The organism is Pseudomonas sp. CFSAN084952, from assembly GCF_009648855.1.
GTDB lineage: Bacteria > Pseudomonadota > Gammaproteobacteria > Pseudomonadales > Pseudomonadaceae > Aquipseudomonas > Aquipseudomonas paracarnis.
The window spans coordinates 4455905-4513575 of record NZ_CP045767.1 but is presented as its reverse complement, the minus strand read 5'-3'; the positions used below and the strand labels follow the sequence as shown (position 1 = coordinate 4513575).

The window sequence follows — 57671 nt, the reverse complement described above, 5'->3', positions numbered from 1 at the left end:
TTGCACACTTCCCGTGCGCCCCCCGCCGCTGCGCTCAAACCTACCCCACAGGTGTAGGCGAACAGGTTCAGCACGCTTTTGCCGGCGCTGTGGTCCTTGACCCAGCCCCGGGTGTTGCGCAGGTCGAGGAACAGCAGTGGGTCTTGCCCGGCGTGGCGCCCACGCACACGGTAATTGAGGCCCCACTCGTGGCCGACCAGGTCTTCCAATGCGCCAGGCTCGGCGCGGTACACCGTGTCTTCGCGGTCGATGCGCGAGTTGCCGCGGGCACGGTCGTTGTACACCAGCAACAATTCCAGGCCCATGTATTGGTTGATCAGTTGGTGCAGGTCCAGCAGGTCTGCGGTTTCCAGGGACTGGTGGAAGCTTTGTACCAGCAATTGCGGGCCGTAGCGGTCGATGGTCAAGCCGCCGGCGCCTTCCTGGCTGCCGTGAAACAGCCGATAGCAGTCCGTACCCTGGGCGTGCAGCGTGTTGATCAGGTCTTGGCGGTGATCGAGGGCGGCGCGCAGCGCCTGATTCAAGGGAGTCATGGAGCGCGCCTTGCTTGCAGATGAATAAGAAAAAGGGGGCGCGAAGTTTAACAGCTAACCCCGGCCTGCACAGGCCGGGGATTATCCTGGCCCTACCGGTTGAGGCGTTTGTCGATCAAACCGTCCACCACGCTGGGGTCGGCCAGGGTCGAGGTGTCGCCCAGGCTGTCCAGTTCGTTACAGGCGATCTTGCGCAAGATGCGTCGCATGATCTTGCCGGAGCGGGTTTTCGGCAGGGCAGGGGCCCATTGGATCAACTCCGGTTTGGCGAAGCTGCCAATCTCCTTGCTGACCAACTCCAGCAGGTGCTTTTTCAACGCGTCGCTGGGTTCGACGCCATTCATGGGGGTGACAAAGGCGTAGATGCCCTGGCCTTTGACGTCGTGGGGGTAGCCCACCACCGCGGCTTCGGCGACCTGATCATGCAGCACCAGCGCACTTTCCACCTCGGCGGTGCCGATGCGATGGCCGGACACGTTGATCACATCGTCGATCCGCCCGGTGATCCAGTAGTCGCCGTCTTCATCGCGCCGTGCGCCATCCCCGGTGAAGTAGTAGCCGGGGTAGGGCTTGAAGTAGGTGTCGATCATGCGCTGCGGGTCGCCGTAGACGCTGCGAATCTGCCCCGGCCAGCTTGATTTGATGGCGAGTACACCGCTGCCGGCGCCGCTGATTTCCTTGCCTTGTTCATCAAGCAACACCGGTTGTACGCCGAACATGGGCTGTGTCGCGCAGCCCGGTTTGATGCGCTGGGCGCTGACCAGCGGGCTGAGCATGATGCCGCCGGTTTCGGTCTGCCACCAGGTATCAACAATCGGGCAGCGCTGTTCGCCGACGGCGTTGAAATACCAGTCCCAGGCTTCCGGGTTGATCGGCTCACCTACGCTGCCCAGCAGGCGCAGGCTGGCGCGCGATGTACTCTGCAGCGGGCCGTGGCCTTCGCGCATCAGGGCGCGCAGGGCGGTGGGCGCTGTGTAGAAGATATTCACCTGGTGTTTATCGATGACCTGCCAGAAGCGCGAACTGTCCGGATAACTCGGCACGCCTTCGAACATCAGCGAGGTGGCGCCATTGGCCAGCGGGCCATAGACGATATAGCTGTGGCCGGTGACCCAGCCCACGTCGGCGGTGCACCAGAACACTTCGCCTTCTTGGTAATCGAGCACGTACTTGAAGGTCATCGCCGCTTGCAGCAGGTAGCCAGCGGTGGTGTGCAACACGCCTTTGGGTTTGCCGGTGCTGCCGGAGGTATACAGGATAAACAGCGGGTCTTCGGCGTCCATCGGCTCGGGTGGGCAGTTGTCGCTGGCGGCGTCCAGGGCGGCTTGGTATTTGAGGTCGCGGCCCTCGTGCCAATTCACGCCCGCCCCGGTGCGCTCCACCACCAGTACCGTGCTGACATTCGGGCAACTGGCCAGGGCCTTGTCGACGTTCTGTTTCAGCGCCACGGGCTTGCCACCGCGTATGCCTTCGTCGGCGGTGATCACGGTGCGGCAATCGGCGTCGAGGATGCGGTCGCGCAGGGCGTCAGGAGAGAAACCACCAAACACCACCGAGTGCACTGCGCCAATTCGCGTGCAGGCCAGCATGGCGTACGCCGCCTCGGGGATCATCGGCATATAGATGCACACGCGATCACCTTTGTTCACGCCACGGCTTTTCAACACATTGGCCAGGCGGCTGACGTTTTGGTGCAGTTGACGGTAAGTAATCGTGCAGGATGTTGACGGGTCATCGCCTTCCCAGATGAAAGCCGGCTGATCGGCGCGTTGCGCCAGATGGCGGTCGATGCAGTTGTAGCTGACGTTCAACTGGCCACCGGCAAACCATTGGGCGGCACCGGTGTGGATGTCTGACTGCTGGACGCTGTGCCAGGGTTTTATCCAGTCGAGAAAGCCCTTGGCCTGTTCGGCCCAGAAGGTGTCTGGCTGGTCGATGGATTGGCGATAGAGGCGCTGGTAGTCCTCTTGACTGAGCTGCGCAGCCCGGCGGACGGCATCGGCGGTGGGAAAGGTGCTGATATCGAACATGAGCGCTCCTTATTCTTGTTTTTGCGACAAGCCATAAAGATGCACCCTGGGGCGGGAGGGTTCAAGGCCAACGTCCAAACGGACGTTGGCCTTGAATGAACGGCTTCAGCCGCGGTGGCGACCACGGAAGTAGTTGATCAGGCCCTGGGTCGAAGCATCTTCGGCCAAGGTTTCTTCGGCGCCGGTCAGGCGGTTGTACACGCCTTTGCCCAGCTCCTTGCCCAGTTCAACGCCCCATTGGTCGAAGGCATTGATGCCCCACACCACGCTCTGCACGAACACCTTGTGCTCATACATCGCCACCAGCGCACCCAGGCGGCGTGGGCTGATGCGCTCGACCACCAGGGTGTTGCTCGGACGGTTGCCCGGGATCACCTTGTGCGGTGCCAGCTTCTGTACTTCGGCTTCCGGCAAGCCCTTCTCACGCAGCTCGGCTTCGGCCTCGCTGCGGGTCTTACCGAGCATCAGCGCCTGGCTCTGGGACAGGCAGTTGGCGTACAGCCACTGATGGTGGTCGGACACAGGGTTGAAACTGACGATCGGCACGATGAAGTCGGCCGGGATCAATTGAGTCCCTTGGTGCAGCAACTGGTGGTAAGCGTGCTGGCCGTTGCAGCCTACGCCGCCCCAGATCACCGGGCCGGTATCGGTGGACACTGGCGTACCGTCCTGGCGCACGCTCTTGCCATTGGATTCCATGTCCAACTGCTGCAAATGCTTGGTGATGTTACGCAGGTAATGGTCGTACGGCAGGATCGCATGGCTCTGCGCACCCCAGAAGTTGCCGTACCACACCCCCAGCAAGCCCAGCAGCACGGGCATGTTGGCTTCGAACGGCGCGTTCAGGAAGTGCTGGTCCATGGTGTAGGCACCCGACAGCAGTTCCTTGAAGTTGGACATGCCGATAGCCAGGGCAATTGGCAAGCCGATGGCAGACCACAGCGAGTAGCGCCCACCGACCCAGTCCCACATGGGGAAGATGTTTTCTTCGCGGATACCGAAGGCCACGGCTGCGGCATTGTTGCTCGAGACGGCGATGAAGTGGCGATACAGTTCGGCTTCCGAGCCTCCCTGGGCCAGGTACCAGGCGCGGGCGGCCTGGGCGTTTTTCAGGGTTTCCAGGGTGTTGAAGGATTTGGACGAGACGATAAACAGCGTGGTCTCGGCGCGCAGCTTCATGGTCAGTTCGTGGAACTCGCTGCCGTCGATGTTCGCCAGGTAGTGGCAACGCACACCTTTATGGGCGTAGGACAGCAAGGCCTCCGAGACCAATTCCGGGCCGAGGAACGAGCCACCGATGCCGATGTTCACCACGTCGGTGATCGGCTTCTCGGTGTAGCCACGCCACAGGCCGTCGTGGATACGGCCGACCAGGTCAGTGATCTGATTCAGCACCTTGTGCACGTCCGGCATGATGTTCACGCCGTTGACCGACAGCTTATCGCCCACCGGGCGGCGCAGGGCGGTGTGCAGGGCAGGGCGGCCCTCAGATGAGTTGACCGGTTCGCCAGCGTACTGCGCGTCGATCGCCGCCTTGAGATTGACTTCCTTGGCCAGGCCCACCAACAGGTCGCGGGTTTCGCTGGTGATCAGGTTTTTCGAGTAATCGAGGAAAAGTCCGCAGCTGCTCAAGGTGAACTGGGAAAAACGCTGAGGATCGGCATTGAACGCCTCGCGCATGCTGAAATCCTGCATGGCTTGGCGATGTTGAACAAGCGCTTGCCAGGCGGGCAGCGCGGTAACGTCATGAGGGGTGCGGTAGTACGCCATCGCTGCGGGTTTCCTTTTATTACGGGGACTGCCTTTAGGACACTTCAAAGCCCGGAACATCCAGTCTTATCGCAAGGATTGGGTTCCAGACAGCGCTAACCATAGCGCAGGGCAGTTACATTAAACCTAGCGTGTGGATATGTCTTGGCTTTGTCTGCGCTGTGGCCGGTACTTTTTTATACCGGCACAGCCGTCGGGGCAACAGGTTGAGGGTAAAGCGGGGGTCAGGCGAGGTTCAGGTGCAGGTTATCGATGAGGCGTGTTGCCCCCAGATAGGCGGCGACCAGGATCACCACATCACGATCTTCAGCCGTGGCCGGGCGCAGATGTACGCCTTGGCGCACTTCCAGGTAGTCCATGCGCAGCCCTGCGGCTTCAATCTGCTGAATGTGCTCGGCGCGAAGCCTGGCAAAATCATGATCGCCGCCTTGGATGGCCGTGGCGATCTGGCTGAGCGCGCGGTACAGCACTGGTGCGACCGCACGTTGCTCCTCGGTGAGGTAACCGTTGCGTGATGACAGCGCGAGGCCGTCCTCGGCGCGCACGGTAGGCTCGCCGATGATCTGGATCGGCATGTTCAGGTCGCGGACCATGGCGCGGATCACCGCCAACTGCTGGTAGTCCTTCTGGCCGAATACGGCCATGTCCGGCTGGACCATGTTGAACAGCTTGCTGACCACCGTGGCCACGCCTTCGAAGTGCCCTGGGCGGCTGGCGCCGCACAAGCCTTCGGACAGCTGTGGCACGCTGACTCGGGTCTGGCCGTTCATGCCATCGGGGTACATTTCCTCGACCGTCGGCGCAAACAGCAGGTTGCAGCCCGCCTGCAGAAGTTTTTCCTGGTCGGCGGCCAACGTGCGCGGGTATTTGTCCAGGTCTTCGCCCGCGCCGAATTGCAGCGGGTTGACGAAAATGCTCGCCACTACGAAATCCGCTTGCTGCGCGGCCTTGGTCACCAGGGTGGCGTGGCCGCTGTGCAGGTTACCCATGGTGGGCACAAAGCCGATGCGTTTGCCGGCGCTGCGGGCGTGGGTTACGGCAGCCCGCAGTTCGCGGACGGTTTTAACGGTGTTCATGCCGAGAACCCGTGTTCAATACCTGGGAAAGTTACATTCTTGACTTCGCTGACGTAGGCGCTCAGGGCCGCGTGGATGCTGTCCTGGCCGGCCATGAAGTTCTTCACGAACTTCGGTACGTGGCCAGTGATCGACAGGCCGAGCATGTCGTGCAATACCAGCACTTGGCCGTCAGTGGCGGAACCTGCGCCAATCCCGATCACGGGCACTTTGACGGCCTGGGTGATTTCGGCGGCCAGTTCGCTCGGCACGCACTCCAGCAGAATCATCGCAGCACCGGCTTGTTCCAGTGCAATAGCATCGGCGCGCATCTGGCGGGCCTGGGCTTCATTGCGGCCCTGGACCTTGTAACCACCGAGGATATTGACCGACTGCGGTGTCAGGCCCATGTGCGCGCACACTGGCACGCCGCGCTCGGCCAGCAACCGGATCGACTCGGCCAGCCACACGGCACCTTCGACTTTGATCATATGCGCGCCCGCCTGCATCAGCTTGCCGGCGTTCAGGAAGGTTTGCTCAAGGGTGGCGTAACCCATGAACGGCAGGTCCGCGATGATCAAGGCGCCATCATTGCCACGCTTGACGCTGGCGGTGTGGTAGGCGAGCTCATCGGTGGTCACGGGCAGCGTGCTGTCATTCCCTTGAAGAACCATGCCCAGGGAGTCGCCCACCAGCAGCACTTCGACGCCAGCCTGGCAGCTGGCGTGGGCGAAGGTGGCGTCATAGCAGGTCAGCATGGTGATTTTTTCACCTTTGAGCTTGAGGCTCTGCAAGGTGGTCAGGGTAATGTCTGGCATGAAAGGGTCCTCGTTCAGGCGCTTGGAAACAGCGAGTAACGCGCGTGAGTCTTCGTTTATACAGGCGCACTGTCTTGAAAGCAGTGCTTATAAGGCCTGGATTGCGCCCTGTCGCGCCGGGTTGGCGGCAGCGGGACGCCTATAGTCGTGAGGAGGACACGGGAAGTCAATTGGATGTGTTACCGCATTGTTACGATGGCGGTGTTACCGCTGTTACTGACGCGATTCAGCAAGATGGGCACAGGCTTGGGGCGCACTGAATATCCAATGTGGGAGCTGGCTTGCCTGCGATGGCATCACCTCGGTGTGGCTGATACACCGGGTCGCTTGCATCGCAGGCAAGCCAGCTCCCACATTGACCGGGTCATTCTTGAGGGAGGCGTTCCAGGCCGACGAACGGGCAGGCGGTGAGCAGGTCGCTTAAACGCTGGCCGTCAGGCAGCTGCAGGTCGGCTGGCGCCAACTCAGCCAACGGATACAGCACAAACGCGCGCAGATGCATCTGGTAGTGCGGCACCTTGAGGCGCGGCTCATCGATCAGGCGATCACCGAACAGCAGGATATCCAGGTCCAAGGTGCGCGGGCCCCAGCGTTCCAGGCGTTCGCGGCCCTGATCGTTTTCGATGGCTTGCAGCGCATCGAGCAGGTCCAATGGCGCCAGGTGACTGTCCAGCGCCGCAACGGCGTTGGTGTAGGGCGGCTGGCCGGGCAGCAGTGAATCGCTTTGATAGAAGGCGGACACACCGGCGAGCTGAGTGCCAGGCAATTGCGCCAGCGCCTCGATCGCGCTGCGCAATTGTTGCTCCGGGGCAGCCAGGTTGCTGCCCATGCCGATGTAGATACGTTCCACGTTTATTCGCCCGCAGCGCCCGAGGCATCGGCACTGCTGCGTTTACGCTTGGTGCCGCTGCGGCGACGCTTTTTCGGGCCTTCGCCGGCGCTATCACCTTTGCTGCCCAGTTCACGAATCATTTCGCGGCGCTGGCTGTCATTGGCGTCCTGATAATCGGTCCACCATTCGCCCAGGCCATCGGTCTGCTCGCCCGCGCTTTCGCGTAGCAGCAGGAAGTCGTAGCCGGCACGGAAGCGCGGGTTGTCCAGCAACAGATCGGCGCGCTTGCCGCTGCGGCGTGGCAGGCGCTCCTGCATGTCCCAGATTTCGCGGATCGGCATGGTGAAACGTTTGGGGATGGCGATGCGTTGGCACTGTTCGGCGATCAGCTCGTGAGCCGCTTCCTGCATGGCCGGGATCGGCGGCATGCCACGGTCCTGCAGGCGCAGTACGCGTTTGGGCAGGGCCGGCCACAACAAGGCGGCAAACAGGAACGCCGGGGTCACCGGTTTGTTTTGCTTGATGCGCAGGTCGGTGTTGATCAAGGCTTCGCTGATCAAGGTGTGGGTGTACGTCGGGTTGTACTCCAAGGCCTCGGCGCTGGCCGGGAACAGGGGGTCGAACAACTGCAGGTCCACCAGCATTTCAAAGGTGTCGGCGGCGTAGCCCGAAAGGAACAGCTTGAGCACTTCCTCAAACAGGCGTGCCGAGGGGATTTCCCGCAGCATCGGCGCCAGTTCGCGAATCGGTGCGGCGGTGTGTTTTTCGATGCCAAAGTTGAGCTTGGCGGCGAATCGCACGGCACGCAGCATGCGCACCGGGTCTTCCTGGTAGCGCTGCGTCGGGTCGCCGATCAGCCGGATCAGGTTGTTGCGAATGTCGTGTACGCCGTTGGCGTAATCGAGGATGCGCTCGCTGACCGGGTCGTAATACAAGGCGTTGATGGTGAAGTCGCGACGTTGCGCGTCCTCTTCCAGAGTGCCATAGACGTTATCGCGCAGGATGCGCCCGCTCTCGTTGCGGGAAGACTGGTTGGTGTCCTCCTCTTCATCGTTTTGCGGGTGACCGGCGCGGAACGTTGCGACCTCGATGATTTCGCGACCAAAGTGGATATGCACCAGCTTGAAGCGCCGGCCGATGATTCGTGCATTACGAAACTCGGCGCGCACTTGTTCAGGCGTGGCACTGGTGGCGACGTCGAAATCCTTGGGCGTGATGTTGAGCAACATGTCGCGTACGCAGCCACCCACCAGGTAGGCCTGGTAGCCGGCGTTCTGCAAACGTTCGACGATGTTCACTGCATAACGGCTGAATTGAGCGCGCTGCAGCGAATGCTGGCTGCTATTGAGCACTTCAGGCGTGCTGCGTTTGTGTTGCGTTCGACGCAAGGGAGAACGGAATGACTGGAACAACTTCTTCAGCATGGGATGCACTGTTTGAAGGAATGTTCGGCCATAACGAAGAATGACCGCATGATGGGCGGGGATTCTAGCATTTAGTCAGGGGATGGTGTAGGAACAAGCTAAAGGCATTGCGCCATAAGCGTTTGCAGGTCAAATCCCGGAAACTACAAGGGGAGCCGAAGCTCCCCCAGAAGTAGTTGCGTGCTCTATTTTTATTATTGATGTCGGGCTTCTTGTTTTTGTTGATCGCCCTCGCCACGAAGTTTCACCTTCATGACACTCCCAATCGGGAGTCAAGAGCAAACGGATTGCTTTGGTCGCTGTGTTGCTGATCTACGATCCAACCAGTTCAGGCTCTGCCTTAGGGCAGTTTTTGTTGTTCTCGGCCTGGTTGCGGGGCAAGCCCCAAATGCAACGCCTCTCCAAAAGAATCAGTTAGCTGCGCCTCCGCCGTGTTGTTTTTGTTATGCGTGAGTCGATTCGTCTTATTTTTATTGTCTTGTACAAAGCTTGTTATTGTTTTTGTACTAAGCATATAGCAGGGTGCGTGCCAACTTTTGCGCCGTCCAGCAAAACCGGGGGTTTGGGCTGGTTTCGCCAGATTGAGGGCCAAAAAAAAGCCGGGGCTTCGTTACCGTAAGCCCCGGCTTTTGTTACGTGAAAAGTCAGCGGTAACAGTTTTTTCACATCAACAGGTGTTACCTGTGGGGCTGCGCTCTCAGCTTTCGCTGGCCACCCCGGTCTTGCGCCGTGGAATGCCCAGGCGCTGACGCCGTTCCCACAAACACTTGCGACTTACACCCAGTTTGCGGGCCAGTTCGGTCTCGGTCATATGGTCCTGATGCTCGAGCACGAAGTGCTGGAAGTAGTCTTCCAGTGACAAATCTTCCGTCGGCTCATGGCTGGTATTGCTACCGCCGCCCTGCTGCGGGGCCAGGCCGATGAAGTCGTCGTCATCCAGGTCGCTGAGCTCAATGTCGATGCCCAGCAACTCGGCAGAAATCTCCGGGCTCTCCGACAGAATCACGGCGCGCTCGACGGCGTTCTCCAGCTCACGCACGTTCCCTGGCCACGAGTAGTGACGGATCGCCTGCTCGGCGTCCGCGGCAAACTTCAGGTCGGTGCGGTCAATGCGTGCGCCTTGACGCAACAGGAACGCGTTGGCGATTTCGTTGACGTCGGCGCCGCGCTCGCGTAGGGCCGGCAATTTGAGCGCGATGACATGCAGGCGGTAATACAAGTCCTCACGGAACTGGCCGATCTTGGCCAGGCTCTTCAGGTCTCGGTGTGTCGCCGCGATCAATCGAACATCGACCTTCTGCGATTGCACCGAACCCACGCGACGAATTTCGCCTTCCTGCAGCACGCGCAGCAAACGCGCTTGGGCTTCCAGGGGCAGCTCGCCAATTTCATCAAGGAACAAGGTGCCGCCGTCCGCGGCCTCCACCAGGCCCGCACGCCCGGCGCTGGCGCCAGTGAACGCACCTTTCTCGTGGCCGAACAGCTCGGACTCGATCAGGGATTCGGGGATCGCCGCGCAGTTCACCGAGATCATCGGCGCCTTGGCGCGCTTGGACAGGTTGTGCAGGGCGCGGGCCACCAGCTCTTTGCCGGTGCCCGACTCGCCCTGGATCAACACATTGGAGTCAGTCGGCGCCACCTTGCGGATCTTGCTGTACAAGTCCTGCATCGGAGGGCAGGAGCCGATGATGCCGATCTCGCCATTGCTGTTGTTGGCACCTGGTTTTTCGGCGCCGCTGGTCTTGCCGGTGGGGCGTGGCTCGGCAGGCGCACTGCTGGCCGACACACGGTCACGCAGGATGCGGGCCACGGCCTGGAGCATCTCGTCGTGGTCGAAAGGCTTGGCGATGTAGTCCACCGCGCCCATCTTCATCGAGTCCACCGCCGAGCGCAGGCTGGCGTAGCTGGTCATGATCAGCACCGGGGTGCCCTGGCCCAGCTTGATCAGCTCGGTGCCCGGGGCGCCTGGCAGGCGCAGGTCACTGACAATCAGGTCGAACGTGGGAATGCTGAATCGCTCTTGGGCTTCCTGCACCGAGCCGGCTTCGCTGACCTGGTACTGATTACGTTCAAGCAGGCGACGCAAGGCAGAGCGGATAATGGTTTCGTCTTCGACGATCAAAATGTGCGGCATTGATTCAATTCTCTCGACGGTCTCAGTTCACAGCGGACGTCGCTTCGACATGACGCGGCAAGGTCACCCGGATACGGGTGCCGCGTTGGCTTTGTGTGTCAGCCGGGCTGTCGATGGTGATTTGTCCATAATGCTCTTCAACGATGGAATAGACCAGTGCAAGGCCCAGACCGGTACCTTCACCGGGGTCCTTGGTGGTGAAGAAGGGTTCGAACAATCGGTCCATGATGTTCTGTGGAATGCCGCTGCCTTCGTCTTCCACGATCAGGTCGACCGTGTGCTCGAAAGCCTCGCTCTTGACGCGTACAGCACTGCCGGCCGGAGACGCGTCGCGGGCGTTGGACAGCAGGTTGATCAGCACCTGGGCCAGGCGTTGTGAGTCGCCATCGACCCAATGGTCCGGATCGCACAGGTTAAAGAACTGTACTTCGAAATTGCGCCGGTTCAAGGCCAACAGCCCAATGGCATCCTGCGCGACTTCGGCCAGGCACACCGCTTCGTCCTGATTCTGATGGGCGCCGGAGTGGGCAAAGCTCATCAGCGACTGGACGATGCGTGAAACCCGCTTGGTCTGTTCAAGGATCTGCCCGCTGATTTCGGTGATTTCCCCGTCTTCTTCGCGCTCTTCCCGCAGGTTTTGCGCCAGGCAGGCGATACCGGTGATCGGGTTGCCGATTTCATGAGCCACGCCGGCCGCCAGGCGCCCAATGCTGGCCAGGCGTTCGGAGTGCACCAGCTTGTCTTCGAGCATCTGTGTATCGGTCAAATCTTCTACCAGCAGCACCAGGCCGCTGTTACCCGGCGCCAGAGGTTCGTCGATGGCCGCTTTGTGCAAGTTGAGCCAGCGGGTCTGGCCGTCGAGGGCCAAGTGCTGTTTGTGCAAGTGCTCGTCCGGCAGGTTGATGAAACCCTGCAGCAGCTCTTTCCAGGGATCGCCCAGTGTATTGAGGCGCGAACCCACCACCCGCTGGGCGGCGATGCCGGTGAGTTCTTCCATGGCTTTGTTCCACATCAGGATTTCCTGGTCCTTGGCCAGGGAACACACGCCCATCGGCAGTTCCTGCAGGGTCTGGCGGTGGTAACGGCGCAGGGCGTCGAGTTCGGCGGCCAGGCCTGTGAGGCGCGAGTGGTAGTCCTCCAGCCGGCTTTCGATGAAGTGGATGTCTTCGGTGACGTAGTTTTCGCCACCGGCCTTGTAGGGCAAGAAGGTTTCCACCATGTCCTGGGACACGCTCGGCCCCATCAAACCGGACAGGTTGGCTTCGATACGGTCACGCAGGCGGCGCAGGGCATAGGGGCGGCGCTCGTCAAATGGCAGGTAGAGGTCGCGCAGCGCCTGTTCGACTTCCTTTTGTGCGGCCTTGGCGCCCAGGGGCTTGGCCAGTTGCGTGGCGAACTCTTGGGGCGATGCCGCATGCAGTTCGCGGCGTTGCGGGCGGCGTACGTTGTCTACCGCACAGGCTTCTGCGGCGCTGGTTTCTTCGGCGCTGGCGTTAGTGAACAGCGAGATCAGGGTGAACATCAGTACGTTGGCGGCCAGCGAGGCGATGGCCGCCATGTGCCAACTGGTGTCGTCCAGCACGTAAATCATGTTCAGCAACGGGATATAGAAGCCCTGCAGATTGCCGACCAGCGGTAGCAGCATGGTCACGGTCCACACCAGGATCCCGGCCAGCAGCCCTGCAATAAAGCCACGGCGATTGGCAGTCGGCCAGTACAGCACCGACAACACGCCCGGCAGAAATTGCAAGGTGGCGACAAACGCGACGATGCCGAGGTTGGCCAGGTCTTGCCCGGCGCCCAGCAGCAGATAAAACGCGTAACCGGCCATGATGATCGCGACGATCAGCGCGCGTCGGGTCCATTTCAACCAACGGTAGATATTGCCCTCGGCCGGCGGCTGGTACAGCGGCAGTACCAAGTGGTTGAGCGCCATGCCCGAGAGTGCCAGGGTGGTGACGATGATCAACCCGCTGGCGGCCGATAACCCCCCGACATACGCCAGTAGCGCCAGGGCCGGGCTGTTGGCAGCAATACCGATGCCCAGGGTGAAATACTCGGGGTTGGTGGTGGCCCCCAGTTTCAGGCCAGCCCACAGGATCAGCGGCACCGCCAGGCTCATCAGCAACAGGAACAGCGGCAAGCCCCAGCTGGCGCTGACCAGCGAGCGCGGGTTGAGGTTCTCGGTGAAGGTCATGTGGTACATGTGCGGCATCACGATCGCCGAGGCGAAGAACACCAGCAGCAGCGTACGCCATGGTCCCTCCTGCAAGGGGGTATGCAAGGCGGCGAGGGCGGTCTGGTTTTGCAGCAGCCACAGCTCCAGCTGTTGCGGCCCGTCGAACACGCCGTAAAGCGCATAAAGGCCGACGCCGCCGATGGCGATCAGCTTGATGACCGACTCAAAGGCAATCGCAAACACCAGGCCCTGGTGTTTCTCGCGGGTGGCGATATGGCGAGAGCCAAAGAAGATGGTGAACAAGGTGATCAGCGCGCAAAACGCCAGGGCAACCCGATGTTGCACGGGCTCTCGGGTCAGAATGCTGATGGAGTCGGCCACCGCCTGGATCTGCAGGGCCAGCAACGGCAGCACGCCGATCAACATGAAGATGGTGGTCAGCGCGCCGGCCCAGGTGCTGCGAAAGCGAAAGGCAAACAGGTCCGCCAGGGAAGACAGCTGGTACGTCCGGGTGATTTTCAGGATCGGATACAGCAGCACCGGCGCCAGCAGGAACGCGCCGGACACCCCCAGGTAACTGGAGAGAAAGCCGTAGCCGTACTGATAGGCCAGCCCCACCGTGCCGTAGAACGCCCAGGCACTGGCGTACACGCCCAGGGACAAGGTGTAGGTCAACGGATGGCGAATGATCGCCCGCGGAATCATTCCGCGCTCACTGATCCAGGCCACGCCGAATAACGCAGCCAGGTAGGCGGCGCTGATCAGCAGCATCTGGGTGAGACTAAAGCTCATCGGCATCTTTTTGGCTCTGCAGGATGAAGGTCACGACGATCAGGATCAGCCATAGCAGATAAGGGCGATACCAGGCGCCCGTGGCGTCGATCCACCAATCCATGATGGCGGGGGAGAACAGGTAGATCCCGACGACCAGCAGCAGGACCAAACGATAGATGTACATGTTGGCCTCTGATTAAAAATCTGCCGCGATGTTAACGGATGGCTGGCAACCTGCAAGCGCCTTCAACTCAATTGCGCTTCGGCCAGGGTCAGCGTGCGCGGGATGCGGGTAGCGTCCCAGTGTGCAATGCCCCAATCCAGCAGTTCTCGTGGGCTGGCGTACAGCAGTTGCGCGTCGGGCTGTTGGCCAAGGGCGCGCAGTGCTCTGAGCAGCAAAGGCGTGGCCTGGTCGGCTGTCAACGGTGGAGAGCGGTAGGACTTGCCCAGCTTGTTGCCGTCTGGCTGCACGATCAGCGGTACATGCAAGTAACGTGGCTGGCGCAGGCCAAGCAGCTCTTGCAGGTACAGCTGGCGCGGTGTGGAGTCGAGCAGGTCGGCGCCGCGCACGATATCGGTTATCCCTTGCCAGGCGTCGTCGAGCACCACCGCCAGTTGGTAGGCGTAGAGGCCGTCGCGGCGACGGATGATGAAGTCGCCGGCATCGCGGCCCAGATGCTGCCGGAACTCGCCCTGCACACGGTCGGTAAAGTGGTATTCCAGCTCGGGCACGCGCAGGCGGATGGCGGCGTCTTGCTGGTCGTGGCCGGCATTGCGGCACAAGCCTGGGTAAACCCCGTTGTAGGGCTCCAACTGCTTGCGCGAGCAGGTGCAGGCGTAGGCCAGGCCGTGGTTGAACATATCGTTCAGTACTTTGGCGTAGGCATCATGCCGCTCGCTCTGGCGAACCAGTGCGCCATCCCATTCAAAGCCGTAGCTTTCCAGCGCATGCAGAATCGCCGCCTGGGCGCCGGGCTCTTCACGCGGAGGGTCAAGGTCTTCCATGCGCATCAACCAACGGCCCTGGTGGGCGCGCGCATCGAGGTAGGAGGCAAGGGCGGCAACCAGGGAGCCGAAGTGCAAATGGCCGCTGGGTGTGGGGGCGAAACGCCCAATATAGGTAGAGGCTGTCATGGCCCGGATACTACTGCATAACCGATAAACGCCAGAAACAAAAATGGAGCGTTCGCACGCTCCATTCGTTCAACTCGGCAACGTTACTTGCCGACCTGTTTTTCCTTGATTTCAGCCAAGGTCTTGCAGTCTACGCACAGGTCTGCGGTTGGGCGGGCTTCCAGTCGGCGAATACCGATTTCGACGCCGCAGGATTCGCACCAGCCATATTCCTCGTCTTCGATCAGTTGCAGGGTCTTGTCGATCTTTTTGATCAGCTTGCGCTCGCGATCACGGGCACGCAGTTCGAGGGCGAATTCCTCTTCCTGGCTGGCACGGTCTGCCGGGTCCGGGAAGTTGGCCGCTTCGTCCTTCATATGGTCAACCGTGCGGTCGACTTCCTGCATCAAGTCCTGTTTCCACTGCTTCAGGATTTTGGAGAAGTGCTCGCGCATGGGCTTGCCCATGTATTCCTCGCCCTTGGATTCAACGTAGGGCTGGAAACCGCTGATGCTCTGTTGCTTTGCTTGGGTGGACATGAATAGACCGCCTCTCACTCTTCTAATCCATTGCGCAGGATTGCAACGTCACCGACACCTGCCGGCCCTGCGGCTGCAAGCGGGCGAACTTACCAGATAGATTCAGGGTGCGCTACTCCCGGTTGTCGAGGCCCAGGGCAAAGGGGTTGCAAACCGCAGCAGCCCGCCATGACTGGGTATGTATCGCCTCGAATATTGATTTTAGCTGTTTTACGAGCGTGCGCAGGGTGCACTTGCAGCCCCAATCAGGCAATAGAGCATGTTTTACCGTGAGGGTTCGGTAGAATCCAGATTTTGTCCTCACCGTCTAAGGAAGGCTAATGGCTCAGCCCTACAGTGCGCGTAGTCGCGCCATCGAACCCTTTCATGTCATGGCGTTACTGGCGCGTGCCAATGAGCTGCAGGCCGCCGGTCACGACGTGATCCACCTGGAAATCGGCGAGCCGGATTTCACCACCGCCGAGCCGATCATCCAGGCCGGCCAAGCCGCGTTGGCAAACGGTAAGACGCGCTACACCGCCGCCCGCGGCTTGCCCGAATTGCGCGAAGCCATCAGTGGTTTCTACCAGCAACGCTACGGTTTGAGCATCGACCCGCAACGCATTCTGATCACCCCCGGTGGCTCCGGCGCATTGTTGCTGGCCAGCAGTTTGCTGGTGGATCCGGGTAAACATTGGCTGCTGGCGGACCCAGGCTACCCCTGCAACCGACACTTCCTGCGCCTTGTGGAAGGCGCGGCGCAGTTGGTGCCGGTCGGCCCAGACGTACGCTACCAGTTGACCGCCGATCTGGTGGCCAGGCATTGGGACCAGGACAGTGTCGGCGCACTGGTGGCATCGCCCGCCAACCCCACCGGCACGATCCTCACCCGGGACGAGCTGGCTGGGCTGTCGGGCGCCATCAAGGCGCGCAACGGTCATTTGGTGGTCGACGAGATTTATCACGGCCTCACCTACGGCACCGACGCGGCCAGCGTGCTGGAAGTTGATGATGACGCCTTTGTTCTGAATAGTTTTTCGAAGTATTTCGGCATGACCGGCTGGCGCCTCGGTTGGCTGGTGGCGCCCCCTGAAGCGGTGGGTGAACTGGAGAAATTGGCGCAGAACCTCTACATCAGTGCGCCAAGCATGGCCCAGCATGCCGCGTTGGCCTGTTTCACCCCGCAAACCCTGGAGATTCTGGAGCAGCGCCGTGCCGAATTTGGTCGCCGCCGTGACTTCCTGCTGCCGGCCCTGCGTGAGCTGGGGTTCGGTATCGCCGTGGAGCCCGAAGGTGCTTTTTATCTGTATGCCGATATCAGCGCGTTCGGCGGCGATGCCTTCGCGTTTTGCCGGCATTTCCTCGAAACCGAACATGTGGCCTTTACGCCCGGGTTGGATTTCGGTCGCTACCAGGCGGGGCACCATGTGCGTTTTGCCTACACGCAAAACCTTGATCGGCTGCAAGAAGCGGTGGAGCGGATTGCCCGTGGTTTGCGGAGTTGGCAAGGCTGATGCGTTTTAATCCTACTCTTGATAAAGGGCGGCTGATCCGCCGCTACAAGCGCTTTCTCACCGATATCGAAACCGTTACCGGCGAGTTGCTCACCATTCACTGCCCTAACACCGGTTCGATGCTCAACTGCATGGTCGAAGGTGGCCAGGTCTGGTTCAGCCGTTCTACGGATCCCAAGCGCAAGCTGCCGGGCACGTGGGAAATTGCCGAAACGCCCCAGGGCCGGCTGGCGTGCGTCAACACCGCGCGTGCCAATCAATTGGTGGAAGAAGCCCTGCTGGCCGGTGTGATCACTGAACTCAACGGCTTTACCGAGTTGAAGCGTGAGGTGCCTTATGGCCAGGAGAAAAGCCGCATCGACTTTCGCCTGGATTACCCCCAGGGCGCTGCGTTTGTCGAGGTCAAAAGCGTCACCCTGGGCTTTGATGGCAGCTCAGTGGCGGCTTTCCCCGATGCGGTGACGCAGCGCGGTGCCAAGCACTTGCGTGAGCTGGCCCACCTGGCGCGCGACGGTATACGGGCGGTGCAGTTGTATTGCGTGAACCTGTCGGGGATCGACGCGGTGCGCCCGGCTGTGGAAATCGACGCCGGTTATGCGGCGGCGCTACGTGAGGCCAAGGCTGCAGGTGTGGAGGTGCTCGCCTACGGCGTACGGGTCACGCCGCAGGAGATTTACGTCGAGCGTCGGTTGAAGGTGCTGCTGGGCGACTAGAGATCGACCCACAATCCCTGTTCGTCTTCGCGACCGGGCAGGGCAGTGAGGTGTTGGCCTGCGCAGGGCCCGGCGATGCACTCGCCGCTTTCAATCAGGAACAACGCGCCATGGGTGGCGCATTGGATCAGGCTGGCGCTGTCGTCGAGGAAGCGATCAGGTTGCCATTCCAGTGGGATCCCACGATGGGGGCAGCGGTTGAGATAGAAGTACGCAGTGCCGTCCCGACGCACCGCCAACAGCCTGTGGCCATCGATATCAAAACCGCGGCTGCTGTTGGGGGTGAGGTCGCCTGAGGCGCAGAGAAACTTCATTTCAATCCTTAAGTGCCTTGACGTTCAAATGCAAACAATTATCAAATGCCTGCTTCGCCCGTCAGCTGACTGGGTGCTCAATACGATGCCTGGCAGGGGTTATCTGTCACATCAATGAGTGCTTGAGTGGCCCTGCCCTAGGAAGGAAACCCTGTTATGCGCCTGAGTACCAGCGCTATTGCGCTTGTTGCTTCACTGCTGGTCAACCCTGGGGTGCACGCCTCTGAACTGCCGCAACGCTGGGTCAGTGCTGGCGGGGCGCTGTCGGAGTGGGTGACGGCTCTGGGCGGTGAATCGAAGTTGGTGGGAGTGGATACCACCAGTCAGCATCCCGCCTCGCTCAAGGCCTTGCCAAGCATTGGTTATCAGCGACAGTTGTCAGCCGAAGGCATTCTCAGCCTGCGCCCGCAAATCCTTGTAGGCACGGAGGAAATGGGACCACCGCCGGTGCTGGCACAGATTCGCAGTGCCGGGGTGCAGGTGGATATGTTCTCGGCCCAGCCGGATTTGCCCACGCTCAAAGGCAACCTCGAACACTTGGGGAAACTGCTCGGCAGTGAGGCCCAGGCTGATGCCCTGTTTGCCGGGTATGAGCAGGCGCTGGCACAGCAAAAAAAATGGGTGGTCAAGGCCCAGGCCACGCAAAAAGCTCCAGGCGTGCTGTTGCTGCTCGGCCATGCCGGTGGCAAGCCGCTGATCGCGGGCAAGGACACGGCCGCTGATTGGATGTTGCAGCAGGCTGGAGGGCGTAATCTGGCCACGCACACCGGCTATAAACCGTTTTCCGTCGAGTCGCTGGCGGGGTTGAGCCCTGAGGTGCTGGTGTTTGCCGATCGCGCCCTGACCGGTGACGCGGCACGTGCTGCCTTGTTCAAGGAAAATCCGATCCTTGCCTCTACGCCGGCAGCCAAGAACGGCCGCGTCTTTGAGCTGGATCCGACCTTGCTGGTAGGTGGCCTTGGGCCCCGATTGCCGCAAAGCCTGGAGAAACTGTCTGCCGGTTTTTATCCGTCCCAGCCTAAGCCTGCTCCATGACCACTCTGGTTAAGCCAAAAACGCTGTTTATTGGGCTGTCGCTGCTGTGTGTATTGGCGATCTGGCTTTCATTGGCACTGGGGCCGGTCAGCCTGCCGTTAGTGGACACGCTCAGGGCTGCGCTAAAACTGATGGGCGTACCGATAGAGGCCCAGGGGTTGGAGCAGGCCGAGTTGATCCTGGGGCAGATTCGCCTGCCGCGGACCCTGTTGGGGCTGGCGGTCGGCGGTGTGCTGGCATTGTCGGGCGTGGCGATGCAGGGGTTGTTCCGCAACCCGCTGGCCGATCCTGGCTTGGTCGGCGTGTCCAGCGGGGCAGCGCTGGGAGCGGCGGTGGCGATTGTCGGTGGCTCGCTATTTGGCGGGCTGCCGGATGCTTTCGGGCCGTACCTGTTGTCGCTGTGCGCCTTCCTCGGTGGCCTGGGCGTCACGGCACTGGTCTATCGCCTGGGGCGTCGCAATGGCCAGACCAATGTCGCGACGATGTTGCTTGCCGGTATTGCGCTGACGGCCCTGGCCAGTTCGACCGTGGGCCTGTTTACCTATCTGGCAGACGATGCCACCTTGCGCACCCTGACGTTCTGGAACCTGGGCAGCCTCAATGGTGCAAGTTATTCGCGGTTGTGGCCCTTGTTGCTGGTGAGTGCGGGCGTGGCGCTATGGTTGCCGCGCCGGGCCAAGGCGCTGAACGCGCTGTTGCTGGGTGAGTCCGAGGCCAAGCATCTGGGTGTTGATGTCGAGGGGCTCAAGCGCGAGTTGGTGTTCTGCACGGCCTTGGGCGTTGGCGCCGCAGTGGCAGCGGCGGGCATGATTGGTTTTGTCGGGTTGGTGGTACCGCATCTGGTGCGGCTGCTGGCTGGGCCGGATCATCGGGTGTTGTTACCGGCCTCGGTGTTGGCGGGTGCGAGCCTGCTGCTGTTTGCGGACCTGGTGGCGCGCCTGGCGTTAGCGCCGGCGGAACTGCCGATCGGTATTGTCACCGCGTTTATCGGTGCGCCGTTTTTCCTCTATTTATTGTTACGAGGGCGCGCCTGATGTTGCGGGTAGAAGCGTTGCAGATCCGGCGCGGTGGTAAGACCGTGCTCGCCGATATCACCTTGGACCTATTGCCGGGCGAAGTGCTGGGCGTTCTGGGCCCCAATGGCGCCGGCAAAAGTACCTTGCTTGGAGCGCTGTGCGGGGAGTTGCAGCCGGATCAGGGCAAGGTGTGGCTGGATCAGCAGGCGCTCAAGCACATGACAGGTGTGCAACGTGCCCAGCGCCTGGCGGTGCTGCCACAATCCTCCACCCTGGACTTTGCCTTTCGTGTCGAAGAGGTGGTGGGCATGGGCCGCTTGCCTCATCAGACCGGGCGAGTGCGCGACGACGAAATCATCAACGCCGCGCTGCAGGCTGCTGATGTAGGCCACCTGAGTGGGCGCAGTTACCTGGCCTTGTCGGGCGGCGAGCGGCAGCGTGTGCACCTGGCACGGGTATTGGCGCAGTTATGGCCGGGTGAGGCAGGGCAGACGTTGTTGCTGGATGAGCCCACATCGATGCTCGACCCTCTGCACCAACACACCACCTTGCAAGCTATCCGGCATTTTGCCGACAGAGGCGCTGCGGTGCTGGTCATCCTGCATGACTTGAACCTGGCGGCGCGTTACTGCGACCGGATCCTGTTGCTGGAAAACGGCCGCCCCCACGCGCTGGATACGCCCTCTAACGTCCTGCAACCAGAGCCGCTCAAGGCTGTATTCGGTCTGGATGTATTGGTACAGCCGCATCCGGAGCGTGGGCATCCGTTGATCATTGCGCGCTGAGGCCGGTTAATTCGCGGGCAAAAAAAGACCCGGCAAGAGCCGGGTCAAATAACCGTGATTAGCCTGATGAGGAGATAATCTGAGAGTCCGAACCAATGGTCTTTCAGTTATCGGCTGATCTCGCGACCAGTTGTGATAATCATAACGATTCTCATTTGAGAGTCAACATCTGTTTTTCTGCTTCATCCATTTTTCTCAAACGCTCGTTTGTAATGCCCGTAAACGCTGGGTTTGAGTGCCACTCTAGTTCTTCTGATGCGCTGAGATCGCTTCAAGCTGACGGTTCAAGGCCTCCTTGCGCTCGGTGGGTATGTCGTTCCAGTGCACATCCATCAATGCCCCTTCAATGGCATACAGCAGAACCTTCGACGCTCGAAACCCGCGCGTGCGCACGGCTCGGTAAGCGTCGACCGCCCCCAGGCGACGCAAGTCGGACGCGCTGTGGATGCCCACCGCATGCAGCCACTGCGCTGACGTCTTGCCAAGGTTTTTCAGGTGTTGCAGCTCATCGTTCATCAAGCCTCCTTGCGTTGGCCGAATGGTGCGGTGGGTGTCGTGACCAGGCAGCCTGAAAATGAGTGTAGCGTTGAGTAGGAAAAGCGTGGTTCTTTGGTCAGAAAGGGCTGAAAAGATTATAAGGATGGCGCCACGGCGCTTACTCGCAGGCAGGCGCAAAGTGCCCGGCAGGCAGGGGATGTGGCAGGAACTCGGTGTGTGGCGTTACTTGGTGCGGTAGCGCAGGCGAGTACCGAAATTGACCGACATGAGTATTTCGTCAGCCGTGAGTTCGGGCGGGAAATAAGCCCCCGATATCTGCGCATGGGCCAGGCTGGCGCCTTCCAGTGAGCAGCCACGCAAGTCCAGGCCGCGCAGGTCGGCAGAGCGAAAATAGGCGTCGGTGAAGTCAATACCGGTGGCGTTCAGGTCGCGCAGGTCCAGCCCTCGAAAGTCGCCACCGCGCATGTCGATGGGGCCATTTTCAGGGCGCTCCTGGTTGAAGCCGCGGATGTCGTCCTTGTGCAGGAGGGCGTAGAGCGGGGTATCAAGAAGCTTTGGCTGACTCATGATCGCGACTCTGGCTGGCGTTATGGAGCCAGTATAGTGCCACTATCGCTGGGTCGCGCGCCGAAGACGACGACGCGACCAAGAAATATTTCTTACAGGCCCGGCAGGTGTTGACGGATATGCCCGACCAACGCGTCGAGCGTCCCGCTTTCATTGGTCTCCACACGCTTGCTGAGCAGCAGCTCCTCGGTAGTCAGCGGGTCACGACTGGCTTGTTGCTCTTCGATAACGGCCAGGGTGGCGTCAGACGGATCGTTTTTATCCGCCTGGCGTTGTGCCAGCCAACTGGTGATAACGGCTTGCGGGGCGTTGCAGTCGAGGATCAGGAACGGCGCGCCAGTGGCTTCGGCAACCTGGGCGGCGGCGTCACGCTGCGCGCGTTTCAAGAACGTGGCGTCCAGCACCACCGGGTAGCCGGCGCGCAGCACGGTGTCGGCAATCTCGTTCAGGCGTGCGTAGGTGGCAGCGCTGGCGTCCTGATTGTAGATACCGGCCTGCAGGGTGTTCTCTACCTGTTGTTCGCCAAACAGGCGCTTGCGCTCTACGTCCGAACGCAGGCGTACCGCGCCCAGGGCTTCGACCAGGCGCATGGCCACGTGGCTCTTGCCCACGGCTGAAACGCCATGGGTGATTGCCAGGAAGCGCGAAGGGATAGTGCTGTAGCTTTCCGCCAGGTTGGCGTAGTTGCGGTACTGGCGCAGGGTGGTAGCGCGTTGCACCGGGTTGGCTTCGCTGGGCATGCTGAACAGCGCAACCTTGGCGCGTACCAATGCACGGTAGGCTTTATAGAAGTTCAGAAGCTCCAGGCCCTGGTAGTCGCCGGTCAGCTCCAGGTACTGGCTTATGAAGCGCCGTGCCAGGCATTTCAGGCCGCGATCTTCCAGGTCCATCGCCAAAAAAGCGGTGTCGGCGTACACGTCGGTAAAGCGGAAAGGCTCGTTGAACTCAATGCAGTCGAAGATCACCACGCGGCCATCGATCAGCGTGGCGTTGCCCAGGTGGATATCGCCGTGGCATTCACGGGTATAACCGTCGAGCTTGCGCTGCGCAAGCAGAGGCTTGAGGCGTTCGAAGCTGCTTTCAGCCCAGGCTTGCAGAGCCTCCAGCTGAGTCAGGTCGGCCTTGTCGCTGAGGAATGGGCGGATTTGGTCGAAGTTCTGGCGTACCGGAGCCATCACCTCTTCCGGCGTGCCGGCGGGGTGATCTTGCGGGACTTTGGGGGCGCTGAGGTGGAATTGCGCAATCTGCTTGGCCATCTCATCGATGTGCGCGCTGGTCAGTTCGCCGTTGGCTTGCAGGGTGCTGAGCATCTGGCTTTGCGGGAACTGGCGCATTTTCAGCGCGTACTCGATGGCTGGGCCGTCGCCACCCAGTTGCGGCGCCTCGGCAGTGCCGGTAATCGGCAACACTTCAAGATACAAGTCTTCGGTCAGGCGCTGGTTGAGGCGCAGTTCCTCGCGGCAGAAATGCCCGCGGTCGTCCAGATTGGTGAAGTCCAGGAAGCCGAAGTTCATCGGTTTCTTCAGCTTATATGCATAGGGGCCCGTCAGTATCACCCAGGAAATATGGGTCTCGATGACTTGAAACGCGTCAACCGGATGAGGGTACAAGGCCGGGTTTTGCAGGGCAGCGATCAGGGTCTGGCTCACGGGCGATCCTTCAAAGTCGGGGGAAAATCATGGGGGGCATTATGGCTGCTGATGCCAGTCGTGCAAACCGCTGTCCGGCTCATGTTGATCATCAATAAAGTGCGTATAATCCGCCGCCATGACTCGAACCCGATCTCCCCGTTCCCGTAAAAAACCTCCTTCCCGCGGCCCGCGCCCTTGGCTGGGCTGGGTGATCAAGCTTGGCCTGGTGGGCCTTGTGGCGGTCGCCGGCCTTGCGGTGTACCTCGATGCCGTGGTGCAGGAAAAATTCTCCGGCAAGCGCTGGACGATTCCGGCCAAGGTGTATGCACGCCCGCTGGAGCTGTTCTCTGGTCAGAAGCTGAGCAAGGAAGACTTCCTTACCGAGCTCGATGCGCTGGGCTACCGCCGCGAACCCGTGAGCAATGGCCCTGGCGCTGCGGCGGTCAGCGGTAATACCGTCGACCTGAACACCCGTGGCTTCCAGTTCTACGAAGGCCTGGAAAAAGCCCAGCCGGTGCGCGTGCGTTTCTCTGGCGATTATGTGGCTGAGCTGTCCTCGCTCAATGGCTCCAAGCTGCCGGTGGTGCGTCTCGAACCGTTGCTGATCGGCGGTATTTACCCGAAGAACCTTGAAGATCGCATCCTGATCAAGCTCGATCAGGTACCACCGTATCTGCTGGAAACCCTGGTCGCTGTCGAAGACCGCGATTTCTATAGCCACTGGGGTGTTTCTCCGAAGTCGATTGCCCGCGCTATCTGGGTCAACACTTCCGGCGGCAAGATGACTCAGGGCGGCAGTACGCTGACGCAGCAACTGGTCAAGAACTTCTACCTGACCAACGAGCGCAGCCTGACCCGTAAACTCACCGAAGCCATGATGGCGATGTTGCTGGAGCTGCATTACAGCAAGCAGGAAATCCTTGAGGCTTACCTCAACGAGGTATTCGTCGGGCAGGATGGCCAGCGCGCCGTGCACGGTTTTGGCCTGGCCAGCCAGTTCTTCTTCGGGCAGCCGTTGTCCGAATTGAAATTGCATCAGGTTGCGTTGCTGGTGGGGATGGTCAAGGGGCCGTCCTATTACAACCCGCGCCGCAACCCGGAGCGTGCGCTTGAACGTCGCAACCTGGTGCTCGATGTACTGGAGCAGCAGGGTGTGGCCACCGCTGAACAAGTGGCCGCTGCGAAAAAAATGCCACTGGGTGTGACAACCCGCGGCAAGCTGGCGGATAGCTCGTTCCCGGGCTTTATCGACCTGGTCAAGCGCCAACTGCGCGAAGACTACCGCGACGAAGACTTGACCGAAGAGGGGCTGCGGATCTTCACCAGCTTCGACCCCATCCTGCAGATGAAGGCCGAAGCATCGGTCAACGACACCTTCAAGCGCCTGACTGGCCGTAAAGGCTCGGATGAAGTCGAAGCCGCCATGGTCGTGACCAACCCGGAAACCGGCGAGGTCCAGGCCATGATCGGCAGCCGCCAGGCCAGTTTTGCAGGCTTCAACCGCGCACTGGATGCCGTGCGGCCGATTGGCTCGCTGGTCAAGCCCGCGGTCTATCTCACGGCACTGGAAAAACCCAGCAAGTACACGCTGACCAGTTGGCTGTCCGATGACCCGCTGTCGATCAAAGGTGCGGATGGCCAGGTATGGACGCCCAAGAACTTCGACCGCCGCTCTCATGGCACGGTGTTCCTGTATCAAGGATTGGCGCATTCCTACAACATCTCGACCTCGCGCCTGGGGCTTGAAGTCGGTGTGCCGAATGTGCTGAAGACCCTGGCGCGACTGGGGATCGAACGTGAGTTCCCGGCGTTCCCGTCCATGCTTCTGGGCGCTGCGGCCATGACGCCGATGGAAGTGACCACCATGTACCAGACCCTGGCCAATGGTGGCTTCAATACGCCGATGCGCGGTATTCGCAGTGTGCTGACCGCCGATGGCGAACCGCTCAAGCGCTACCCGTTCCAGATTCAGCAGCGCTTCGACGCCGGCTCCATCTACCTGATCCAGAACGCCATGCAGCGTGTGATGCGCGAGGGTACAGGGCGTTCGGTCTATAGCGTGCTGCCGTCGAACCTGACCCTGGCGGGCAAGACCGGTACCAGTAACGACTCTCGCGACAGCTGGTTCGCGGGTTTCGGCCAGGATGTACTGGCCGTGGTATGGCTGGGGCGCGACGACAATGGCAAGACGCCGTTCACCGGTGCGACAGGCGCGTTGCAGGTATGGACCAGTTTCATGCGCAAGGCTGACCCGTTGCCGCTCAACATGCCGCAGCCGGACAATATCGTGCAGGCCTGGATTGATCCGCACACCGGCCAAGGCTCCGATGCCAACTGTCCGGGCGCGGTGCAGATGCCGTATATTCGCGGCAGCGAACCACCACCCGGCGCCGCGTGCAGTGGCAGTGCCCCTGCTGACGCGGATTCGGTGATGGATTGGGTCAAGGGCTGGATGAATTAAGCAAAGAGGGTTTCAAGTGAACAAGTTGTGGATTCCAGCCATTACGGCTCTGGCTTTGCTCGGCGGTTGCTCCAGCGTGCAGCGCGGCTCTATCCCTGTGGTGGACTCAAGCACGTCCGTCTCTAATAACGACCGCATTTCGGCCAATGGTGGCTTCCGTCAGACCGTGGTCAAACGGCCTGCCCAAGCTGCAACCCAGGCAATTCCACAGGATTCCGGCGTCGTGGTGATGGTGCCCGGCAGTGGGGCTGCAACCTCGGCGCCTATCAGTGCCGAACCATGGACCCCAGGCCCGAGCACTTCCGGGCCGGTGAACTCCACGCCGATTCAAACCGCGCCGGTCAACCAGGGCACCTACAACATGCCTTCTACGCCGAGCGGTATTCCGTCATCGTCCAATGCGGGCGGGTTGTCGGCTGACGAACAACTCGATGGCCCGGTGCTGGCGTTGCTCACAACCGCACAGCAGCAGCAGGCGGGTGGCGATTTGAATGGCGCCTCGTCGAGCCTTGAACGTGCCCAGCGCGTGGCGCCGCGTGAGCCACAAGTGCTCTATCGCCTGGCCCAGGTGCGCATGGCCCAGGGCGATGCGCCCCAGGCGGAGCAGTTCGCTCGCCGTGGCCTGAGCCTGGCCAATGGGCGCCCAGACCTGCAAGCCAGCCTGTGGGCCTTGATCGGGGATGCGCGTGCAGCCCAAGGCGATGCAGCGGGTGCTGCGCAGGCACGGCAAAAAGCCAAGGTCAGCCTCTGATGGATGCGCGTTTTCCCGCGATTGCCGAGCAGTTATTGCTGATCGAGCGCGAACTGCGCGTTCAGGGCTGGTGGGATGAAGTCTCCCCCAGTGCTGAAGCGCTCAGCAGTGTCGAGCCCTTTTCCGTCGATACCTTGGACTTCCACCAGTGGCTGCAGTGGATTTTCCTTGCGCGTATGAAGCAGATCCTGGAACAGGACCTGCCCTTGCCGAATGCGTCGGGGATCCTGGAAATGGCCGAGATGGTCTACGCCGACCGGCCGCGGGAGAGCCTCGGCTTGCGTAACGCGCTGAAAAAGTTCGATCAATTGATCGTCGACGCTCGTTAATTGCCTGACTGCCGGTTTTTCCGGCAGTCTTGCGCACATTTCTACCGCTTGACGACATTCAGGCGAGTTTTATCCCTCCTCAAAGCCCTTTCTTCTACGTTCTCATGCGCTTAGTTGGAAAAAAGCGCAATTATTGCTTGACTTGAAGGGCGTGAAACAGAAGAATCCAAAGTCCGCTGTATCGGGACTGCCAGAAGCAGGCCCGCTCAGCAGATCATGAGGCGCACATCCGCGCCGACCTGTAACACCCGCAACGCGTTACCTCGCGCTGGGTGGGAAAAGCCCGCAACACTTGGGACGATCCCAATACTTGCTCAGTCAGTGCTGACGTAGTCGGCGACCACCGTCGCTCATGCTCTGTTGAGAAGTAAACCTATTAAGACCCGTCGGTTTTTTAACGGACGGTATTCTGGCGTTTTAGAGGTGAACAACGTGGAGCTTTTATCTGGCGGTGAGATGCTCGTCCGCTTTTTGCGTGACGAAGGCGTCGACTATATCTACGGGTACCCAGGTGGTGCTCTGCTGCATGTCTACGACGCACTGTTCAAGGAACCGGCTGTTACCCACATCCTGGTTCGCCACGAACAGGCCGCGACCCATATGGCTGACGGTTACGCCCGTGCCACCGGTAAAGCCGGCGTGGTACTGGTAACGTCCGGCCCAGGCGCAACCAATGCCATTACCGGCATCGCGACTGCGTATATGGACTCCATCCCGATGGTGATCATCTCTGGCCAGGTGCCTAGCACCATGGTCGGCACCGACGCTTTCCAGGAAACCGACATGATCGGTATTTCCCGCCCGATCGTGAAACACAGCTTCATGATCAAGCACGCGTCGGAAATCCCGGAAGTCATGAAAAAGGCGTTCTACCTCGCCCAGTCCGGTCGCCCGGGCCCTGTGGTGGTTGATATCCCGAAAGACATGACCAACCCGGCCGAAAAATTCGAATATGTTTTTCCCAAGAAAGCCAAGCTGCGTTCCTACAGCCCGGCCGTCCGCGGGCACTCGGGGCAAATCCGCAAGGCGGCAGAAATGCTCCTGGCGGCCAAGCGCCCCGTGTTGTACTCCGGCGGTGGCGTGATTCTGGGCGGCGGTTCCGCTCCGTTGACCGAACTGGCCAAGTTGCTCAACCTGCCGGTGACCAACACCCTGATGGGCCTCGGCGCATTCCCGGGTTCGGACCGTCAGTTCGTCGGCATGCTCGGTATGCACGGCAGCTACACCGCCAACCTCACCATGCACCACGCCGATGTGATCCTGGCCGTGGGCGCGCGGTTCGATGACCGAGTGATCAACGGCGCGAGCAAATTCTGCCCGAATGCCAAGATCATCCACATCGACATCGACCCTGCGTCCATCTCCAAGACCATCAAGGCCGATGTGCCAATCGTGGGTCCTGTAGAGAGCGTATTGACCGAAATGGTCGCTGCGCTCAAGGACATCGGCGAAACGCCGAACAAGGAATCCGTTGCCAGCTGGTGGAAGCAGATCGACGAATGGCGCGGTGATCGCGGTCTGTTCCCTTATGACAAGGGTGACGGCAGCATCATCAAGCCACAAACCGTGATCGAAACCCTGTGCGAAGTGACCAAGGGCGACGCCTTTGTGACCTCCGACGTGGGCCAGCACCAGATGTTCGCGGCGCAGTACTACAAGTTCGACAAGCCTAACCGCTGGATCAACTCCGGTGGCCTGGGCACGATGGGCTTTGGTTTCCCTGCGGCCATGGGTGTGAAACTGAGCTTCCCGGATGCCGACGTTGCCTGCGTCACCGGCGAAGGCAGCATCCAGATGAACATCCAGGAACTGTCGACGTGCCTGCAATACGGTCTTCCGGTGAAGATCGTCTGCTTGAACAACGGCGTGCTCGGCATGGTTCGTCAATGGCAGGACATGAGCTACGGTAGCCGTCACTCCCATTCCTACATGGAATCGTTGCCGGACTTCATCAAGTTGGTTGAAGCCTATGGCCACGTCGGCATTCGCATCACTGATTTGAAAGATCTGAAGCCGAAGATGGAAGAAGCGTTTGCCATGAAGGACCGTCTGGTGTTCATCGATATTCAGGTCGATACCAGCGAGCACGTCTATCCGATGCAAATCAAAGACGGCTCTATGCGCGACATGTGGCTGAACAAGACGGAGCGTACTTAATCATGCGGCATATTATCTCCCTGCTTCTGGAGAACGAACCCGGCGCCTTGTCCCGTGTTGTCGGCCTGTTTTCGCAACGCAACTACAACATTGAAAGCCTGACCGTGGCCCCGACCGAAGACCCGACCCTGTCGCGCCTGACGTTGACTACTGTGGGCCACGATGAGGTGATCGAGCAGATCACCAAGAACCTCAACAAGCTGATCGAAGTGGTCAAGCTGGTCGACCTGTCGGAAAGCGCCCACATCGAGCGCGAACTGATGCTGGTCAAGGTCAAGGCCACGGGTGCCCAACGTGCCGAGATCAAGCGCACTACCGATATTTATCGCGGGCAGATCGTCGATGTGAGCGCCAGCGTTTATACCGTTCAACTGACCGGTACAAGCGACAAGCTGGACAGCTTCATCCAGTCGATCGGGACGGCCTCGATTCTGGAAACCGTACGCAGTGGTGTCACCGGGATTGCCCGTGGCGACAAAGTACTCAGCATCTAACCCAAATTAGCGAATGGCCTCACGGCCTGGATATATAGAGGAACCTCATGAAAGTTTATTACGATAAAGATTGTGACCTGTCGATCATCCAGGGCAAGAAAGTCGCCATCATCGGCTACGGTTCCCAGGGCCACGCCCAAGCGTGCAACCTGAAAGACTCCGGCGTTGACGTCACCGTTGGCCTGCGCAAAGGTTCGGCCACCGTAGCCAAGGCTGAAGCCCATGGCCTGAAAGTGACCGACGTTGCTTCTGCTGTGGCGGCTGCCGACCTGGTCATGATTCTGACCCCGGACGAGTTCCAGTCCTCGCTGTACAAGAACGAAATCGAGCCGAACATCAAGAAGGGCGCTACCCTGGCCTTCTCCCACGGCTTCGCGATTCACTACAACCAGGTTGTGCCGCGTGCTGACCTCGACGTGATCATGATCGCGCCGAAAGCACCGGGCCACACCGTGCGTTCCGAGTTCGTCAAAGGCGGCGGTATCCCCGACCTGATCGCGATCTACCAGGATGCGTCGGGCAATGCCAAGAACGTTGCACTGTCCTACGCTGCTGGCGTGGGTGGCGGTCGTACCGGCATCATCGAAACCACGTTCAAGGACGAGACCGAAACCGACCTGTTCGGCGAACAAGCCGTTCTGTGCGGCGGTACCGTTGAGCTGGTAAAAGCCGGTTTCGAAACCCTGGTTGAAGCTGGCTACGCGCCGGAAATGGCCTACTTCGAATGCCTGCACGAACTGAAGCTGATCGTTGACCTCATGTACGAAGGCGGCATCGCCAACATGAACTACTCGATCTCCAACAACGCCGAATACGGCGAGTACGTGACCGGCCCTGAAGTGATCAACGCCGAGTCCCGCCAGGCCATGCGCAACGCCCTGAAACGTATTCAGGACGGCGAATACGCCAAAATGTTCATCAGCGAAGGCGCTACCGGCTACCCTTCGATGACCGCCAAGCGTCGTAACAACGCCGCTCACGGTATCGAAGTCATCGGCGAGCAACTGCGCTCCATGATGCCGTGGATCGGTGCCAACAAGATCGTCGACAAAGCCAAGAACTAAGTCGTACGCATCAAGGGAAAACGCGGCTTAGGCCGCGTTTTTTCGTTTGAGGGGTTGGTTCTGGTATAAAGCTGCATCGTTTGCAGGCGAACACTCGCTGCAAGTATCTGTCGAATTTTTTCACACCGTTGCAAGGTAAAGTCCATGAGCGAACGTCCCGAAGAGCCAAACCAGGCTTCCGACGCCGAAAGCATGCTGCCGATCGATGAACATGTCGAAGAAGGGCATGACGCCGAAGGCCGCAAGGTCCGGCATCGTGGCATCTATCTGCTGCCCAACCTATTCACCACGGCGAACCTGTTCGCCGGCTTCTACTCCATCATCAACTCCATGAGTGCCCAGAGCGCGCTGGCGGCGGGTGATGCGGCGAGTGCCAGCAAATACTTTGGCTTTGCTGCTATCGCAATTTTCGTGGCCATGGTGCTCGACGGCCTGGATGGTCGCGTGGCGCGCATGACCAATACTCAAAGCGCTTTTGGCGCCGAGTACGACTCGCTGTCGGACATGGTCGCCTTCGGTGTTGCCCCCGCATTGCTGGCATTTGCCTGGGCATTGGGTGACATGGGCAAGGTTGGCTGGATGGTTGCCTTCATCTATGTCGCGGGTGCCGCTTTGCGCCTGGCGCGCTTCAACACCCAGGTGGGGACTGCCGACAAGCGCTACTTCATCGGCCTTGCCAGCCCGGCAGCGGCGGGTGTTGTCGCGGGGATTGTCTGGGCGTTCAGTGATTACGGGATTCAGGGATCGAAGATGTCGTTCCTGGTTGCCCTGATGGTGGCAGCGGCCGGCATGCTGATGGTCAGCAACATCAAGTACAACAGCTTCAAGGAATTTGACCTCAAAGGGCGCGTGCCTTTCGTGGCCATCCTTGTGGTGGTGCTAGTGTTCGCGGTCGTGTTCAGTGATCCACCGCGTATCCTGCTGCTGGCGTTCCTGGCCTACGCCGCTTCGGGTCCGATTCAGTACTTGTTGCGTCTGCGTCGGGACAAAACATTGTCTTAATGTAATTTCCCCCATACTCCGCAGTCTATTGGTGCATCAGTTCTCCAACGCTGCGGAGTTACCATGTTAATCAAATTACCCAAAGCGTCCGATTGTCACGAATCGGACGTCACGCCTGAATCCTTCTATCTCTCTCGCCGCAGCCTGCTCGGTGGTGCGCTTGCTGGTATTGCCGCCAGCAGCTTGCCGCGTTGGGCCAGTGCGAGCGATGCTTCGCGGTATGCCGACGTCGAGCCGGGCAGCGCGCCCAACTGGTTTACGGAAAAACTTCCGAACACGAAGTGGCAATCGGTGACGGTCAAAGATGAGGCCATCACGCCATTCAAGGATGCAACTCACTACAACAACTTCTATGAGTTCGGGACAGGCAAGGGCGACCCGGCAACGAATGCGGGCTCGCTCAAGACGCAGCCCTGGAGTGTGGTGATTGATGGTGAAGTCGCAAAACCTGGGCGCTATGCCCTGGAGGACTTCATGAAACCCTATGCGTTGGAAGAGCGCATCTACCGTCTGCGTTGTGTCGAGGCATGGTCCATGGTGATTCCGTGGATAGGTTTTCCCATCTCGGCGTTGCTCAAGCAGGTCGAGCCAACCTCCAAAGCCAAGTACATCCGTTTTGAAACCCTCCAGGATCCCAAGAGCATGCCTGGGCAACGCTCAAGTTTCGGCTTGATCGACTGGCCTTATGTGGAAGGGCTGCGCCTGGATGAGGCGATGAATCCTTTGGCGATCCTCGCTGTGGGCATGTATGGGCGGGAGTTGCCTAACCAGAACGGCGCGCCGTTGCGCTTGGTGGTGCCGTGGAAGTATGGCTTCAAGAGTGTGAAGTCCATCGTACGTATCAGTCTGGTCAGTGAGCAGCCGAAAACGACCTGGCAAAGTATTGCTGCCGATGAGTATGGGTTTTATGCGAATGTGAATCCTACGGTCGATCATCCGCGCTGGACCCAGGCGCGGGAGCGCCGCCTGCCGAGCGGCCTGTTCAGTCCGAATGTGCGCCAGACGCAGATGTTCAATGGCTATTCGGATGAGGTCGCTTCTTTATATGCAGGCCTCGATCTGCGGAAGAACTACTGATGCGCTATCCCATCTGGCGCATCGGCGTGTTTGTAGCCGCAGCAGTGTGGCCATTGCTCTGGCTGTATGAAGCGTGGAGCTCTGCGCTGGGGCCTGATCCAGGCAAGGTGCTCGTTGATCGCCTGGGTTTGGGGACGCTCATTTTATTGCTGATCACGCTTGCTATGACGCCGCTGCAGAAATTGAGCGGTTGGGCGGGGTGGATAGCGGTGCGGCGACAGTTGGGGCTGTGGTGCTTTGCTTATGTTGTGCTGCACCTGGCGGCCTATTGTGTGTTTGTCCTGGGGCTGGATTGGTCGCAGCTCGGCGTAGAGTTGAGCAAGCGGCCCTACATCATTGTGGGGGCGCTGGGGTTTGTTGCTCTCCTTATCTTGGCCGTCACGTCGAACCGCTATAGCCAGCGTCGGTTGGGGAGTCGATGGAAGAAGCTGCATCGTCTGGTCTATGTGATTCTTGGGCTCGGTTTGCTGCACATGCTATGGATAGTGCGGGCGGACCTGAAGGAGTGGGCCATCTACGCGTCTATAGGTGCGCTACTTCTGTTGATGCGGGTGCCGCCGGTAATGCGTCGAATCCCTCGCCTTATTGCTAAAAAAGCGCCTTCTGCCACAAAAGCGTAATTAAGCCTTGACGGCAGATTCTGGAAGCCTATAATTCGCCCCACTTCCGGCGCAGTCGAAACGGAAAACTCCTTGGTAAACAATGAGTTACGCAGTTCTCGACAGCAAGTTGCTTCAGTTCATCGAAGCCAAAAGGAAGTTGAAAAAGAGGTGTTGACAGCAGCGTGTAACGCTGTAGAATTCGCCTCCCGCTTACGAGAGATCGCAAGCGCAAGTGGTTGAAGTTGTTGAAGAAATCTTCGAAAACTTCTGAAAATAACCACTTGACAGCAAATGAGGCTGCTGTAGAATGCGCGCCTCGGTTGAGACGAAAGATCTTAACCAACCGCTCTTTAACAACTGAATCAAGCAATTCGTGTGGGTGCTTGTGGAGTCAGACTGATAGTCAACAAGATTATCAGCATCACAAGTTACTCCGCGAGAAATCAAAGATGTAACCAACGATTGCTGAGCCAAGTTTAGGGTTTCTTAAAAACCCAAAGATGTTTGAACTGAAGAGTTTGATCATGGCTCAGATTGAACGCTGGCGGCAGGCCTAACACATGCAAGTCGAGCGGTAGAGAGAAGCTTGCTTCTCTTGAGAGCGGCGGACGGGTGAGTAATGCCTAGGAATCTGCCTGGTAGTGGGGGATAACGTTCGGAAACGGACGCTAATACCGCATACGTCCTACGGGAGAAAGCAGGGGACCTTCGGGCCTTGCGCTATCAGATGAGCCTAGGTCGGATTAGCTAGTTGGTGAGGTAATGGCTCACCAAGGCGACGATCCGTAACTGGTCTGAGAGGATGATCAGTCACACTGGAACTGAGACACGGTCCAGACTCCTACGGGAGGCAGCAGTGGGGAATATTGGACAATGGGCGAAAGCCTGATCCAGCCATGCCGCGTGTGTGAAGAAGGTCTTCGGATTGTAAAGCACTTTAAGTTGGGAGGAAGGGTTGTAGATTAATACTCTGCAATTTTGACGTTACCGACAGAATAAGCACCGGCTAACTCTGTGCCAGCAGCCGCGGTAATACAGAGGGTGCAAGCGTTAATCGGAATTACTGGGCGTAAAGCGCGCGTAGGTGGTTTGTTAAGTTGGATGTGAAATCCCCGGGCTCAACCTGGGAACTGCATTCAAAACTGACTGACTAGAGTATGGTAGAGGGTGGTGGAATTTCCTGTGTAGCGGTGAAATGCGTAGATATAGGAAGGAACACCAGTGGCGAAGGCGACCACCTGGACTAATACTGACACTGAGGTGCGAAAGCGTGGGGAGCAAACAGGATTAGATACCCTGGTAGTCCACGCCGTAAACGATGTCAACTAGCCGTTGGAAGCCTTGAGCTTTTAGTGGCGCAGCTAACGCATTAAGTTGACCGCCTGGGGAGTACGGCCGCAAGGTTAAAACTCAAATGAATTGACGGGGGCCCGCACAAGCGGTGGAGCATGTGGTTTAATTCGAAGCAACGCGAAGAACCTTACCAGGCCTTGACATCCAATGAACTTTCTAGAGATAGATTGGTGCCTTCGGGAACATTGAGACAGGTGCTGCATGGCTGTCGTCAGCTCGTGTCGTGAGATGTTGGGTTAAGTCCCGTAACGAGCGCAACCCTTGTCCTTAGTTACCAGCACGTTATGGTGGGCACTCTAAGGAGACTGCCGGTGACAAACCGGAGGAAGGTGGGGATGACGTCAAGTCATCATGGCCCTTACGGCCTGGGCTACACACGTGCTACAATGGTCGGTACAGAGGGTTGCCAAGCCGCGAGGTGGAGCTAATCCCATAAAACCGATCGTAGTCCGGATCGCAGTCTGCAACTCGACTGCGTGAAGTCGGAATCGCTAGTAATCGCGAATCAGAATGTCGCGGTGAATACGTTCCCGGGCCTTGTACACACCGCCCGTCACACCATGGGAGTGGGTTGCACCAGAAGTAGCTAGTCTAACCTTCGGGAGGACGGTTACCACGGTGTGATTCATGACTGGGGTGAAGTCGTAACAAGGTAGCCGTAGGGGAACCTGCGGCTGGATCACCTCCTTAATCGACGACATCAGCTGCTCCATAAGTTCCCACACGAATTGCTTGATTCATTGAAGAAGACGAAAGAAGCAGCCCGAAATTGGGTCTGTAGCTCAGTTGGTTAGAGCGCACCCCTGATAAGGGTGAGGTCGGCAGTTCGAATCTGCCCAGACCCACCAATTTTGTGTGGGAAACGCCTGTAGAAATACGGGGCCATAGCTCAGCTGGGAGAGCGCCTGCCTTGCACGCAGGAGGTCAACGGTTCGATCCCGTTTGGCTCCACCACTACTGCTTCTGTTTGTATAAAGCTTAGAAATGAGCATTCCATCGTTGTGATGGTGAATGTTGATTTCTAGTCTTTGACTAGTTCGTTCTTTAAAAATTTGGGTATGTGATAGAAAGATAGACTGAACGTTACTTTCACTGGTAACGGATCAGGCTAAGGTAAAATTTGTGAGTTCTCTTAATTGAGAAATTCGAATTTTCGGCGAATGTCGTCTTCACAGTATAACCAGATTGCTTGGGGTTATATGGTCAAGTGAAGAAGCGCATACGGTGGATGCCTTGGCAGTCAGAGGCGATGAAAGACGTGGTAGCCTGCGAAAAGCTTCGGGGAGTCGGCAAACAGACTTTGATCCGGAGATGTCTGAATGGGGGAACCCAGCCATCATAAGATGGTTATCTTGTACTGAATACATAGGTGCAAGAGGCGAACCAGGGGAACTGAAACATCTAAGTACCCTGAGGAAAAGAAATCAACCGAGATTCCCTTAGTAGTGGCGAGCGAACGGGGACTAGCCCTTAAGTGGCTTTGAGATTAGCGGAACGCTCTGGAAAGTGCGGCCATAGTGGGTGATAGCCCTGTACGCGAAAATCTCTTAGTCATGAAATCGAGTAGGACGGAGCACGAGAAACTTTGTCTGAATATGGGGGGACCATCCTCCAAGGCTAAATACTACTGACTGACCGATAGTGAACTAGTACCGTGAGGGAAAGGCGAAAAGAACCCCGGAGAGGGGAGTGAAATAGATCCTGAAACCGTATGCGTACAAGCAGTGGGAGCCCACTTTGTTGGGTGACTGCGTACCTTTTGTATAATGGGTCAGCGACTTATTTTCAGTGGCGAGCTTAACCGAATAGGGGAGGCGTAGCGAAAGCGAGTCTTAATAGGGCGTCTAGTCGCTGGGAATAGACCCGAAACCGGGCGATCTATCCATGGGCAGGTTGAAGGTTGGGTAACACTAACTGGAGGACCGAACCGACTACCGTTGAAAAGTTAGCGGATGACCTGTGGATCGGAGTGAAAGGCTAATCAAGCTCGGAGATAGCTGGTTCTCCTCGAAAGCTATTTAGGTAGCGCCTCATGTATCACTGTAGGGGGTAGAGCACTGTTTCGGCTAGGGGGTCATCCCGACTTACCAAACCGATGCAAACTCCGAATACCTACAAGTGCCGAGCATGGGAGACACACGGCGGGTGCTAACGTCCGTCGTGAAAAGGGAAACAACCCAGACCGTCAGCTAAGGTCCCAAAGTTATGGTTAAGTGGGAAACGATGTGGGAAGGCTTAGACAGCTAGGAGGTTGGCTTAGAAGCAGCCACCCTTTAAAGAAAGCGTAATAGCTCACTAGTCGAGTCGGCCTGCGCGGAAGATGTAACGGGGCTCAAACCATACACCGAAGCTACGGGTATCACGTAAGTGATGCGGTAGAGGAGCGTTCTGTAAGCCTGTGAAGGTGAGTTGAGAAGCTTGCTGGAGGTATCAGAAGTGCGAATGCTGACATGAGTAACGATAATGGGTGTGAAAAACACCCACGCCGAAAGACCAAGGTTTCCTGCGCAACGTTAATCGACGCAGGGTTAGTCGGTCCCTAAGGCGAGGCTGAAAAGCGTAGTCGATGGAAAACAGGTTAATATTCCTGTACTTCTGGTTATTGCGATGGAGGGACGGAGAAGGCTAGGCCAGCTTGGCGTTGGTTGTCCAAGTTTAAGGTGGTAGGCTGGAATCTTAGGTAAATCCGGGATTCTAAGGCCGAGAGCTGATGACGAGTTACCTTTTAGGTAACGAAGTGGTTGATGCCATGCTTCCAAGAAAAGCTTCTAAGCTTCAGGTAACCAGGAACCGTACCCCAAACCGACACAGGTGGTTGGGTAGAGAATACCAAGGCGCTTGAGAGAACTCGGGTGAAGGAACTAGGCAAAATGGCACCGTAACTTCGGGAGAAGGTGCGCCGGTGAGGGTGAAGGACTTGCTCCGTAAGCTCATGCCGGTCGAAGATACCAGGCCGCTGCGACTGTTTATTAAAAACACAGCACTCTGCAAACACGAAAGTGGACGTATAGGGTGTGACGCCTGCCCGGTGCCGGAAGGTTAATTGATGGGGTTAGCTAACGCGAAGCTCTTGATCGAAGCCCCGGTAAACGGCGGCCGTAACTATAACGGTCCTAAGGTAGCGAAATTCCTTGTCGGGTAAGTTCCGACCTGCACGAATGGCGTAACGATGGCGGCGCTGTCTCCACCCGAGACTCAGTGAAATTGAAATCGCTGTGAAGATGCAGTGTATCCGCGGCTAGACGGAAAGACCCCGTGAACCTTTACTATAGCTTTGCACTGGACTTTGAATTTGCTTGTGTAGGATAGGTGGGAGGCTTTGAAGCGTGGACGCCAGTCTGCGTGGAGCCATCCTTGAAATACCACCCTGGCAACTTTGAGGTTCTAACTCAGGTCCGTTATCCGGATCGAGGACAGTGTATGGTGGGTAGTTTGACTGGGGCGGTCTCCTCCTAAAGAGTAACGGAGGAGTACGAAGGTGCGCTCAGACCGGTCGGAAATCGGTCGTAGAGTATAAAGGCAAAAGCGCGCTTGACTGCGAGACAGACACGTCGAGCAGGTACGAAAGTAGGTCTTAGTGATCCGGTGGTTCTGTATGGAAGGGCCATCGCTCAACGGATAAAAGGTACTCCGGGGATAACAGGCTGATACCGCCCAAGAGTTCATATCGACGGCGGTGTTTGGCACCTCGATGTCGGCTCATCACATCCTGGGGCTGAAGCCGGTCCCAAGGGTATGGCTGTTCGCCATTTAAAGTGGTACGCGAGCTGGGTTTAGAACGTCGTGAGACAGTTCGGTCCCTATCTGCCGTGGACGTTTGAGATTTGAGAGGGGCTGCTCCTAGTACGAGAGGACCGGAGTGGACGAACCTCTGGTGTTCCGGTTGTCACGCCAGTGGCATTGCCGGGTAGCTATGTTCGGAATAGATAACCGCTGAAAGCATCTAAGCGGGAAACTAGCCTCAAGATGAGATCTCACTGGAACCTTGAGTTCCCTGAAGGGCCGTCGAAGACTACGACGTTGATAGGTTGGGTGTGTAAGCGCTGTGAGGCGTTGAGCTAACCAATACTAATTGCCCGTGAGGCTTGACCATATAACACCCAAGCAATTTGCGAACTCGAGAGAGACCAGATTGCGGTGTGTGAAGACGCAATGAACCGAAAGTTCGACGCTCACAAAACACCGAAAACTATCACATACCCAATTTGCTGAAGCGAGGCCAACTGGCCACGACTCAGTACCCGAATTTCTTGACGACCATAGAGCATTGGAACCACCTGATCCCATCCCGAACTCAGCAGTGAAACGATGCATCGCCGATGGTAGTGTGGGGTTTCCCCATGTGAGAGTAGGTCATCGTCAAGATTAAATTCCGAAACCCCAATTGCGAAAGCAGTTGGGGTTTTGTTTTGGGCGCTCGAAAAGTGTCCGCCTTGTCCCCGCACGCCTGTCAGGCTGTGCCCGCCCCGTGCGCCACAGTGCTAAAGTCCACCCCTCGATTTTGCTTTTCCCAAGGAAGCCGTTATGCCGGACGCGACGTCCCTCAGCCCTGGATTCATGGTGGTTCACGGCAACCGCCTGGACGAACTGCGCAGCCTGGTGGTCAGTTGGATGCGCCGTTACCCACTGGCGCCTTTGGAAAACGAAATCGCCCTGGTACAAAGTAACGGCATCGCCCAGTGGCTGAAGCTGGCCTTGGCTGAAGATCCGCAAGAAGATGATATGGGCGGCTGTGGCATTGCCGCAGCCATCGACGTACAACTGCCTGGCAGCTTTATGTGGCAGCTCTATCGCATGGTCCTGGGCCGCGACGAAATCCCGCCCAAGTCCCTGCTTGATAAAGCCCCGCTGACCTGGCGCCTCATGCGTCTGTTACCCGAGCTGATCGACCAACCGCACTTCGAACCTCTGCAACGCTTCCTGACGCAAGACACCGACCTGCGCAAACGCTACCAACTCGCCGAGCGCCTGGCTGACCTCTTCGACCAATACCAGGTCTACCGTGCCGACTGGCTGGAGGATTGGGCCGCAGGCCGGCATCAACTGCGCAATGGTCGAGGTGAGTCCAAACCGCTCAACCCAGCCAACTGCTGGCAAGCCGAGCTGTGGCGCGCGCTGCTGCTGGATGTGGGTGAAGCAGGCATGGCCGAAAGCCGGGCCGGCGTACATCAGCGTTTCATCGAGCGCATCAACAGCCTTGAACAAGCACCGCCCGGCTTGCCTCCCCGGGTGATCGTCTTCGGCATCTCATCGCTGCCGGCCCAGGCGCTGGAAGCCTTGGCGGGTCTGGCCCGTTTCAGCCAGGTCCTGCTCTGCGTGCATAACCCCTGCCGCCATCATTGGTCGGACATCGTCGCTGACAAGGACTTGCTGCGTAACGAATACAAACGCCAGGCGCGCAAAGCGGGCATGCCCGTCACTATCGACCCACAAACTTTGCATCAGCACGCCCATCCGCTGCTCGCTGCCTGGGGCAAGCAGGGCCGTGATTACATCAGTCTGCTGGACAGCTACGATGATCCCAACAGCTACCGCGCCGCATTTCGCGACGGTCGTATCGACCTGTTCAGCGACAGCGAACCCACCACGCTGCTCAACCAACTCCAGGACGATATCCTTGAACTGCGCCCGTTGAATGAAACCCGTGAACGGTGGCCCGCTGTCGACTTGCAACGCGATACTTCGATCCGTTTCCATATCGCCCACAGCGCCCAGCGCGAAGTAGAAATCCTCCACGACCAATTACTTCATCGCTTCAGCGCCGACCCCACCTTGCGCCCTCGGGATATCATCGTCATGGTCCCCGACGTCGACAGCTACGCACCGCATATTCGCGCGGTCTTCGGCCAGCTCGAACGCCATGACCCACGCTTTATCCCCTTCACCCTCACAGACCAAGGTCAACGTGGCCGCGACCCGCTGTTGATTGCTGTGGAGCACCTGCTCAAACTCCCCGACAGCCGCTTCCCCGTCAGCGAAATCCTCGATCTGCTCGACGTCCCGGCCCTGCGCGAACGCTTCGCCATCAAAGAGCGTGACCTGCCCACCTTGCATCGCTGGATCGAAGGGGCCGGCATCCGCTGGGGCCTGAATGCCGAGCAACGCGCCGGTTTGGGTCTGCCCGCGGAACTGGAGCAGAACAGCTGGCGATTCGGCCTGCGCCGTATGCTGCTGGGCTATGCCGTCGGCACCGGCACGGCCTGCGACGGTATTGAACCTTATGACGAAATCGGTGGCCTCGATGCGGCCTTGATCGGCCCGCTGGTCGGCTTGCTCGACGCCTTGCACGATGCCCATCAAGCGCTATCGGAACCCGCCGCGCCACAGGCCTGGGGCGAGCGTCTACAACGGTTGATGCAGCTGTTTTTCCTGCCCAGCAGCGAGCACGATGACTACCTGCTGGGCCAGCTCGAACAGCTAAGAGAAACCTGGCTGGAAACCTGCGAATCCGTCGGCTTGCAAGACGAGTTACCCCTTACGGTAGTACGTGAGGCATGGCTTGCCGGATTGGATCAGGGGCGCCTGTCCCAGCGCTTCCTGGCGGGAGCGGTCAATTTCTGTACGCTCATGCCCATGCGTGCGATCCCGTTCAAGCTGGTCTGCCTGCTCGGCATGAACGACGGCGATTACCCGCGGGCCCAGCCACCCCTGGATTTTGACCTGATGGGCAGCGATTACCGCCCCGGCGACCGTTCTCGCCGTGAAGACGACCGCTACTTACTGCTCGAAGCGCTGCTGTCAGCCCGTGACCAGCTGTATATCAGCTGGGTAGGCCGCAGCATCCGTGACAACAGTGATCGCCCGGCCTCGGTACTGATCGGCCAACTGCGCGACCACTTGGCCAGCGGCTGGCAGCACGCCAACAATGATCAGCCGCTGCTCGACGCAATGACCCAAGAGCACCCGCTGCAACCCTTCAGCGCACGCTACTTCCACGAAGGCGATTCGCTGTTCAGCTATGCCCGCGAATGGCAATTGCTGCATCAGGCACCGGCGGTCATCACCCAAGAGCAAGGCTTGACCCCTCACCAACAGGAAGAACCCCTGAGCCTTGGCCAGTTACAGGACTTCCTGCGCAATCCGGTCAAACACTTCTTCAGCCAGCGCCTGAAAGTATTCTTCGAAGCCGCTGAAGTGCCCCTGGCTGATGAAGAACCCTTCGTGCTGGACGCATTGCAACGCTACAGCTTAAGCGACAGCCTGCTGAACGCGGCCCTCACCCAACCCGACCAACTCGATCAGGCGCTCAACGCCCAGGCCCTGCGCCTGCAAGGCAGCGGCCTGCTGCCGATGGTCGGTTTCGGTGAATGCCTGCGTAACGAGTTGATCGAGCCGTTGCCGGACCTGGTGCAACGCTATCAACACCTTCTAGCGCTGTGGCCCACCCCGCATACTGGCGCTGAACCGATCAGCTTTGCGTACCAAGGTATCCAGCTGGAAGGTTGGATCAGCGGTCTGCACCGACGCAGTGATGGCGGACTGTTAAGCGTCACCACCATCCCCAACAGTATTGGCTCGATCAAGACACGCAAGTGGCACCGCCTCATCCGCCCTTGGGTCAATCACGTGGTGGCCTGCGCCTGTGGCCTGCCCTTGAGCACCGGCCTGGTAGCCAGTGACGACACCTTGTTGTTGGCCCCACTGGACAAGGCCGGCGCCGAGGACATCCTCGGTAACCTGCTGTTGGCCTGGCACACGGGAATGAGCGCGCCGCTACCGGTCGCGGTGAAAACCGCGTTCGCCTGGCTCGGCCAGACTGACCCCGCCAAGGCCCAAGCGGCAGCGAGCAAAGCCTATGAAGGCGATGGCATCACCACAGACGGCGAACGCCGCGAAACGCCTGCCCTTACGCGGCAATTTCCCGACTACGCGGCCCTGGTCGCCAGTGAAGAGTTCGAAGGCTGGTGCGAAACCCTGTATCGCCCGCTGATCAACGCCCCCTGGCGATCGCTTTCCAGCACGGAGGCTGACGCATGATCGGCAAACCCTTGGCCCTGGCGTTCCCGCTCAAAGGCAGCCAGTTGATTGAAGCCAGTGCCGGCACCGGCAAGACCTTCACCATCTCCGCCTTGTACCTGCGCCTGGTGCTCGGCCACGGCGGTGGTGAGTCCGGTTTCGGCCGCGAACTGCTGCCACCGCAAATCCTCGTGGTGACGTTCACCGACGCCGCCACCAAGGAGCTGCGTGAACGCATCCGCATCCGCCTGGCCGAAGCCGCGCGCTTTTTCCGTGACGAAATCGAGCAGCCTGATGCGCTGATTGCCGACCTGCGTGAGCAATATGAACCGCAGCAATGGCCCGCCTGCGCCAATCGGCTGGACATCGCCGCCCAATGGATGGATGAAGCCGCCGTCTCGACGATCCACAGTTGGTGCCAGCGCATGCTGCGCGAACATGCGTTCGACAGCGGCAGCCTGTTCACCCAGACCCTGGAAACTGACCATAGCGACCTGCTGGGCGAAGTGCTGCGCGACTACTGGCGATTGTTCTGCTACCCAATGCACGACGATGCCCTCAACTGGGTGCGCAACCATTGGGGCGGCCCCGCGGCGCTGATGCCACGGGTGCGTGCGTTGTTCGGCAGCGAGCGGCCCACCGACGAAACCCGCGAGCCAGCCGAACTGATCACCGCCTGCCTGCAAGAACGTCGTGCCGCGCTGGTTGCTCTCAAGGCACCCTGGCAACAATGGGCCGCCGAGCTGCGGGATATCTGCCTGCAAGCCGTGGCCGCCAAGGCGGTCGATGGGCGCAAGATGCAAGCGCGCTACTTCGAGCCCTGGTTCGAAAAGATCAGCGCCTGGGCCGCTGACGAAACCCTGGAACAACTGGACATCGGCACCGGCTTCACCCGCCTGACGCCTGACGGCATGGCCGAAGCGTGGAAAGGCGAGCCGCCGCAGCACCCTGGCATCGAGGCCATGGCCAGCCTCAAAGCCAGCCTCGACGCCTTGCCAACGCCCGACGCGGCGGTGCTGCAACACGCTGCCGGCTGGGTCGGCAAACGCTTCGAGGAAGAGAAACGTCGCCGCGCCGAGATGGGGTTTGACGACATGCTGATCCGCCTCAACGCCGCCCTCCAGGCAGACGGTGGCGAGCGCCTGGCCAGCGTGATCCGCGAGCAATTCCCGGTGGCCCTGATCGATGAATTCCAGGACACCGACCCGGTGCAATACAGCATCTTCGACAGCATCTACCGCATCGAAGAAAACCACCTCGACAGCGGCCTGTTCCTGATCGGCGACCCCAAGCAGGCGATCTACGCCTTTCGCGGCGCCGACATCTACACCTACCTGCGCGCCCGGCAATCTACCACCGGCCGTCATCACACCCTGGGCACCAACTTCCGCTCCAGCCATGCGATGGTCGAGGCGGTGAATCACGTGTTCCAGCGTGCGGAAACCGGTCGTGGTGCGTTCCTGTTCCGTGAGCCCAATGGGGATAACCCGGTGCCGTTTCACCCGGTGCTGTCCCAAGGCCGCAGCGAACACCTGCAGGTCGACGGCCAACCAATGCCGGCCATGAACCTTTGGCACCTGCCCACCGACCAGCCGATTTCCAACGTGGTTTACCGTCAACACCTGGCCGCCGCCTGCGCCACGCAAATCGTTGCGCTGCTCAACGGTGGGCAGCAAGGCACGGCGGGCTTTGTAATAGAGGGTAACCTCAAGGGCGTGTTGCCGTCAGACATCGCCATCCTCGTGCGCGATGGCAAGGAAGCCCAGGCCGTGCGTGCCGAACTGGCCCGCCGTGGCGTGCGCAGTGTGTACCTGTCGGATAAAGACTCGGTGTTTGCCGCCCAGGAAGCCCATGACCTGTTGGCCTGGTTGAAGGCTTGCGCCGAACCCGATGTCGAACGCCCGCTGCGTGCCGCCCTGGCCTGCGTCACCCTGAACCTGTCCCTATCGGAGCTGGAGCGTCTGAATCAGGACGAACTGGCGTGGGAATCACGGGTGATGCAGTTCCGTGGCTACCGTGCCATCTGGCGTACCCAAGGCGTGTTGCCGATGCTGCGTCGCCTGCTCCACGACTTCAAGCTGCCGCAAACCCTCATCGCCCGCAGTGATGGCGAGCGGGTGCTGACCAACCTGTTGCACCTCAGTGAATTGTTGCAACAGGCCGCCTCGGAACTGGATGGCGAGCAGGCGTTGATCCGTCATTTGGCCGAGCATCTGGCGCTGTCGGGACAGGCCGGTGAAGAGCAGATCCTGCGCCTGGAAAGCGACGAGCAACTGGTCAAAGTGGTGACCATCCACAAATCCAAGGGCCTGGAATACGACCTGGTGTTCTTGCCGTTCATCTGTTCGGCCAAGCCTGTGGACGGCAGTCGCTTGCCGCTGCATTACCACGATGGACAGGGCAAGTCCCACGTCAGCCTGCGACCCACGGCCGAGCTGATCGCCCAAGCCGACGATGAGCGCCTGGCCGAAGACCTGCGTTTGTTCTATGTGGCCTTGACCCGCGCCAAACACGCCTGCTGGCTAGGCATCGCCGACCTCAAGCGCGGCAATAACAGCAGCTCGGTCTTGCACCTGTCGGCGTTGGGCTATTTGCTTGGTGCTGGCGCGTCGTTAGGCGAATCAGCGGGTCTGGCGCGCTGGTTGCTGGACTTGCAGCAAGGCTGCGCGGCCATCGGTTATGACCATGTGCCGGACGCCCAAGACATCCTGTTCCACCCGCCGCGCAATCAAGCGACCCTGCTCGCACCATTGCTGCCTGAACGTAAGGCCACGGAAAACTGGTGGATTGCTTCCTACAGTGCCTTGCGCATTGGCGACAGCATGAGCGCCGCCAGTCTTGAAGCACCGGAAAGCCCCCAGGCCCAGAAACTGTTCGATGACGAACGCCTCGACCCCGATGCGCCACGGGAAGTGGCGGCGTCCGGCGGTGATATTCATCGTTTCCCACGCGGTCCTAATCCAGGCACCTTCCTCCACGGCTTGTTGGAGTGGGCCGGTGAAGAGGGTTTCAACGTGACGCCCGAGGCCATCGAAAAAGCCGTGGGCGCACGTTGTAACCGCCGCAACTGGGAAGGCTGGATCGTCACCCTCAGCGGCTGGCTGGGTCATCTGTTGCAAACGCCGTTGCCGCTGTACAACGACCACGTGACCTTAAGCGGCCTTCAGCAGTACCAGATCGAAATGGAGTTCTGGTTCGCCAGTCACACAGTCGATGTGCTGGCCCTCGACAAACTGGTGTGCCTGCACACCCACGGCGGTGTTTCCCGTGTGGCCGCTGAGCCGGTGCTGCTCAACGGCATGTTCAAGGGGTTTATCGACCTGACGTTCGAACACGATGGCCGCTACTACGTGGCGGACTACAAATCCAATTGGCTCGGCCCCGACGATTCGGCCTACACCCAGCAAGCCATGGAGCACTCGATTCTTGAGCATCGGTACGACCTGCAATACGTACTTTACCTGCTGGCCCTGCACCGCCAGCTCAAGGCGCGCCTGCCTGATTATGACTACGACCAGCACGTCGGCGGCGCCCTGTACCTGTTTCTGCGTGGCACCCAGTCGGTGAGCCAGGGGGCGTATTTTACCCGGCCGCCCCGCGAGCTGATCGAAAGTCTGGATCTGCTGTTCCAGGGCAAGCCTATCCCGCCCAAGGTCGAGCCCGTCTGGGAACAAGGAGTGTTGCTATGAGCCTGTCGCCGTTACCGCTAGAGGAGCTGGCACCGCTGAGTCGCGCCACCGACCTGGTGCAGTTGCTTGAGCGTTGGGTCGAGCGTGGCTGGTTGCGGGCCCTGGACAAAGCCTTCGTCGGCTTCCTGCATGAGCTTGACGCCCAGGCCGACCCCTTGGTCTTGTTGGCGGCCGCCTTGACCAGCCATCAACTGGGCCATGGTCACGTCTGCCTTGACCTGTTCGAAACCCTCAAGGCGCCGGACTTCGCCCTGTCATTGCCGCCCGAAGGCGACCTGCACACTGGCGCCATGCTGCTGCCGTCGCAATTGCTGCACGACCTGGACGGTGCCCATTGGTGCCATGCCCTGGCGTGCAGCCCATTGGTAGCGCTGGCGGTCGATGGCAGCGACGCGGCCCAGAGTCGTCCGTTGGTGTTGTCTGGCAAGCGCCTGTACCTGCGCCGCTACTGGACCTACGAGCGACGTATCGACCGCGCCCTGCGCCTGCGCCTTGCGAACGTGGAGCCCGCAGCTGCCGATTTGCCACAACGCCTCAACCGCCTGTTCGACCAACCGGCGCCCGACGGTGTAATTGACTGGCAAAAGCTTGCCTGTGCCCTGGCAACCCGCGGCGCCTTCAGTATCGTCACCGGCGGCCCCGGCACCGGCAAGACCACCACCGTGGTGCGCCTGCTCGCGTTGTTGCAGGCACCCGCTGTGGAGTCCGGCAGCCCGTTGCGTATTCGCCTGGCTGCGCCCACCGGTAAAGCCGCTGCGCGCCTGACCGAATCCATCAGCCAGCAAGTGCTGTCACTGACAGTGCCCGACGACGTGCGGGAAAAAATCCCGACCCAGGTCACCACGGTTCATCGCCTGTTGGGCAGCCGTCCGGGCACCCGCCACTTCCGGCATCACTTGGGTAATCCATTGCCGCTGGACGTGCTGGTGGTGGATGAAGCCTCGATGATTGACCTGGAAATGATGGCCAACCTGCTCGATGCCTTGGCGCCCCATGCGCGTCTGGTATTGCTGGGCGACAAGGACCAGTTGGCGTCGGTGGAGGCCGGTGCGGTACTCGGCGATTTGTGCCGTGACGCCGAAGCCGGCTGGTACAGCCCGCAGACTCGGCAATGGCTGCAAGCGGTCAGCGGCGAAGACCTCAGTGCCAGCGGCCTGCAAGAAGACCTCGACGCCCGTCATCCCCTGGCCCAGCAGGTGGTGATGCTGCGCTATTCGCGTCGTTTCGGCGAAGGCAGCGGCATCGGCCAGCTGGCGCGCTGGGTCAACCAGCAGAATGCCGAAGAGGCACGTCAGTTGCTGGCCGCGCGCCGTCATGACGACCTGTTTTGCCTAAGCCTCAAGGGCGAGCATGACCACGCCCTTGAGCGCTTGGTGCTGGACGGGCAGGGCGACGGCGCCCAGGGTTATCGCTACTACCTGAACCTGCTGCAATCGGCACGTCCACCTCTGGATACGCCGCGCGATGACCCGGCCTGGACCTATTGGGCGCAACAATTGTTGCAAGCCTTTGATGCGTTCCAATTGCTCTGTGCCGTGCGCAAAGGGCCCTGGGGGGTTGAAGGGCTGAACCAGCGCATCACCGCGGCCCTGCGCAAAGTCCGCCTGATCGAAGGCGACGAGCAGTGGTACGAGGGCCGTCCGGTCTTGATGACCCGTAACGACTATGGCTTGGGCCTGATGAACGGGGACATCGGCATCGCGCTGAAACTGCCCGAAAGCGATGGCGGCCCCCACGTGCTACGCGTGGCCTTCCCACGTAACGATGGCCAGGGTGGCGTACGTTTCGTGCTGCCCAGCCGCTTGAATGATGTCGAAACCGTGTATGCGATGACCGTACACAAATCCCAGGGCTCGGAGTTCATCCATACGGCGCTGATCCTGCCGGATGCTTTGAACCCGGTGCTGACCAAAGAATTGATCTATACCGGTATTACCCGCGCCAAGCGCTGGTTCAGCTTGATCGAGCCCCGGGGTGGCGTGTTTGAAGAGGCGGTACGGCGCAAGGTCAAGCGTTTGAGCGGGTTGATGCTGGAGTTGGACGCCGCACCGGAAAAAACTGACTGATAGGTCATGAAATATTTCTGATTCAGATGTCTGATTTTTCTGAAAAAATAGTAGGCCCCGTGCCAGCCGTGCTGCGCGGGGGTTCCCGCCGCTGTGCTATCGTTGCGGCATCACCCTGGAAAATACCTGAGAGAAGTGCTGCATGAACGTGGCTGTCTCGCCCACAGAGCGCAGTTTGAGCTGGAGACGCATGTTGCGGGTGGCGGTTCTGTGCCTGCTCGCGCCGCAGGTATGGGCGCAGACGCCCAGCCTCGCCGAGCAGCGCGCCCAGGCGGTCACCCAGGTCGTGCTGGGTATTCTCAGCTACGCGCGGTGGCCGGTGGAGCCTGCGCAATTGCGGCTGTGCATTGTCGGGCCGACTCAGTACACCGATGACCTGGTCAAAGGCACTACCCAGGCCACCGGTCGTCCGGTGCGGGTGCGGCGCCTGCTGGTCGATCATCCGGATATCGTCAATGCCTGCGACGCCATCTACATCGGCAAAATCACGCCTGACGAACGCAACCGCCTGTTTACTTCGTTGATTGGTCACCCTGTGCTCAGCATCAGCGAAGGGGGCGACCAATGCACGGTGGGCAGCCTGTTCTGCCTGCGGGTCAGCGATGAGCAGGTGTCATTCGAGGTCAATCTGGATTCCGTCGCCCGCAGCGGCGTGCGTATCCATCCCAGTGTGTTGCAGTTGTCTCGCCGTCGAGCGCCTGGCTCATGAGCCGCGATAAAGTGCGGCCGACCCTGCGTTCGGTGATTGCCCGCGGGCATATGATCCTGGCGCTGGTAGCGGTGACCCTGGCCAGTGTTTCCCTGACCCTGCTCGGCGTGCTGGCCCTGCGGGTTTACGCCGAGCACAACCTGCACCTGATCGCCCGCTCCATCAACTACACCGTGGAAGCGGCCGTGGTGTTCAACGATAGCGCGGCGGCCACCGAAGCCCTGAGCCTGATTGCCTCCACCGAAGAAGTGGCCCAGGCAGAAGTATTTGATATCAACGGCAAGCTGCTGGCGCGCTGGGTTCGCCCGGAAACCGGCATGTTGTCACGGGTCGAGCTGCAAATAGCGCACGCCCTGCTCGAACAGCCCATCAGCCAGCCGATTCTGCGCCAGGGGCAAACTGTCGGCAGCATCCACCTGGTCGGCCACGGTGGCAGCCTGTTGCGCTTTTTGCTCAGCGGTCTGGTCGGGATTTTGATCTGCACAGCGCTCAGCGCCTGGGTGGCATTGCACCTGTCGCGGCGTCTATTGAATGGCATCACCGTGCCATTGCAACGCCTGGCCGCCGTCGCCCACGCCGCCCGCAGCGAACGAGACTTCGACCGCCGCGTACCCTCGGCGCAGATCGCCGAGCTCGACAGCCTGGGCAGCGACTTCAATGCCCTGCTCGGTGAGATGGAGGCTTGGCAAAGCCACCTGCAAAGCGAAAACGAAACCCTGGCCCACCAGGCCAGCCACGACAGCCTCACCGGCCTGCCCAACCGCGCGTTCTTCGAAGGCCGGCTGATCCGCGCCTTGCGCAGCGCCGCCAAGGTCAACGAGCGGGTGGCGGTGTTGTTCCTCGACAGCGACCGCTTCAAAGACATCAACGACAGCTTCGGTCATGCCGCTGGCGATGCCGTGCTGGTGGCCGTTGCCGACCGCGTGCGGGCGCAACTGCGCGAGGACGACCTGGTGGCGCGCCTGGGCGGTGATGAATTCGCGGTATTACTGGCGCCCCTGCACAAGGCCGAAGACGCCCATCGCATCGCCGACAAAATCATTGCCAGCATGGACATGCCGATCCCCCTGCCAGGTGATACCCAGGTGTTGACCTCCCTCAGCATCGGTATTGCCATTTATCCCGAGCATGGCGCCACTCCCGGCACCTTGCTCAACGCCGCCGACGCGGCGATGTACCAGGCCAAACGATTGTCCTCGGGCGGCCAGCAAACGGCGGAGTCGGAGCATCCCGTCGTCAACGTTCAACACAGGAGTTGATTCCCTTGTTCGCTAACACACGCATTTTATTTGTTTCTTTACTCGTCGCTTTCCTGGCCCTCAGCGGCTGCCAGACGCCACCCAAAGGCCTGACCCCGGCGCAAGTCGCCGTGCTCAAACAACAAGGCTTCGAGCTGACCGATGAAGGCTGGGCCTTCGGCCTGTCCGGCAAAGTGCTGTTTGGCAGTGACGTCGAAACCCTCAACAAACCCAGCACCGACATCGTCGAACGCATCGGCCAGGCCCTGGTAGGCGCGGGTATCGAGCGTGTGCGTGTCGACGGCCACACCGACGCCTCCGGCAAAGAACCCTACAACGTGGCCCTGTCCCTGCGCCGCGCCAAAAGCGTGGGCAAGGTGCTGACCCGCGTGGGCATGAAAGAAGAAAACATCCAACTGCGCGGCCTGGGCAGCAGCGAGCCGGTGGCGCCGAATACGACCACAGCAGGCCGCACCGAGAATCGCCGGGTGTCAATTGTAGTAATCGCAGACTAAGCGGGTTCTGCTTCCCCCAGCTGAAATGCATTCAATATGTGGGAGCTGGCTTGCCTGCGATGGCGGTTGATCGGTAGATATAGCTTTTGCTGATGCACCGCTATCGCAGGCAAGCCAGCTCCCACATTCAGTCTGCAAACCTGATCTCCCGCGTCTCCCCCATCAACAACCCCTGATTCTGCTCCGTCACTTCCCGGATGTAATCCCACAACAACGTAATCCGCTTCAACTTCCTCAAATCCTCCCGGCAATACATCCAGAACTGTCGCGTAATCGCGATCTGCTCCCCCAGCACCGGCAACAACCGCGGGTCCTGCGCTGCCAGAAAGCACGGCAATATCGCCATCGACCGGCCTTGCTGCGCCGCCACGTACTGCGCGATCACGCTGGTGCTGCGCAAACTCGCGCTGGCGCCGGGCACGACGTTGGCCAGGTACAGCAGCTCCGAGCTGAACGCCAGGTCATCCACGTAGCTGATAAATGGATGCTCGGCCAAGTCCGCAGGTGTGCGAATCGGCGGGTGTTGGTCGAGGTAGTCCTGGGTGGCGTACAGCTGCAGTTTGTAGTCGCACAGTTTGCAGCACACATACGGTCCGTGTTCCGGGCGTTCCAGGGCGATGACGATGTCGGCTTCGCGCTTGGACAGGCTGATGAAGTGGGGCAGGGGCAGGATGTCCACCGAGATCGCGGGATAAGTGTCGACGAAATGGCTCAGTTGCGGGGTGACGAAGAAGCTGCCGAAGCCTTCGGTGCAACCCATGCGCACATGGCCCGACAGTGCCACGCCGGACCCGGACACCTGTTCGCAGGCCATGTGCAGTGTGCTTTCGATGGATTCGGCATAACCCAGCAACCGCTGGCCTTCGCTGGTGAGCACGAAGCCGTTGGTCCGGGATTTTTCGAACAGCAGCGTGCCGAGGGACACTTCCAGTGAACTGATGCGTCGCGACACGGTGGTGTAGTCCACCGCCAGGCGCTTGGCGGCCACGCTGGCCTTGCGGGTGCGCGCCACTTCGAGGAAAAACTTCAGGTCATCCCAGTTCAGGGCGCCCAGGGAGGTGATGTTTTTTTGCATATTGGACCGGCTTTTATGTACGTTCTTATTAGAGATTTGCACATCTATACTCCAAAAACAGTCCGAACGCCTCATTCTTCAAGGCGATTCAACGCCTTGGTTCTCTGCATAACGACAAGATTCTGGAGACCATATGAACGCATCTGCCGATATTTCCGTGCAACAGGTCAAGTTGCTGATCAACGGCGAGTGGGTCGAGTCCAAAACCACCGAGTGGCAAGACATCGTCAACCCGGCCACTCAGCAAGTGCTGGCCAAAGTCCCGTTCGCCACTGCCGATGAAGTCAACGCCGCCATTGACGCTGCCCATCGCGCTTTCCAGACCTGGAAGCTGACACCGATCGGCGCGCGCATGCGCATCATGCTCAAGCTGCAAGCCTTGATCCGCGAACATTCCAAGCGCATTGCTGTAGTCCTCAGCGCCGAGCAGGGCAAGACCATTGCCGATGCCGAGGGCGATATTTTCCGTGGACTGGAAGTGGTCGAACACGCCTGTTCCATCGGCACCCTGCAAATGGGCGAGTTCGCCGAGAACGTGGCCGGCGGCGTGGATACCTACACCCTGCGCCAGCCTATCGGCGTATGCGCCGGCATCACCCCGTTCAACTTCCCGGCGATGATTCCGCTGTGGATGTTCCCGATGGCGATTGCCTGCGGTAACACCTTCGTACTCAAGCCTTCCGAGCAAGACCCGTTGTCGACCATGCTCCTGGTGGAGCTGGCGCTGGAAGCCGGCGTACCGGCGGGCGTGCTCAACGTGGTGCACGGCGGCAAGAGCGTGGTGGATGCACTGTGCACCCACAAAGACATCAAGGCGGTGTCCTTCGTCGGCTCGACGGCCGTCGGCACCCATGTCTATGACCTGGCAGGCAAGCACGGCAAACGCGTCCAATCGATGATGGGCGCCAAGAACCACGCGGTGGTGCTGCCGGATGCCAACCGCGAGCACACCCTCAACGCCCTGGTCGGCGCCGGTTTCGGCGCGGCGGGCCAGCGTTGCATGGCCACCTCGGTGGTGGTGCTGGTGGGTGCGGCCAAGCAGTGGCTGCCAGATCTCAAGGCGTTGGCACAAAAGCTCAAGGTCAATGCAGGCAGCGAAGCCGGCACGGATGTCGGCCCGGTGATTTCCAAGCGCGCCAAGGCACGCATCCTTGAACTGATCGAAAGCGGCGTGAAAGAAGGCGCCAAGCTGGAGCTGGATGGCCGCGATATCAAGGTGCCGGGCTTCGAACAAGGTAACTTTGTCGGCCCGACTCTTTTTTCGGGCGTGACCACCGACATGCGCATCTACACCGAGGAAATCTTCGGCCCGGTGCTGGTGGTGCTGGAAGTCGACACCCTCGATCAAGCCATCGCCCTGGTCAACGCCAACCCGTTCGGCAACGGCACAGGTCTGTTCACCCAGAGCGGTGCGGCGGCGCGTAAATTCCAGAGCGAAATCGATGTGGGCCAGGTCGGCATCAACATCCCCATCCCGGTGCCAGTGCCGTTCTTCAGCTTCACCGGCTCCCGCGGTTCCAAGCTCGGCGACCTGGGCCCTTACGGCAAGCAAGTGGTGCAGTTCTACACTCAGACCAAAACCGTCACCAGCCGCTGGTTCGACGATGACACGGTCAACGATGGCGTCAACACCACCATTAACCTGCGCTGAACCTGGGAGACGATCATGAAGATTGCATTTATCGGCTTGGGCAACATGGGTGCGCCCATGGCCCGCAACCTGATCAAGGCTGGGCACGCGCTTAACCTGTTCGACCTGAACCAGGCGGTACTCAAGGAACTCGCCGAACTGGGCGGCACCATCAGCAGCTCGCCGCGTGATGCGGCCCAGGGCGCCGAACTGGTGATTACCATGCTGCCGGCCGCCGCCCACGTGCGCAGCGTGTGGCTGAATGAAGACGGTGTACTCGCCGGCATCGGCAAAGGCATCCCCGCCGTGGATTGCAGCACCATTGACCCGCAAACCATCCGTGAAGTAGCGGCTGCGGCAGCCAAACAAGGCGTGGACGTGGCCGATGCGCCGGTCTCCGGTGGTACCGGCGGTGCCCAGGCCGGGACGCTGACCTTTATGGTTGGCGCCAACCCGGAACTGTTCGCCACCCTGCAACCGGTGCTGGCGCAGATGGGCCGCAATATCGTGCACTGCGGCGATGTCGGCACTGGGCAAATCGCCAAGATCTGCAACAACCTGCTGCTGGGTATCAGCATGGTCGGCGTCAGTGAAGCCATGGCCCTGGGCGATGCACTTGGCATTGATACACAAGTGCTGGCCGGCATCATCAACAGCTCCACGGGGCGCTGCTGGAGTTCCGATACCTACAATCCTTGGCCAGGCGTGATCGAGACCGCGCCATCATCGCGTGGCTATACCGGTGGTTTTGGTGCCGACCTGATGCTCAAGGATTTAGGCCTGGCCACCGAAGCTGCACGCCAGGTGCACCAGCCGGTGATCCTCGGCGCAGTGGCCCAGCAGCTGTATCAATCGATGAGCCAGCGTGGGGAAGGGGGCAAGGACTTCTCGGCGATCATCAACAGCTATCGCAAGCCCAAATAAAAACCTGTGGCGAGGGAGCAAGCTCCCTCGCCACAGCTTTTGCTGGGTCAGGCAAACACAAAATACTTACGCACCGTCTCGACCACTTCCCACGTTCCTTTCATCCCCGGTTCCACCACAAAGATATCCCCAGCCCGCAAGTGGATCGGCTCCATGCCTTCAGGCGTGATCACGCAGTAGCCTTCCTGGAAATGGCAGTATTCCCACTTCACGTATTCCACGTACCACTTGCCCGGTGTGCAGATCCAGGTGCCCATGATCTTGCTGCCGTCTTCGCTGGTGTAGGCGTTGAGGTTGACAGTGTGCGGGTCGCCTTCGAGCTTTTCCCATTTGCAGGCATCCAGGACCGGCAGTGGGTGGGTGTCGCGTAGTACGGTGATGGGCTTGGTCATGATGACTCCGAGGCAGGGAAGGGAAAGCTCAACCCTAAGGCCTCGGGCGTTGCGCCAGTGGTCTGAACTCGACATTGGGATGCCCAGAAGCGCAGTCACCTGAACACCGCAGTCCCCTGTGGGAGCCGGGCTTGCCCGCGATGACGCTGGCACAACAAGCATCTCCATTGCCTGACACTCCGCTATCGCGGGCAAGCCCGGCTCCCACAGGAGGTCTTGGTGTATCTGAGCGACAGATCTGTGCATCAAACCGCTGTTTCCTCGCAGTAACTGCGAAATATTTTCCGTGGCGCGCCAGAATTCGCAAGAAAATTCAGAGCTGGCCCTCGTATCATTCACCCCAGTACCCCGTGAGAGCCTTGCAATGAAACCAATAAAAACGTGGTGGGATATCAGCCCGCCCTTGAGCACGGCCACCCCGACCTGGCCGGGCGATACACCGTTCCAGGAAGAGCGCGTGTGGCAGTTCGGCCCGGAGTGTCCGGTAAATGTGGGGCGCGTCACCCTGTCGCCGCACACCGGTGCCCATGTGGATGCGCCGCTGCATTACAGCGCCGATGGGGCGCCGATTGGCGAGGTATCGCTGGATGTGTACATGGGCCCGTGCCGGGTATTGCATTGCCTGGGCAGCGGCGCTCTGGTGCAGCCCCATCAGTTGCAAGGGCGTGTGGATAACCTGCCGGAGCGCGTGCTGCTGCGCACTTATCCACAAGCGCCACTTACCGACTGGGATTCGAACTTCACCGCCATCGCCCCCCAGACCATTGAGCTGCTGGCCAGCCTGGGGGTGCGCCTGATCGGTATCGATACACCGTCCCTGGACCCGCAACAATCCAAGACCATGGATTCCCACAACGCCGTGGCGCGCCATGGCATGGCGATCCTCGAAGGCATCGTGCTCGATGACGTACCGGAGGGCGACTATGAACTGATCGCGCTGCCGCTGCGCTTCGCCAACCTGGACGCGAGCCCCGTGCGCGCCATTCTCCGCCCGCTCAAGGAGCCCACGCGATGAGCCAATGTCCTTTTTCAGCTGATTACCAACCGCCGGAAGAATGGCATAACGCCGAACTGAATTTTTCCGAGTCCATGAGCTATGGCGATTACCTGGACCTGGGCAAAGTCCTCAGCGCCCAGCACCCGCTGTCGCCGGATCACAACGAAATGCTCTTCATCATCCAGCACCAGACCTCGGAGCTGTGGATGAAATTGATGCTGCACGAACTCAAGGCCGCCCGCGAACATGTGCGCCTGGGTGAGCTGCCACCGGCGTTCAAGATGCTGGCGCGGGTGTCGCGGATCTTCGATCAACTGGTGCACGCCTGGGCGGTGCTGGCGACCATGACCCCGTCGGAATACAAGGCGATTCGCCCGTTCCTGGGGCAGTCGTCGGGGTTCCAGTCGTTTCAGTACCGCGAGATCGAATTCATCCTCGGCAACAAAAGCCCGGCGCTGCTGCGGCCCCATGCCCATCGCCCGGAGTTGCTGCAGCAATTGCAGGTGGCGATTGCCACGCCGTCGTTGTATGACGAGGCGGTGAACCTGATGATCAAGGCAGGGCTGGCGGTTGACCCTCAGCGCGCCGAACGCGACCCGACGGCGGCCACGGTGCACGATGAATCGGTGGAAGCGGCGTGGCGCGAGGTGTATCGCGACCCGAATCGCTACTGGGACTTGTATCAATTGGCCGAGAAATTTATCGACCTGGAGGACTCGTTCCGCCAGTGGCGCTTCCGGCATGTCACCACGGTGGAGCGCATCATCGGCTTTCAGCCGGGTACTGGTGGTACTGAAGGCGTGGGGTACCTGCGCAAGATGCTCGACACGGTACTGTTCCCTGAACTCTGGCGAGTACGTTCCACGCTCTAATAAAAAAGCCCCGGATTACCGGGGCTTTTTTCTAGGTGAAATACAGTCAATTGTGGGAGCTGGCTTGTCGGGTCGCCGCATCGCTGCGATGGCGGTGTATCAGTCGGCTCATCCATTGGCTGACACGCCGCAATCGCGGGCAAGCCCGCTCCCACAGGGGTTACTGGGTTACGGCAACCTTCCCGCTTCTGATCCGAAACCGATAGGCGATGTAGATAATCCCCACCCACACCGGCATCGCATACACCGACTCGCGAATCCCCGGAATCGCCAGCATCACGCCAATGATCATCACCATGAACGCCAGGCACAGGTAGTTGCTGAACGGGAACCAGAAGGTCTTGAACGACGGCGTCACGCCTTGCTCGCCCATGGCCTTGCGGAACTTGATATGGGTCAGGCTGATCAATGCCCAGTTGATCATCAGCGACGCGACCACCAGGGCAAACAGCAACTCCAGCGCACTGTGCGGCGCGACGTAGTTGACCACCACGCACAGCATCGTCACCAACGCCGAAATCGCCAACGCCCGTAGCGGCACGCCTTGCTTGTTGAGCTTCATCAGCGCCTTGGGCGCATCCCCTTGTTCGGCCAGGCCGAACAGCATGCGGCTGTTGCAGTACACGCCGCTGTTGTACACCGACAACGCCGCGGTCAGCACCACGAAGTTGAGGATGTGGGCGGCGGTGTCGTTGCCGATCAGCGAGAAGATCTGCACAAACGGGCTGCCGCTGTAGGCATCGCCCGACGCGCCGAGGGTTTGCAGCAGTTGATCCCACGGGTACAGCGACAACAGCACGGTCAGCGCACCGACATAGAAAATCAGAATGCGGTACACCACCTGGTTGATCGCTTTGGGGATCACCTTGCGTGGTTCGCTGGCTTCGGCGGCGGTGATGCCGACCAGCTCCAGGCCACCGAACGAGAACATGATAAAGGCCATCGACATCAACAGCCCCATGCCACCATTGGGGAAGAACCCACCGTGGCTCCACAGGTTGCTGACCGAGGCTTGCGGGCCGCCGGTGCCGCTGAACAGCAGGTAGCAGCCGAGCACGATCATGC

At 59.8% G+C, this 57671-nt stretch carries 43 protein-coding genes, 2 tRNA genes and 3 rRNA genes (2 of these 48 running past the window's edge); 29 read left to right on the top strand and 19 right to left on the bottom strand.

Going from position 1 to position 57671, the window contains the following annotated elements:
• From GH769_RS20515 to dksA, 12 genes are all read right to left on the bottom strand, one after another.
• Positions 1–533, bottom strand: the 5' portion of a protein-coding gene (locus GH769_RS20515) for a class I SAM-dependent rRNA methyltransferase (protein ID WP_014719947.1). 484 nt of this gene lie to the left of the window's left edge; 533 of the gene's 1017 nt are visible here — the first part of the coding sequence; the start codon lies at positions 531–533; its stop codon lies beyond the left edge, outside the window.
• 92 nt (positions 534–625) lie between these two features.
• Positions 626–2563, bottom strand: coding sequence for an acetate--CoA ligase (gene acs / locus GH769_RS20510; protein WP_014719946.1), 1938 nt, complete (start codon positions 2561–2563; stop codon positions 626–628).
• Positions 2564–2668: 105 nt separating this feature from the next.
• A complete protein-coding gene (gene pgi / locus GH769_RS20505; protein WP_003194166.1) occupies positions 2669–4333 on the bottom strand; it encodes a glucose-6-phosphate isomerase in 1665 nt (554 codons plus the stop codon).
• Between the two features lie 224 nt (positions 4334–4557).
• Positions 4558–5409 carry a pantoate--beta-alanine ligase gene (panC, locus tag GH769_RS20500; RefSeq protein WP_014719945.1) on the bottom strand — a complete coding sequence of 284 codons (852 nt, stop codon included), beginning with the start codon at positions 5407–5409 and terminating at the stop codon, positions 4558–4560.
• Positions 5406–6206, bottom strand: a complete 801-nt coding sequence (panB, locus tag GH769_RS20495) for a 3-methyl-2-oxobutanoate hydroxymethyltransferase (protein WP_014719944.1) — start codon at positions 6204–6206, stop codon at positions 5406–5408. Before panB ends, panC begins: the two co-directional genes overlap by 4 nt.
• A gap of 364 nt (positions 6207–6570) precedes the next feature.
• Complete coding sequence (gene folK / locus GH769_RS20490; protein ID WP_032902683.1) at positions 6571–7056, bottom strand: 2-amino-4-hydroxy-6-hydroxymethyldihydropteridine diphosphokinase; 486 nt, start codon at positions 7054–7056, stop codon at positions 6571–6573.
• Between the two features lie 2 nt (positions 7057–7058).
• Positions 7059–8462, bottom strand: coding sequence for a polynucleotide adenylyltransferase PcnB (locus GH769_RS20485; protein ID WP_003194157.1), 1404 nt, complete (start codon positions 8460–8462; stop codon positions 7059–7061).
• A 697-nt stretch (positions 8463–9159) separates the two neighbouring features.
• Positions 9160–10596, bottom strand: coding sequence for a sigma-54 dependent transcriptional regulator (locus tag GH769_RS20480; protein WP_014719942.1), 1437 nt, complete (start codon positions 10594–10596; stop codon positions 9160–9162).
• A gap of 22 nt (positions 10597–10618) precedes the next feature.
• On the bottom strand, positions 10619–13573 hold the full coding sequence (locus tag GH769_RS20475; RefSeq protein ID WP_003194154.1) for a sensor histidine kinase: 2955 nt from the start codon (positions 13571–13573) through the stop codon (positions 10619–10621).
• Positions 13557–13733 (bottom strand): hypothetical protein, encoded by a 177-nt coding sequence (locus GH769_RS20470; RefSeq protein ID WP_003176118.1) that lies wholly within the window; start codon positions 13731–13733, stop codon positions 13557–13559. The genes GH769_RS20475 and GH769_RS20470 overlap by 17 nt, the downstream gene beginning before the upstream one ends.
• Before the next feature lie 62 nt (positions 13734–13795).
• The gene (gluQRS, locus tag GH769_RS20465; RefSeq protein WP_014719941.1) at positions 13796–14683 is read right to left on the bottom strand and encodes a tRNA glutamyl-Q(34) synthetase GluQRS; all 888 of its coding nucleotides are present in this window, start codon (positions 14681–14683) and stop codon (positions 13796–13798) included.
• Between the two features lie 83 nt (positions 14684–14766).
• Positions 14767–15201 (bottom strand): RNA polymerase-binding protein DksA, encoded by a 435-nt coding sequence (gene dksA / locus GH769_RS20460; RefSeq protein ID WP_005791430.1) that lies wholly within the window; start codon positions 15199–15201, stop codon positions 14767–14769.
• Between the two features lie 320 nt (positions 15202–15521).
• Between dksA and GH769_RS20455 the strand changes: the two genes are divergently transcribed.
• Positions 15522–16694: a pyridoxal phosphate-dependent aminotransferase gene (locus tag GH769_RS20455; protein ID WP_014719940.1), complete on the top strand. Its 1173-nt coding sequence runs from the start codon at positions 15522–15524 to the stop codon at positions 16692–16694.
• The gene (sfsA, locus tag GH769_RS20450; protein ID WP_032902682.1) at positions 16694–17407 is read left to right on the top strand and encodes a DNA/RNA nuclease SfsA; all 714 of its coding nucleotides are present in this window, start codon (positions 16694–16696) and stop codon (positions 17405–17407) included. The genes GH769_RS20455 and sfsA overlap by 1 nt, the downstream gene beginning before the upstream one ends.
• Here sfsA and GH769_RS20445 read toward each other — a convergent pair.
• A complete protein-coding gene (locus tag GH769_RS20445; protein WP_014719938.1) occupies positions 17404–17721 on the bottom strand; it encodes a Rieske (2Fe-2S) protein in 318 nt (105 codons plus the stop codon). The genes sfsA and GH769_RS20445 overlap by 4 nt on opposite strands.
• A gap of 156 nt (positions 17722–17877) precedes the next feature.
• Here GH769_RS20445 and GH769_RS20440 point away from each other — a divergent pair, with 156 nt between their 5' ends.
• The 3 genes from GH769_RS20440 to GH769_RS20430 are packed head-to-tail and all read left to right on the top strand — an operon-like array spanning position 17878 to position 20557.
• Complete coding sequence (locus tag GH769_RS20440) at positions 17878–18756, top strand: hemin ABC transporter substrate-binding protein (protein WP_153649880.1); 879 nt, start codon at positions 17878–17880, stop codon at positions 18754–18756.
• The gene (locus GH769_RS20435; protein WP_014719936.1) at positions 18753–19790 is read left to right on the top strand and encodes an iron ABC transporter permease; all 1038 of its coding nucleotides are present in this window, start codon (positions 18753–18755) and stop codon (positions 19788–19790) included. Before GH769_RS20440 ends, GH769_RS20435 begins: the two co-directional genes overlap by 4 nt.
• The gene (locus GH769_RS20430; RefSeq protein WP_014719935.1) at positions 19790–20557 is read left to right on the top strand and encodes a heme ABC transporter ATP-binding protein; all 768 of its coding nucleotides are present in this window, start codon (positions 19790–19792) and stop codon (positions 20555–20557) included. Before GH769_RS20435 ends, GH769_RS20430 begins: the two co-directional genes overlap by 1 nt.
• A 243-nt stretch (positions 20558–20800) precedes the next feature.
• Here GH769_RS20430 and GH769_RS20425 read toward each other — a convergent pair whose 3' ends face one another.
• From GH769_RS20425 to GH769_RS20415, 3 genes are all read right to left on the bottom strand, one after another.
• The gene (locus tag GH769_RS20425; protein WP_019817941.1) at positions 20801–21073 is read right to left on the bottom strand and encodes a TfoX/Sxy family protein; all 273 of its coding nucleotides are present in this window, start codon (positions 21071–21073) and stop codon (positions 20801–20803) included.
• Positions 21074–21277: 204 nt separating this feature from the next.
• Positions 21278–21622, bottom strand: a complete 345-nt coding sequence (locus GH769_RS20420) for a pentapeptide repeat-containing protein (RefSeq protein ID WP_014719933.1) — start codon at positions 21620–21622, stop codon at positions 21278–21280.
• Positions 21623–21714: 92 nt separating this feature from the next.
• Positions 21715–23271 (bottom strand): bifunctional aminoglycoside phosphotransferase/ATP-binding protein, encoded by a 1557-nt coding sequence (locus GH769_RS20415; RefSeq protein ID WP_014719932.1) that lies wholly within the window; start codon positions 23269–23271, stop codon positions 21715–21717.
• A 118-nt stretch (positions 23272–23389) separates the two neighbouring features.
• Between GH769_RS20415 and mrcB the strand changes: the two genes are divergently transcribed.
• From mrcB to GH769_RS20315, 20 genes are all read left to right on the top strand, one after another.
• Positions 23390–25714, top strand: a complete 2325-nt coding sequence (gene mrcB / locus GH769_RS20410) for a penicillin-binding protein 1B (protein WP_014719931.1) — start codon at positions 23390–23392, stop codon at positions 25712–25714.
• A gap of 16 nt (positions 25715–25730) precedes the next feature.
• Positions 25731–26465: a M48 family metallopeptidase gene (locus tag GH769_RS20405; protein WP_032902681.1), complete on the top strand. Its 735-nt coding sequence runs from the start codon at positions 25731–25733 to the stop codon at positions 26463–26465.
• Complete coding sequence (locus GH769_RS20400; RefSeq protein WP_014719929.1) at positions 26465–26794, top strand: YqcC family protein; 330 nt, start codon at positions 26465–26467, stop codon at positions 26792–26794. The genes GH769_RS20405 and GH769_RS20400 overlap by 1 nt, the downstream gene beginning before the upstream one ends.
• A gap of 432 nt (positions 26795–27226) precedes the next feature.
• Entirely contained in the window at positions 27227–28951 is a 1725-nt protein-coding gene (locus GH769_RS20395; RefSeq protein ID WP_014719928.1) for an acetolactate synthase 3 large subunit, read from the top strand.
• A 2-nt stretch (positions 28952–28953) separates the two neighbouring features.
• Positions 28954–29445 (top strand): acetolactate synthase small subunit, encoded by a 492-nt coding sequence (ilvN, locus tag GH769_RS20390; protein WP_003176102.1) that lies wholly within the window; start codon positions 28954–28956, stop codon positions 29443–29445.
• Between the two features lie 47 nt (positions 29446–29492).
• Entirely contained in the window at positions 29493–30509 is a 1017-nt protein-coding gene (ilvC, locus tag GH769_RS20385) for a ketol-acid reductoisomerase (RefSeq protein WP_003194132.1), read from the top strand.
• A 144-nt stretch (positions 30510–30653) separates the two neighbouring features.
• Entirely contained in the window at positions 30654–31511 is an 858-nt protein-coding gene (gene pssA, locus GH769_RS20380; protein WP_014719927.1) for a CDP-diacylglycerol--serine O-phosphatidyltransferase, read from the top strand.
• 63 nt (positions 31512–31574) lie between these two features.
• On the top strand, positions 31575–32588 hold the full coding sequence (msrP, locus tag GH769_RS20375) for a protein-methionine-sulfoxide reductase catalytic subunit MsrP (RefSeq protein ID WP_032902680.1): 1014 nt from the start codon (positions 31575–31577) through the stop codon (positions 32586–32588).
• Positions 32588–33208: a protein-methionine-sulfoxide reductase heme-binding subunit MsrQ gene (msrQ, locus tag GH769_RS20370; RefSeq protein ID WP_020301783.1), complete on the top strand. Its 621-nt coding sequence runs from the start codon at positions 32588–32590 to the stop codon at positions 33206–33208. Before msrP ends, msrQ begins: the two co-directional genes overlap by 1 nt.
• A 488-nt stretch (positions 33209–33696) precedes the next feature.
• Positions 33697–35233 (top strand): 16S ribosomal RNA (locus GH769_RS20365).
• 81 nt (positions 35234–35314) lie between these two features.
• A tRNA-Ile gene (locus tag GH769_RS20360) sits at positions 35315–35391 on the top strand.
• A 30-nt stretch (positions 35392–35421) separates the two neighbouring features.
• A tRNA-Ala gene (locus GH769_RS20355) sits at positions 35422–35497 on the top strand.
• Positions 35498–35744: 247 nt separating this feature from the next.
• Positions 35745–38636 (top strand): 23S ribosomal RNA (locus GH769_RS20350).
• 156 nt (positions 38637–38792) lie between these two features.
• A 5S ribosomal RNA gene (gene rrf, locus GH769_RS20345) occupies positions 38793–38908 on the top strand.
• The 16S, 23S and 5S rRNA genes sit together here with 2 tRNA genes alongside, the layout of an rRNA operon.
• Before the next feature lie 159 nt (positions 38909–39067).
• A complete protein-coding gene (gene recC, locus GH769_RS20340; protein WP_020302528.1) occupies positions 39068–42520 on the top strand; it encodes an exodeoxyribonuclease V subunit gamma in 3453 nt (1150 codons plus the stop codon).
• Positions 42517–46188, top strand: a complete 3672-nt coding sequence (gene recB, locus GH769_RS20335; RefSeq protein ID WP_032902504.1) for an exodeoxyribonuclease V subunit beta — start codon at positions 42517–42519, stop codon at positions 46186–46188. The genes recC and recB overlap by 4 nt, the downstream gene beginning before the upstream one ends.
• Entirely contained in the window at positions 46185–48254 is a 2070-nt protein-coding gene (recD, locus tag GH769_RS20330) for an exodeoxyribonuclease V subunit alpha (RefSeq protein ID WP_032902505.1), read from the top strand. The genes recB and recD overlap by 4 nt, the downstream gene beginning before the upstream one ends.
• A 142-nt stretch (positions 48255–48396) precedes the next feature.
• Positions 48397–48963, top strand: coding sequence for a YfiR family protein (locus GH769_RS20325; protein ID WP_014719921.1), 567 nt, complete (start codon positions 48397–48399; stop codon positions 48961–48963).
• The gene (locus tag GH769_RS20320; RefSeq protein WP_020302524.1) at positions 48960–50222 is read left to right on the top strand and encodes a diguanylate cyclase domain-containing protein; all 1263 of its coding nucleotides are present in this window, start codon (positions 48960–48962) and stop codon (positions 50220–50222) included. The genes GH769_RS20325 and GH769_RS20320 overlap by 4 nt, the downstream gene beginning before the upstream one ends.
• A gap of 5 nt (positions 50223–50227) precedes the next feature.
• Entirely contained in the window at positions 50228–50716 is a 489-nt protein-coding gene (locus GH769_RS20315) for an OmpA family protein (RefSeq protein ID WP_014719919.1), read from the top strand.
• A gap of 127 nt (positions 50717–50843) precedes the next feature.
• Here the strand turns inward: GH769_RS20315 and GH769_RS20310 are convergent, their stop codons facing one another.
• Entirely contained in the window at positions 50844–51791 is a 948-nt protein-coding gene (locus GH769_RS20310; protein ID WP_014719918.1) for a LysR family transcriptional regulator, read from the bottom strand.
• Positions 51792–51924: 133 nt separating this feature from the next.
• On the opposite strand from GH769_RS20310, the gene GH769_RS20305 reads away from it, so the two are divergent.
• Both GH769_RS20305 and mmsB read left to right on the top strand, forming a co-directional pair.
• Entirely contained in the window at positions 51925–53442 is a 1518-nt protein-coding gene (locus GH769_RS20305) for a CoA-acylating methylmalonate-semialdehyde dehydrogenase (protein WP_014719917.1), read from the top strand.
• Between the two features lie 15 nt (positions 53443–53457).
• Entirely contained in the window at positions 53458–54345 is an 888-nt protein-coding gene (gene mmsB, locus GH769_RS20300) for a 3-hydroxyisobutyrate dehydrogenase (RefSeq protein WP_020302522.1), read from the top strand.
• A gap of 47 nt (positions 54346–54392) precedes the next feature.
• Here the strand turns inward: mmsB and GH769_RS20295 are convergent, their stop codons facing one another.
• Positions 54393–54737: a cupin domain-containing protein gene (locus GH769_RS20295; RefSeq protein WP_019817873.1), complete on the bottom strand. Its 345-nt coding sequence runs from the start codon at positions 54735–54737 to the stop codon at positions 54393–54395.
• Positions 54738–55101: 364 nt separating this feature from the next.
• Here GH769_RS20295 and kynB point away from each other — a divergent pair, with 364 nt between their 5' ends.
• Together kynB and kynA are read left to right on the top strand one after the other, a co-directional pair.
• A complete protein-coding gene (kynB, locus tag GH769_RS20290) occupies positions 55102–55752 on the top strand; it encodes an arylformamidase (protein WP_020302521.1) in 651 nt (216 codons plus the stop codon).
• A complete protein-coding gene (gene kynA / locus GH769_RS20285) occupies positions 55749–56606 on the top strand; it encodes a tryptophan 2,3-dioxygenase (protein WP_020302520.1) in 858 nt (285 codons plus the stop codon). The genes kynB and kynA overlap by 4 nt, the downstream gene beginning before the upstream one ends.
• A 160-nt stretch (positions 56607–56766) precedes the next feature.
• Here kynA and GH769_RS20280 read toward each other — a convergent pair whose 3' ends face one another.
• On the bottom strand, positions 56767–57671 hold the 3' portion of the coding sequence (locus tag GH769_RS20280) for an amino acid permease (RefSeq protein ID WP_003194112.1). The gene runs 496 nt beyond the window's last position; 905 of the gene's 1401 nt are visible here — the last part of the coding sequence; its start codon lies beyond the right edge, outside the window — the gene reads right to left on this strand; its stop codon occupies positions 56767–56769.

Excerpts from the sequence above, each read along its gene's own strand:
- acs (WP_014719946.1), bottom strand. The coding sequence starts at position 2,563 with ATGTTCGATATCAGCACCTTTCCCACCGCCGATGCCGTCCGCCGGGCT.
- GH769_RS20295 (WP_019817873.1), bottom strand. The coding sequence starts at position 54,737 with ATGACCAAGCCCATCACCGTACTACGCGACACCCACCCACTGCCGGTC.
- GH769_RS20480 (WP_014719942.1), bottom strand. The coding sequence starts at position 10,596 with ATGCCGCACATTTTGATCGTCGAAGACGAAACCATTATCCGCTCTGCC.
- GH769_RS20400 (WP_014719929.1), top strand. The coding sequence starts at position 26,465 with ATGGATGCGCGTTTTCCCGCGATTGCCGAGCAGTTATTGCTGATCGAG.
- GH769_RS20455 (WP_014719940.1), top strand. The coding sequence starts at position 15,522 with ATGGCTCAGCCCTACAGTGCGCGTAGTCGCGCCATCGAACCCTTTCAT.
- GH769_RS20435 (WP_014719936.1), top strand. The coding sequence starts at position 18,753 with ATGACCACTCTGGTTAAGCCAAAAACGCTGTTTATTGGGCTGTCGCTG.
- kynA (WP_020302520.1), top strand. The coding sequence starts at position 55,749 with ATGAGCCAATGTCCTTTTTCAGCTGATTACCAACCGCCGGAAGAATGG.
- recC (WP_020302528.1), top strand. The coding sequence starts at position 39,068 with ATGCCGGACGCGACGTCCCTCAGCCCTGGATTCATGGTGGTTCACGGC.
- GH769_RS20440 (WP_153649880.1), top strand. The coding sequence starts at position 17,878 with ATGCGCCTGAGTACCAGCGCTATTGCGCTTGTTGCTTCACTGCTGGTC.
- dksA (WP_005791430.1), bottom strand. The coding sequence starts at position 15,201 with ATGTCCACCCAAGCAAAGCAACAGAGCATCAGCGGTTTCCAGCCCTAC.
- ilvN (WP_003176102.1), top strand. The coding sequence starts at position 28,954 with ATGCGGCATATTATCTCCCTGCTTCTGGAGAACGAACCCGGCGCCTTG.
- GH769_RS20325 (WP_014719921.1), top strand. The coding sequence starts at position 48,397 with ATGAACGTGGCTGTCTCGCCCACAGAGCGCAGTTTGAGCTGGAGACGC.
- panC (WP_014719945.1), bottom strand. The coding sequence starts at position 5,409 with ATGAACACCGTTAAAACCGTCCGCGAACTGCGGGCTGCCGTAACCCAC.
- recB (WP_032902504.1), top strand. The coding sequence starts at position 42,517 with ATGATCGGCAAACCCTTGGCCCTGGCGTTCCCGCTCAAAGGCAGCCAG.
- sfsA (WP_032902682.1), top strand. The coding sequence starts at position 16,694 with ATGCGTTTTAATCCTACTCTTGATAAAGGGCGGCTGATCCGCCGCTAC.
- msrQ (WP_020301783.1), top strand. The coding sequence starts at position 32,588 with ATGCGCTATCCCATCTGGCGCATCGGCGTGTTTGTAGCCGCAGCAGTG.
- GH769_RS20420 (WP_014719933.1), bottom strand. The coding sequence starts at position 21,622 with ATGAGTCAGCCAAAGCTTCTTGATACCCCGCTCTACGCCCTCCTGCAC.
- GH769_RS20320 (WP_020302524.1), top strand. The coding sequence starts at position 48,960 with ATGAGCCGCGATAAAGTGCGGCCGACCCTGCGTTCGGTGATTGCCCGC.
- panB (WP_014719944.1), bottom strand. The coding sequence starts at position 6,206 with ATGCCAGACATTACCCTGACCACCTTGCAGAGCCTCAAGCTCAAAGGT.
- GH769_RS20310 (WP_014719918.1), bottom strand. The coding sequence starts at position 51,791 with ATGCAAAAAAACATCACCTCCCTGGGCGCCCTGAACTGGGATGACCTG.
- GH769_RS20430 (WP_014719935.1), top strand. The coding sequence starts at position 19,790 with ATGTTGCGGGTAGAAGCGTTGCAGATCCGGCGCGGTGGTAAGACCGTG.
- pssA (WP_014719927.1), top strand. The coding sequence starts at position 30,654 with ATGAGCGAACGTCCCGAAGAGCCAAACCAGGCTTCCGACGCCGAAAGC.
- kynB (WP_020302521.1), top strand. The coding sequence starts at position 55,102 with ATGAAACCAATAAAAACGTGGTGGGATATCAGCCCGCCCTTGAGCACG.
- GH769_RS20445 (WP_014719938.1), bottom strand. The coding sequence starts at position 17,721 with ATGAAGTTTCTCTGCGCCTCAGGCGACCTCACCCCCAACAGCAGCCGC.
- msrP (WP_032902680.1), top strand. The coding sequence starts at position 31,575 with ATGTTAATCAAATTACCCAAAGCGTCCGATTGTCACGAATCGGACGTC.
- GH769_RS20475 (WP_003194154.1), bottom strand. The coding sequence starts at position 13,573 with ATGCCGATGAGCTTTAGTCTCACCCAGATGCTGCTGATCAGCGCCGCC.
- gluQRS (WP_014719941.1), bottom strand. The coding sequence starts at position 14,683 with ATGACAGCCTCTACCTATATTGGGCGTTTCGCCCCCACACCCAGCGGC.
- recD (WP_032902505.1), top strand. The coding sequence starts at position 46,185 with ATGAGCCTGTCGCCGTTACCGCTAGAGGAGCTGGCACCGCTGAGTCGC.
- mmsB (WP_020302522.1), top strand. The coding sequence starts at position 53,458 with ATGAAGATTGCATTTATCGGCTTGGGCAACATGGGTGCGCCCATGGCC.
- ilvC (WP_003194132.1), top strand. The coding sequence starts at position 29,493 with ATGAAAGTTTATTACGATAAAGATTGTGACCTGTCGATCATCCAGGGC.
- pgi (WP_003194166.1), bottom strand. The coding sequence starts at position 4,333 with ATGGCGTACTACCGCACCCCTCATGACGTTACCGCGCTGCCCGCCTGG.
- GH769_RS20305 (WP_014719917.1), top strand. The coding sequence starts at position 51,925 with ATGAACGCATCTGCCGATATTTCCGTGCAACAGGTCAAGTTGCTGATC.
- GH769_RS20485 (WP_003194157.1), bottom strand. The coding sequence starts at position 8,462 with ATGCTGAAGAAGTTGTTCCAGTCATTCCGTTCTCCCTTGCGTCGAACG.
- GH769_RS20470 (WP_003176118.1), bottom strand. The coding sequence starts at position 13,733 with ATGTACATCTATCGTTTGGTCCTGCTGCTGGTCGTCGGGATCTACCTG.
- mrcB (WP_014719931.1), top strand. The coding sequence starts at position 23,390 with ATGACTCGAACCCGATCTCCCCGTTCCCGTAAAAAACCTCCTTCCCGC.
- GH769_RS20425 (WP_019817941.1), bottom strand. The coding sequence starts at position 21,073 with ATGAACGATGAGCTGCAACACCTGAAAAACCTTGGCAAGACGTCAGCG.